Origin of the sequence: Streptomyces sp. NPDC101178 (assembly GCF_044767965.1) — a bacterium.
Classification (GTDB): domain Bacteria; phylum Actinomycetota; class Actinomycetes; order Streptomycetales; family Streptomycetaceae; genus Streptomyces.
Map to the genome: position 1 here is coordinate 1 of NZ_JBIWOZ010000016.1, position 55,345 is coordinate 55,345.

A 55,345-nucleotide genomic window follows, 5' to 3' on the forward strand; every position below is an offset into this window, starting at 1 on the left:
GCGCCGATGGTACTGCAGGGGGGACCCTGTGGGAGAGTAGGACGCCGCCGAACAATTATTGTGGGAAAGCCCCGTGCCTTATGGCACGGGGCTTTTCTGCGTTTTATGGTCGGTCCCTCCTGCTGCCGTACTACGAAGGCGTCACCAGGCGGGTGTCGTAGGCCAGGATGACCGCCTGGACGCGGTCCCGGCAGCCCGTTTTGGCGAGGATGCGGGTCAGGTGCGTCTTCACGGTGGACTCGGCGAGGTGGAGTCGGGTGGCTATCTCCGCGTTGGACCAGCCCTTGCCGATGACCGTGAGGATCTCCCGTTCCCGGCCTGTCAGCGCGGTGATGCGCGGGTCCGGCACGGTCGTCGGGGGGCGGCCGCCGGGCGCGTCCGGCAGGTGCTGGGCGTAGGCGTCCAGGAGGCGGCGGGTCAGGGACGGGGCGACCACGGCGTCGCCGGCGGCGACCGCGCGGATGCCCGAGAGGAGCTCCTCCGGCTGGGCGTCCTTGACCAGGAAGCCGCTGGCTCCGGCGCGGAGGCCGTCGTACGCGTACGCGTCGAGGTCGAAGGTCGTGACGATGAGGATGCGGGTCCGGGAGCCCGACCTGATGATGTGGCGGGTCGCCTCGATGCCGTCCAGGCCGGGCATGCGGATGTCCATCAGGGCGACGTCCGGCTGGTGCCGGGCGATCAGGTCGATGGCCTCGTTGCCGTTGCCCGCCTCGCCGACGACCGTCAGGTCGTCCTGGCTCTCCAGCAGCATCCGGAAGCCGAAGCGCTGCATCGGCTGGTCATCGGCGATGAGTACGGTCGTCACTGCGGTCGGTCCTCCAGAGGGAGGCGGAGGTGCACGCGCCATCCGCCGTGGTCCGGCAGAGGGCCGGCTTCGATCGTGCCGTTGTAGAGCGCCGCGCGTTCGCGCATGCCCATGATGCCTTGGCCGAGAGTGCGGGTGACGTCTCTGGGCGTGCCGGCACCCGAGTCCGTGATCGTGGCCTCGATGTGCGTGGGCGTGTGGGTGAGGGCCACCATTGCGGACAGGGGTGCGTCGGAGGGTGGGCCGGCGTGTTTGAGGGTGTTGGTCAAGGACTCCTGGATCACCCGGTAGACGGTGAGCTGGCGGCCCGGTGTGGGTTCGGTGTGCGGTTGGCCGGGGTCGTTGTGGAGGTCCAGGGTTACCGGGAGGCCCGCTCGGCGGACGTGGTCGATGAGCGGGAGCAGGTCGTCGAGGGCCGGCTGAGGGGCGCGGTCGGCGTCGGGGTGGTCCTCGCGCAGGACGCCCAGGAGGCGGCGGAGTTCGGAGAGGGCCTGCCGGCTGGTGGTGCCGATCGCCTCCAGGGCCTGGGCGGCACGTTCCGGGCTCTTGGCTGCCGCATAGGACCCGCCGTCCGCCAGGCCCGTGATGACCGAGAGGTTGTGGCCGATGATGTCGTGCATCTCCCGTGCTATCCGGGTGCGTTCGGCGGCCGCGGCGAGGCGGGCCTGCTGGTCGCGTTCGTGCTCCAGGCGGTGGGCGCGCTCGACGAGGGCCTCGGTGTATTCGCGGCGCGTCCGTACGGCGATACCCAGAAGGGCGACGAAGACCAACCCCCATACGTACGAGACGGCTTGCTGGCCCCAGATACCGGGGATGCCGACGGCGCCCGCGAGGAGCGGGGCGCAGAACACCAGCGCCGCGGTCCCGAGCGTACGGAGGGACCGGCGCAGGGCGATGTGGAAGACGGGGATCAGCTGGAAGAGGGCGGCCTGGACCACGGCACCCGTCCAGATGTTGACCAGGGACACCGGGGCCGACAGCAGGAGCACGGTCATCGGATGCGTGCGGCGCCACAGCAGCGGGAGCGAGAACCACAGGCTCATCAGCAGCACCAGCGGTTCGGGCGCGGTCACGTCCCGGGCCACGGTCCGCCAGCCGCCGGAGGTGTAGTCGAGGACGGCCGCCACGGCCCAGAACGCGGTCACCGCCACGTCCCAGACCCGCGGCCGGCGTCGGTCGAAGACGCGGAGCCGGTCCAGGGTGCTGCGGATGGTCCGGGTGAGCGGGGCCGCGGCCGTGCTGGTCCGGCCTCTCTCGCCGGAGGGGTCGTCCGTCACCTGCTTGTTCCTTCTCCTTTTCCCTGGTCTCACGCGTCCCGGCGGCACAGTGTCCAGCTCGCCGCTCCCAGAAAGGCCGCCACCCACAGGGAGAGGGCGAACAGGGCGGTGGCGGGGGTCGCCGCGCCCGGCAGCGGTGTGGCGGAGCCGAGTGCGCCGGCGGCCTGGGTCGGAAAGTACCGGACGGCCTGCTCGACGGTCTCGTACGGAAGCATCCCGAGGATCTCCGGAAGGAGCATGACTCCGCCGACGAACGCGCCGATCGCGCCGGGTACCGAGCGCAGGAGAGCGCCGAGGCCGAGCGCCAGAAGGCCCGTCAAGGTGATCCCCGCCGCCGTGCCCGCCACGGCGCGCAGGACTCCCGGGTCGGCGAGCGAGGCCGCCTGGTCGGTGTCGTGGAGGAAGAGCTGGGCCGCGACGAAGGTGATCAGGGCCGTCGTGAACATCAGCGAGAACGCGGTGGCCGTGAAGACCGTGGCCTTCGCCCACAGGACGGGGAGCCGGGCCGGTACGGCGGTGAGGGAGGAGCGGATCATGCCGGTCGCGTACTCGCCCGCGGTGACCAGGATGCCCAGGACCACCAGGCAGAGCTGGCCGAGCAGGCTGCCGTACAGGGTCAGGATGACCGTGTCGACGTCGGAGTCGCCGCCGCCGGTGGTGTACGTCCCTCCCATGATCAGGCCGATCCCGAGAATGAGCGCGGCCGCTGCCGTCAGCGTGATCCAAGTGGAGCGCAGCGAGCGGAGCTTGTGCCACTCGGAGCGGAGGACGCGGGCCTTGGTGATGCGGTACGGGGGTGCTTGCCGCGTCGGGTTGGTGGTGGTGGCGTGCGGTGTCGTCGTAGTCATGCCGCGGCTCCGGCGAGGTGGGCGGCCGTCGTGGTGGCCGGTGGCCGGGATCGGTGGTCGGCCGCGTCCTGGGTGAGATCCATGAAGGCCTGCTCCAACGAGACCGTCTGCGGTGTGAGTTCGTGGAGGGTGATTCCGTGCGCGGCGGCGACGGCGCCGACGTGGGCGGCCTCTGTGCCGTGGATGCGGAGTTCGTGCGGTGAGGCGTCGGCTCTGGTGACGGTGGCGATCTTCACCTCCGGTGCGGTCAGGTGCGCTGCCAGCTCAGCCGGTTGCGGGGTCACGACCTTGACCGAGGCCCCGCCCGCCTGGCGGACCAGCTCGTCGACCGTCGTGTCCGCGAGGAGGCGTCCCCGGCCGATGACGATCAAGTGGTCGGCGGTGAGGGCCATTTCGCTCATCAGGTGCGAGGAGACGAGGACCGTACGCCCTTCGGCGGCCAGCGACCTGAGCAGCGTGCGGATCCAGAGCACGCCTTCCGGGTCGAGGCCGTTGACCGGTTCGTCCAGGATGACGGTGGCCGGGTCGCCGAGGAGCGCGGAGGCGATGCCCAGGCGCTGCCTCATGCCGAGCGAGAAGCCCTTGACCCGGCGGTCGGCGGCTCCGGTGAGGCCGGCGAGCGCGATGACCTCGTCGACCCGGGCGCGCGGGATGCCGTGGGTGTGGGCGAGGGCGATGAGGTGGTTGCGGGCGGAGCGGCCCGGGTGGACGGAGCGGGCCTCCAGCAGGGCGCCGACCTGGGTGAGAGGCGCTCCGTGGGCGGCGTAGGCGCGGCCGCCGATCGTGGAGCGGCCGCGGGTCGGCGTATCGAGGCCGAGGAGCATGCGCATCGTGGTGGACTTCCCGGCGCCGTTGGGGCCGAGGAAGCCGGTGACCGTACCGGGGTGGACGGTGAAGTCGAGGTCGTGGACGACGGTTCGGTCGCCGTACCGCTTGGTGAGTCCGTATGCCCTGATCATGCGGTCGACGCTACGGAGTCGGCCTGGTGGTGGTCGTCAGACCGGGGGCTGGATGTGGGCGGCGGTGTGTAGTACCGGGGTACGACGCGGGTTTAGTCGGTTGAGCGGTGTGCGGGCGGCGGGTGAGGATCGGACCATGGACCATGTGATGCGTGCCGTACGGGCCGGGGAGTGGGCGCAGGCCAGGCGGTTGCGGCTGGAGGCGTTGCGGGATCCGGCGGCGCCGGTGGCGTTCCTGGACTCGTACGAGGCGGCGGTGGAGCGGCCGGACGGGTTCTGGCAGGACCGTACGGCCGCGGCCGCCGAGGGCCGGGACGTACGGCAGTTCGTCGCGGAGTCGGCGGAAGGGGAGTGGGTGGGCACGGTCACCGTGCTGGTCGAGCGTCCAGGGGACGACGTGCGCTTCGGTGAGGCCCCCGCGGTGGACCAGGGGCATCTGGTCGGGGTCTTCGTTCGGCCGGAGGTGCGGGGGAGCGGGGTGGCGGACGCGTTGTTCCGGGTGGCCGTGGACTGGTGCTGGTCGCTCTCCGCGCCCCGGCTGGAGCGGGTGCGGCTGTATGTGCACGAGGACAACCCTCGGGCCGCGGCGTTCTACCGGCGGTTCGGGTTCGTACCGTCGGGGCAGCGCATACCGGTGTCGGCCGAACGGCCTGAGTGGGAGCTGGAGTACGTGATGGAGCGGGCGTAGCCGGATTCCTCAGAGGGCGCCCGGTGCCGGGGCGTGCAGGTGCTGCTGCCAGCGGGCCCGGCCCTGCTCGCGGGAGCGGAGCAGGACGATCGCGGGCAGGCCCGTCTCCTGGCCGCTCGCCAGGAGTTCGGGGAGCTGCGGGAGCGGTGCGACGGCGGCCACGTCGTCCAGGACCAGCGTCATTGGTGGGTCGAGCCGACCGTCGGATGACCGTGCGGCCATGCGGCGGCCGTGCTCGACCACGTGTGAGGTGAGCGCGGTGAGGAGGGGCATCGCGCCGGGGCGGGTGCGGGGATCTTCGATGGGTTCACCGACCACATAGAGCGTTCCCCCCTCGCGGGCAAAGGAATCCAGTGCGGCCGCATCCGATCGGTTGGCCGTGCAGGCCTCACGGATGTGCACCGAGGAGAGAGCCGAGAAGGCCCGTACGGTCAACTCCTGGGCGACGTCGCGTCGTTCCGGGTACGCCGTGAGCGCGGACTCCAGCAGCCCGGCGAGGCCGGATGCGGCCTTGGGATGTGTACGGAGGAGGCGTACGGGTTCGTGGGCCGCGGCGCCCGAGGCCCAGCGGGCGACCTGGCGGAACGGGCGGCCGTCCACCGCCGCGGCGTGCAGCCAGCACCGGAGCAGCGTCTGCGCGGTGTCGGCCACCGCCGCGTCGATGCTGGCCTGCGGGCGGACCGGGGCGAGGAGGGCGGCGGCGCGTACGGCGGCGGTGCCGGGATCCTCGCAGCCGGCGGTGGGCGGCCAGTGGAGGCGGGCCGGGGTGTCGCAGAGGTGGCCCGGGTCGTAGACGAGGACCGGACCGAGCTTGGCCCGGGCGTCCTTCGTCTCGGCCCAGACCGTGGGGTCCGAGGTGACGACGAGCGCCGGGCCCTCGGCGTCCTGGATGGCCTGGACGACGGTGGGGCGGCGGTCGGGGGCTGGGGCGTAGACGAGGAGGGGGGTGCGGGGGGAGGGGAGCGTGAGGGAGGCCGGTGGGGGTGGCTGGGGTGGAGCCTCGGGGGTTGTCCGGCGTGTTTCCTGTTCTGCCGGGTGCGATGGTGGTTGTGGCCGAGGTGAGGTCGCGGGGGACTTGGTGAGCGGGAGCGACGAGGGGTGCGGAGGCGGGGCCTCGTGGACATCCTGGGGCTGGTGAGACACGTGGGGGTTTTCGGGCTCGTGGGGTGTTCCGTACGAGCCGTGCAGACGTTCTTCGCGGCGCCGTTCCCGTACGACTCGCCACCGGGCCACGGACCCGAGGGCGAACACCGTCAGGACGACCAGCACCATCAGCTCGCCGATGAACAGGCCCCAGAACAGGCCGTAGCCGGAGAGCTGGGACGGGGGTGTGTGGGGCCAGGCGGCCGTGAGGTCCTGAGGGGCCGTGACCAGTTCGCGCAGAGCGATGGGGGTTCGAATGAAGGTGACGCCGTCCGGCCAGGAGCCGTGCGTGAGGAGGCCGGCGAGGCCGGTGGCAGTCCAGGCGAGCAGGGTCGCCGCGAGGAAGAGACCGAGCAGTCCGACCAGCAGGCCGTCGGGGATGCCGCCGCTGTGGGCATCCTCGTGGCGGCGGTGCCTCTCCGGCCGGCCTCTTTCCGGTACGGGGCCGCGTGGTGGCCGGCGTGCCATGTCAGGCCACCGTGGAGCGGGACGAGTCGTCGAGCCGCTGCTGGTTCTCGATCCGGGCCGCTCGCTGCTCCGCCTCCAGCTCCGCGGCGCGGATGTCCTCGGGGAGCAGGTCGTTCGCGTCCGGGGCCGATCCCTCGGTCATGGCGCGGTCGGTGAAGACGAGGGGCCGTTCGGCCTCGGTGATCAGGTGTTTGACGACCTGGACGTTGCCGTTGACGTCCCAGACCGCGATGCCCGGCGTGAGTGTCGGGATGATCTCGACGGCCCACCGGGGCAGGCCGATGACCCGGCCGGTGGCGCGCGCCTCGTCGGTCTTCTGCGCGTAGATCGTACGGGTGGAGGCCATTTTGAGGATGGCCGCCGCTTCCTTCGCCGCCGCTCCGTCTACCACGTCGCTGAGGTGGTGGACGACGGCGACGAAGGAGAGGCCGAGCCGGCGGCCGAACTTCAGCAGGCGCTGGAAGAGCTGCGCGACGAAAGGCGAGTTGATGATGTGCCAGGCCTCTTCGACCAGGAAGATGCGCTTCTTGCGGTCGGGCCGGATCCAGGTGTGTTCCAGCCAGACGCCGACGATGGCCATCAGGATCGGCATCGCGATCGAGTTGCGGTCGATGTGCGAGAGGTCGAAGACGATGAGCGGCGCGTCGAGGTCGATGCCGACGGTGGTGGGGCCGTCGAACATGCCGCGCAGGTCACCGTCGACGAGCCGGTCCAGGACGAGGGCGACGTCCAGGCCCCAGGCCCGTACATCGTCTATGTCGACGTTCATCGCCTCGGCCGACTCGGGCTTCGGGTGGCGGAGCTGCTCCACGATGTCCATGAGGACCGGCTGGCGTTCGGTGATGGTCGCGGTGACGTAGGCGTGGGCGACCTTCAGCGCGAAGCCGGAGCGCTCGTCGAGCCCGTGGCCCATGGCGACTTCGATGATCGTACGGAGGAGGGCGAGCTGGCCGGTGGTGGTGATGGACGGGTCGAGCGGGTTGAGGCGGATGCCGCCGTTGAGCGCTGCGGTCGGGTCCAGGCGGATGGGGGTTATGCCCAGCTCCTGGGCGATGAGGTTCCACTCGCCGACGCCGTCCTCGCCCTGGGCGTCCAGGACGACGACCTGGCGGTCGCGGAAGCGGAGCTGGCGCAGGACGTAGGTCTTCTCCAGCGCCGACTTGCCGTTGCCGGACTCCCCGAGGACGAGCCAGTGGGGGGCGGGGAGCTGCTGGCCGTACAGCTGGAAGGGGTCGTAGATGTAGCCCTTGCCGCTGTAGACCTCGCGGCCGATGATCACGCCGGAGTCGCCGAGGCCGGGGGCGGCGGTGGGCAGGTAGACGGCCTGGGCCTGGCCCGTCGACGTACGGACGGGGAGGCGGGTCGTCTCCACCTTGCCGAAGAGGAAGGAGGTGAAGGCATCCGACACTGCGGACAGGGGGTCTCGCATGGCGTGGGTGCCCTCTCGTGTCGCGGGTGGTGTTGATCTTGGTGGCGGTGGCGGTGGCGGTGGCGGTGGCGGTGGCGGTGGCGGTGGCGGTGCCAGTGTCAGTGTCAGTGTCAGCGGCGGATGCCGGTGGCGAACGGGAGCGTGTTCACGAAGGCGCGGTGGTGTTCGCGGTCGCACCACTCCAGCTTGAGATACGACTTGCCGGCGGAGGCGCGGATCGTGCGCTTGTCGCGGGCGAGGGCCTCGGGGGAGCGGGACGACACCGTGATGTACCCCACCAGGTTGACTCCGGCCGCGCCGCTGGCGAGATCTTCACCCCGCTGGTCGAGCCGGCCGTGGGCGGCGATGTCGCGGGGGTCGACCGTACGGTTCATCTTGGCCTGGCGGCTGGCCTCGGCGTCGTCGTTGGTCTTCTCGGTCAGCATGCGCTCGATGGCGACCTCGGTGGGTTCGAGGTCCATGCAGACGGCGACCGTACGGATGACGTCGGGCGTGTGGACGAGGAGCGGGGCGAGGAAGTTGACGCCGACGGGGGTCATCGGCCACTCCTTCACCCAGGCGGTGGCGTGGCACCAGGGGGCGCGGGTGGTGGACTCGCGGGTCTTGGCCTGGAGGAACGTCGGCTCCACCGCGTCGAGTTCGGCGGGCCAGGCGTTGCGCTTGGTCATGGCCTGGATGTGGTCGATGGGGTGGTCGGGGTCGTACATCGAGTGGACGAGGGAGGCGACGCGGCTCTGGCCGAGCGGCTGGCGGACCCGGATGTCGGCCTCGGCGAGGCGGGCGCAGATGTCGGTGAGCTCGCGGGCCATGACGATGGCGAGGCCGGAGTCGCGGTCGAGCTTGCGGCCGCCGTGGGGGCGGGCGGCGCGGGCGATGGCGTTGGCCTCGGCGGCGAGCTCGCGGCTGTAGTGCATGCAGGCGACGAGGTAGGCGCGGTGCTGCTCGCTGGAGGTGGAGACCATGGACTGGAGTTGGTCGTAGGAGTCCTGGAGCCAGCCGGGGGACGCCTTGTCGCCGCGCTGGGAAACGTCCTTGGCGTGGGCGTCGGGGTCGGCGGGGAGGGTGCGGGCGAGCATCTGGAGGCGGGTGACGAAGCCGTCGCCGTTGGCCACGTGCTTGAGGAGGGTGCCGAAGCGGTCGACCAGGGCCTCTTGGTCCTCGCTGTCGCGGAGGCCGACGCCGGGGCCCTCGATCTCGATGGCGGCGGTGACGGTGCGGCGGTCGGCGTGGAGGAGTACGGCGATCTCGTCGGGGCCGAAGGGGGCGGCGAGCCAGCTGATGCGGCCGATGCCGGGCGGCGGGCCGATCTCGACCTCACGGCCGTCCACGCTGACGCCGGCTTCCATGGCGCCGGAGCGGTAGGCGGTGCCGCGGCGCAGGGAGCGCTTGAAGCTGCGGTTGATCTCGAACCACTTGTAGAAGGTGCGGCCCTTGTACGGGACGTACACGACGGCGAGGGCCAGCATCGGGAAGCCGACGAGGCAGACGATGCGGAGGGAGAGGACGGGGACGAGGAGTCCGCTCATCATGCCGAGGAACGCGCCGACGATGATCAGCGCGATCTCGCCGGACTCGCGGTTCTTGCCGACGATCGCGTTCGGCCGGGCGCGGCCGATGAGATACGTACGGCGGGGCGTCATCGTGTGGGACTGAGTCGTCAACGCCCTCCACCTCCTGTGCTCGAGTTACCTGTGCTGCCGGAGCCGCTTCCCCTGAAGGGGCGGCTGCTGTGGGGGGTGCCGGAGGTGGGGCCGGAGCCGCCGCTGCGGGGCGAGGGTGCGGCGGAGGGGACGGATCCGCCTCCGCCGGAGGTGCGGGAGCTGTGTGCGGCGACGCCGCCGCTGACCGGGTTGGAGGGGCGGGCGCCGCCTCCGCCACCTCCACCGCCTTGGTCGGTGCGGCCGCTGTGGGTCTTGATGCCCTGCGAGACGAGGGCGGCCGGGGAGCTGATGAGGGCGGCGGCCTGGGCTCCGTCGGTGGCCTGCTTGCGGTTGGTGCGGGCGCCCTGGATCTCGTCGCCGAAGCCGGGGACGAAGCGGTAGATCATGGCGGAGGCGAAGATGGCCAGCAGGATGATGGCGAGGCCGGAGACGACGGCGGAGAAGGCGTCCGGGCCATCACCCCCGGAGAGCGCTCCGGCGAGGCCGAGGACGATGACGATGACCGGCTTGACCATGATCACCGCGATCATGATGCCGGCCCAGCGGCGGACGTGGCCCCACATGTTCTTGTCGACGAGGCCGGCGTAGACGACGATGCCGAGGAGCGCGCCGACGTAGAGCAGGGCGGCGCGGATGACGAGCTCCAGCCACAGGACGCCGGCAGCGACGATCGAGACGAGCGAGACGACGATCAGCATGATCGGTCCGCCACCGATGTCGGTGCCCTTCTTGAGCGCCTCGGCGAACGACCCGAAGAACACGTCGGTCTGGCTTCCGGTGGCGGAGGCGATGACCTCGGTGACGCCGTCGGTGGCGGAGACGATCGTGTAGAGGATCAGCGGCGTGAAGGCGGAGGCGAGGACGGTGAGCCAGAGGAAGCCGACGGCCTCGGAGATCGCTGTGGCGAACGGGACGCCGCGGATGGCGCGCTTGGCGACGGCGAGGAGCCAGAGGACGAGGGTGAGGAAGGTGGAGGCCGCGAAGATGACGGCGTACTGCTGGCGGAAGGCGGGGTTGGTGAAGTCGACGTTCGCCGTGGACCCGACGGCCTCGCTGAGCTTGCCGACGATGTAGGCGGCGGCGTCGGCGCAGCCCTGGGCCAGGGAGGTGAGGGGGTCGGCGGGGTTGTCGATGTCGGTCGGAGCGCGTGAGCCACTGCGGGCGTTCTCGCCGTCCTCGCAGTAGTCCCGGGCGAGTCCGACGATGAGGTCGCAGGGGTTGTCGCTCGCGCTGGGGGAGGGCGTCGGCGTCGGCGTGGGATCCGCGGCGGCACCCGGAGCCATGACGATCAGCGCGGCGGGCGCGAGACCCGCGGCGCCGACCAGCGAGGAGAGGCGGAATCGGCGGCTATCGGGCATAGGTGAAGCCTCCGTACGCATCGACCGCTGCGGCCATCTCGTCGGCTGTGGAAGCACGGTTGTCACCGTTGACCGGTGTCGGACCCTCCGTCTGGCTCGACGACGAGATCTTCCAGTCGCCACCCACCCACGTGAGCTTCTGCGAGATGGTGAACCAGGTCTCGGTGACCGGCTTGGTGGAGCCCTGCCCGGCCAGCCCCACGAGACCGGTGCACCAGACCTCCACGCTGGCCGTATCAGTCTCCATTTCGACGACCTTCGTACCGACCGGGACGGTCCGTGAGACGAAGGTCAGCCCGGTGGGTGTGCTGCCGTCGTCGTTGAGACCGACGTTCTTGTAGAACGCGGGGGAGTAGGCGGCGTCCAGGTCGTCCTGGAGTTTCTGGGCCACCGCTGGATCATGGGTCGCTTGAATGATGCCGTTGCGGGACTCAGCGTTGAACATCTCGGCCGACCCCAGCGCGACCGAGTAGTTCGCCGCCGCGCTCTGCGCCCCCTGCTCGTCCTGCGCGAAGCCGGAGGCGATCGTTCCGTTCTTGCCCTGGACCGGCTTGGTGCCGGTGGCGGCGGTCGGGGCCGAGCCCGCGGCCCCGGAGCTCCTCGCGCCCGGGGCGGCGTTGTCGTCGTCACCCGTGCCACCGCGGTTGGCGAACGCGATGGCGGCGATGAGGAGGACCACTACGCCGGTGATCGTGACGATGGATCGCGAGTTCCGGACGGGCCGGCGGGGGTGCGGGTGGTCCGCGTCGCCGTCCGGGAGGCGCGTACGGGTCTGGCGGGTGCCGCCGAGGGTGCTGTACGGGTCGTCCGCGCGCCCGCCCTGATCCATGCCGCGGTAGTCGTGGTCGTCGCCGGGACTCATGCCGCGTTCGCTCCCTCGGTCGTGTGCGATTCCGCGCAGGACGACGGTAGCTGTGCTGGTTGCCGCGTGAGCGCGGTGGAGTGACTCGACATCAAGGAGACGCAACCTCAGCCGGTGGGCACGACGGACGGATGGTGGGGAGCGGGCGGGGACGGCCCGGTGCGGGCTGGCCGACGGTGGGTCAGACAGCCATTCCGTACACGATGGTGAAGAGCGTGCCGAGCGAGCCGATGATGAAGACTCCGGTCAGGCCCGCCACGATCAGGCCCTTGCCCTGTTCCGCACTGAACGTGTCACGTAGCGCCGTCGCTCCGATGCGCTGCTTCGCCGCGCCCCAGATCGCGATGCCGAGGCAGAGCAGGATGGCGATCGCCATCACCACCTCGATCATGATGCGTGCCTCGTTGCCCAGCGTGCCGAACGGCCCCCAGTTGGGGGCGATTCCGCCGATGATGGTGGTGATGTCGCCCTTCTCTGCTGCCAGGATCATGTAAGTCACCGCCCCTGTTGGGTAGTTAGCGTTCCGTGCCCGTACGGCACGGGTTGCCTTCTATCTTCGCTGATGAAACCGCCTTCGTACGACGCCTTCCCGGTCTCTTTACCCGGATCTCGCACGTTCGACCGAAACAGCCGCCCTGACCTGCGGCTCGTCCCGGTATTCACACACATACGCCTGGTTACTCTGTGTATCACGCGGTGTGACCGCGAGCAACGACGGTGGCCATGGGTTCCTGGTGCGGTTGCAGCGTTCGTGGGGCACGACGTGTTCGTATGCGCCGTTCGAGAGCTGCCGGTGCGCCGGTGAGCCGGGGCGATGCGCCGTCAGGAAGGGCGGGCGGAGTAGGAGATGGAGGGCCTGTGTCCATCGTCCGGGTGAATCCCGTCTCCGGCCGGTGCGGCGAGGAACCCGGTGATCGCGGGCGTCCGCCTCCGGACGTGCGCCTTGGCCGTGCAGGTTGACGGCGCGTCGGCCAAGCCGTGTTTGGCACAGTGCCGCTCCACGATCGAGGAACGGGGTGAGCGGTGTGAGCGGAGTGGGTGTGCTGGCGCAGCCGGGCGGCGACCGGCCGTGGTGGTGGGCCGAGCCGCGCGGTGAGGAGGGTGGCGGTGGGGGCGACCTCAACCACAGTGATGGGCCGTGGCTGCGTGCGGCCGGTGGGGCGGAGGGGCTGGTCGCGCACCTCGGTCCGGTGAAGGCCGAGTTGGGACGTGCGCACCAGGGGCTGGCGGCGGGAGCCGGTGAGCTGTCTGCGCTCGCCGAGCTGGGTGCCGTACGGGCTTCGTGGGAGCGGCGGATCGAAACCGCCCGTGACGAGTGCCGGAGCCTGACGGGGAAGCTGCGGGCGGTTGCCGCCACGCAGTCCGAGGTGAACGGGGCGGTGAAGGGCTTCTTCGATGGGGTGAGGGTGGTTGGTGTTGGGGCCGGAGCGGGTGGTGGTGGGGCTGGGTCCGGCTTCGGTGCGGGCTCGGGTGCGGGTGAGGTGCGGTGAGTGGGACTGGTGGGCCGGGTGGGCTGGCGGCGCTGGGGGCGACGCTGACGTGGGCGAAGTTACGTGAGGTGAGGTGCGCCGAACTGGAGGAGGCCGCCGACGGGTGGGGCCGGGCCAGCAACCGTGCCGACGCCGCCCGGGACCGTATCGACACCCAGCTCGTCAACGACCTGCGCCGGACGCAGAAGGGCGAGGCGGCGCAGGCGGCGGTCAGGCGGTTGCGCCGGCTGTCGAAGAACTTCCAGTACGTCTATACGGAGTGCGGGCTGTTAAGGACCACACTGAACAGCCTGGCCCACGAGCTGAAGGCCCAGCAGCGCGTGCTCCAAGGGGCGCTCGACGATGCAGCGGCCCTGAAGTTCACGGTCCATCCGGACGGTTCGGTGACGTACCCGGCGGCGGGTGAGGGCCTGGTCGACGGGAAACCGCTGGCGGGCGGCCGGGCCTCCGGCGTTCCGAACCCCGGGATGGCGAGCCCCTCCGGACTCGTCGCACCCAACCCGAACGCCGCGAAGGCTCAGGACATCGCGGACCGGGTCGCCCGGGCGGTGCGGACGGCGGCCGACGTGGACTGGCGGTACGCGAAGATCCTGCGGGCGTTGAAGGCGGAGGACGGCCTTGGAGTGCCGGCGGCGACGTGGACGGATGCGGCGGGCGACGCGGCGGCGGTGCGGCAGGCGGCGAGCGGGTACCTCAGGCAGGAGATCCCGCACGATGCGTCTCCGGCCGAGCGGAAGGCGTGGTGGGAGGGGCTGACGGACGAACAGCGCGAGGAGTACCTCGCGGTGTACCCGGACCAGATCGGCAACCTGGACGGGATCCCGGCCCTGGTCCGCGACGCGGCGAACCGGGACAACCTCCAGCTGCTGATGGGGAAGCTGGCGGGGCAGGACGACGAGGATGCGGCGACGAAGCTGGCGGCGCTGGGGGAGATCGACCGGCAGTTGGAGGCGGTGCCGAGGCCGGGGGAGCCGCCGATGTATTTGCTCGGTATCGGGGATCAGGGGAACGGGCGGGCGATTGTCTCGTACGGGAATCCGGATACGTCGCGGAATGTTGCGGCGTATGTACCCGGTCTCAATACTTCCCTGGATGAAGAATTTGCAAAGGGTGATCTTGGGCGGGCGCGCGATCTGGCCATCGCCTCAAACCGGCATGGGGGATCCACTGCTGCTATCACCTGGCTTGGATATGACGCACCGCAGTCGCCGGACGGCTGGGGAACCTTTGCCGTTGCTGGCGATGGTAGGGCTGAGGATGGTGGGCGTTCCTTCAGTTCATTCATGGGCGGCCTCGCAGCAACCAGTGAGCATGCAGATTCGCACATGACAGCTATTGGGCACTCCTACGGTTCCCGAACCGTAGGGGCAGCGGCCCAGCAAGGGAGCGGAATTCCCGGCGTCGATGACATTGTGTTCGTAGGAAGTCCGGGGGTAGGTGTCGACAGTGCAGACGATCTCGGGGTAGGCAGGGACCACGTCTTTGTCGGAGCGGCTTCGAACGACATTGTGACCAAACTCCCCTCGAAGGAACAGTTCGCTGTCGGCGCGGCTGAAATGCTGGCTGGTGGGCCAGCCGCTGCATATTTCTTTGGAGGCCTGGCCGATCCGGGAGGCGACGACGTCTGGTTCGGTAGGGATCCGTCGAGTGAATCCTTCGGGGCGAGGCGGTTTGAGGTGGGGGACGGTCCACCTCTGGTTGGACCGAGTGGACTTTCGATTGACGCACATTCTGGATACTTTGATCCGGCGCTTGATATGACGTCGGTCGAGAATATGGCATTGATCGTCTCAGGATATTCCCACAAGATCAAAACGGAAGGTTCGCGTTGAGATTTAGGGTGCGAGAGGTGTTAATTGCCCTTCTCGTGGGGTCTTTACTGGTGGGGTGTGTGAAGATGAGGGATGAGGGAATGGACATGCAAGGTGCTGCAGAACGAGCGGACGGAATCCTCGACGAGGTTCTTGTAGAGATCGAACCAAATGTGGGCTGGGTGCACGGGCCGACGACGACGGGGAACTGCACGGTGACCCGCAGGAGGACAGTTATGACGGTCGTTTCGGCTCAGAGGAGGGGAAGCCTCCTGGGAGTGGTGGATCGGTTTTGGCGGAAGAGCGGATACCGCATGACTGCCATCAACAACGATGTGGACGTTCCCGCGATTTACGCGCGGACTGAGGACGGGTTCCAAGTCGGCCTGATCGTTGCCGACAAGGGGCAGGTGCACTTCGACGTAATCAGCCCCTGTGTCCGCTACTCCGAGGTGGCCGACTCCGTCAGCCAGGCCACCGCGCCGCTCGACCCGGAGGCGGAGTTCATCCCCCGCCCCAACATCCACTCCGACTTCTGGTCGGCCGAGGCGTCGGAGGCCGGGGTGGCGTCCGGCGGTGAGTAGGGCGCGGTATCTCAGCTTTGCCACTGGGTAGCGGCTTTGAGTCCCCCTCGGGGCCGCGACCCCATGTCATGCCCCTGCCGGTGTCGGGTCGGGCTGTCGGGCCATGTCCCGGTCACTGCAGGCGGTCCCGATCCTTGTTCTGCTGGTGCGGGTCCGCGAGTCGGCGGTGGGTTCGGCTCGGGGGCGGTGGGTGAGCGGGGCGGTGGGGGCTCGGTCCTGGGCGGGATACCGTCACGCGCGTTGCTCCTGAGCCGTTACCGCCCCCCTGTGCTCCGGGTGCGCCGGTGGTGTGCCGCGGATGACTCGTACACACCGTCGAAAAGAGCCCTGAACCGTCGCGCGATGGGGGATGGTTGAGGGGTGCGGAAATTCTGGGTCTTCGGTGGCATCGGCGTGGGCATGGCGGCGGCCTTCATGGCGCTGCTCCTCGTCGGTACGTACTCGGCCGCCGCCGGTCTCGCCGGGGCGGGCGGAGGTGGGGCCGTCGCGCTCGCCAAGGGGGCGGTGCCGGCGCGGTTCCAGTCGCTGGTCCAGAAGTGGGGCAACCTCTGCCCCGCCATCAACCCGGCCTTGCTGGCGGCGCAGTTGTACCAGGAGAGCGGTTGGAACCCGAGGGCGCAGAGCCACGCCGCCGCGCAGGGCATCGCGCAGTTCATCCCGGGCACCTGGGCCACGCACGGTATCGACGGCAACGGTGACGGCAAGCGGGACGTGTGGGACCCGGCCGACGCGATTCCCTCGGCCGCTTCGTACGACTGTGAGCTCGCCGGGTACGTCAAGAAGGTGCCGGGCGATCCGACGAGCAACATGCTGGCCGCGTACAACGCCGGTGCCTACGCGGTCATCAAGTACGGCGGTGTGCCTCCTTACAAGGAGACGCAGAACTACGTGAAGATCATCCGCTCGCTGGAGAAGAGCTTCGCCCGGCCCGTCGGCAGGGTCGCGCCCTCCCGGCAGGCGGCCGGTGCCATCTACTTCGCGCAGAAAAAGCTCGGTACGCCGTATCTGTGGGGCGGGAACGGGACGCCGGAGCAGCAGGGGCGGTTCGACTGTTCCGGGCTGACCCAGGCCGCGTACCGGACGGTGGGCATTGAGCTGCCGCGCGTTGCCAACGACCAGTACAACGCCGGGCCGCATCCTTCGCGGGACGAGCTGCTTCCGGGGGATCTGGTGTTCTTCTCCGATGATCTGACCAACTCGCGGGCCATCCGGCACGTGGGGCTGTACGTCGGGGGCGGGTACATGATCAACGCCCCCTTCACGGGAGCGGTCATCCGGTTCGACAAGATCGATACGCCCGACTACTTCGGTGCGACGCGGGTCACCAAGGACGGTGCCGCCGCTCTGCCGACCGATCTTCCTGGGGATGCTCCGTGAATGTCCGCCGGAAGAGCTGACGGACAGTCGGCCCTGGCCGGAACTCTCCGTGAAGCCTGGGCCCTGAGCTGCGACGACCAGTCACTCTTCGATAACGTCATGGTGATCATTCGGTGGAGAGTGGAACGCGGGCGGGGAGCGGGCCGTTCCCTGGACAGGGACAGCGGACGGCATGCGCACCGACCATGCGTGCGCAGAACGGGACCACACCGAATCACGGGGGTTCGACCACGGTGGCGCGCATGGACGCGCGTCGCCACAGATGAAGCAGACAAGGCAAGGGGCCGCAGCAGATGGCTGGACTCGAACTCGAAGGGTCGAACCCGGACGTCAGTGTGCTCTACGGCATCAACGGGCTGGCGAAGGCCGCTCCGACCTGGCTCGACCGGGTCATGGAGTTCGTCGGTGAGTACGGGACCATGTTCGGCCTCGTCCTGGTGGGCCTCTGGTGCTGGTGGAGCATGCGCAAGCGCGGGAGCGCCGGCGACTCGGTGACGGCGGTCGCCGCGCTCGTCTGGGCGCCGCTCGCCGCCGCGCTCGCGGTCGTGATCAACATCCCGATCCGTGGATTCGTCGAACGGCCACGTCCGTTCAACGATCATGAGGGGCTCGAAGTCCTGATCCACGGCAAGACGGACTATTCGTTCGTCAGCGACCATTCCACCCTCGCCATGGCCCTCGCCGTCGGCATCTTCGTGGCCAACCGGAAGTTCGGCTTCGTCGCGCTCGGCCTCGCCGTCTTCGCCGGCGTCAGCCGGATCTACATGGGCGTCCACTACCCGACCGACGTGATCGGCGGATTCGCCCTCGGCACGGCCGTCGCACTCCTGCTGGCGCCGCTCGCGATGGCCCTGCTGACCCCGCTGATGGCCGCGATCTCCCGCTCCGACCGGGCCGGCTGGATCGTCCGGTCGAAGAAGGCGGACGCGGCGTACGGCGAGGAGCGCGGGGACACGCGCTCCATCCCCGAGCCCCGGCCGGGCACCGGGCGCGGCTATCCGGGAGAGAAGGACCTCGCCGCCTGACCTGAGCCCAGGAGCCGCTTTCACGATCCCCCAGGTGCTTCGCGCACCTGGGGGATCGTGCTGTTTTCGGCCATGTCCTCCGGCGTCAGGACGCGGCGAGGTGCTCGGCGGCGTCCGTGCGGGCCCGGTCCCGCGATCTGCGCGCCGGGCCCGTCCAGCCGCAGGTGCAGCGGGCCAGGCAGAACGAGCCGCGCTCGGTCGTGGTGGCGCTGTGTCCCGCCGGAGGCGGTGCGGGGCACGAAGTGGGGTGCGGGGCCTTGGTGCGGGCTGGGGCGGAGGGTTCCTCGTGCACCCGACCACGGTACTGGTGACCACCTCCGAACGGGTTCCGAGGGCCGGAGAACCCGCTCGCCGCGGCGCGGAGGTGCCGGGGCCGCGTGACGGGGGGCGCCGGTGGTCGTTATGCGAGGCGGGTGAGGGCTCGGTCGTGCGGCAGTCGTTGGGGGTTGGCAGGCGATGGTGGTGCAGCAGTACAGGGACGGAGGCGGGGCCCGTGCTGTCCGCGCCCTCGCCGTGGCCGGGGTGATCGCGGTCACCGCCGGATGCGTCGGCGAGGCCGGGGCGGGCGGTGGGAGCGATGGGTCCGGGCAGCGTGCCGTGGCCGCGGAGCGCCCGCTCGACGTGCTCGGCCAGGCGGCCGGCGTACTCGCCGAAGCGGGTGGCGCACAAGCCCGTACGTCGATGGAGACGGCGGCCGGCGGGACGCGGGTGACGATCCGCGGCGAGGGCACGTACGACTTCCGCAGGCAGATGGGGCGGCTCAAGGTGGTGCTGCCCACGGACGCCGCCGGCGCGGACGACCACCGGCCGATCACCGAGCTGCTGGCTCCGGGCGCGCTCTACATGAAGAACCGCGGCGCCGGGGTCCCCGACGACAAGTGGGTCAGGATCGACACGACCGCGCTCAAGGACGGCAACCTCGTCACCGGCGGCGTCACCGATCCGATGGCCGCCGCCGAGCTGCTGCGCGGGGCCGGTGATGTGACGTACGTCGGGAAGTCCGAGCTGGCCGGCGTGACGGTCCATCACTACCGGGGCGTCGCCGACCTGGACCGTGCGGCGCGCGCCGCGTCGCCGCAGTCGCGTGGGGCGTTGAGCGCGGCGGCGAAAGGGTTCGGCAAGGACGCCGTCCCGTTCGACGCGTACCTCGACGAGGAGGGCAGGCTGCGGAAGGTCCGCCACCGCTTCACCTTCGCCACCGAGGGCCAGGAGGCGGCGGAGGTCACGGTGGTCTCGACGCTGCTGCTGTACGGGTTCGGGGCGCCGGTCACCGTGACGCTGCCGGACGAGGACGACATCTACACGGGCGAGATCCGGCAGGGCTGAGCCCGCCACCGGCCGCCGCCACGACCCCTACGGGAAGGGCGGGGCGGGAGGGGCCGGTTGGGAGGGGGACGAAATGGTCCGTCCGTGCCATGCGCGGTGCGTACCGCGCTCCCTACGCTAGGAAGCCGGTGCGCCGAAGGGTCGGCGAAGGGTCGGCGACGGCAGAGAGAGGTGACGCAGGTGGTGACGCTCAGCGCTCCGAACGCTCAGGACTACGTGGCCCTCGCCGAGATCGAGCTGTGCGGCGAGCTGATGATCGCGGCCTCGGCGGCGCGTGAGGAACGCCTCAGTCCCGACCGTATCGACGAAGTGCTCAACGTCGGGGACGAGTCCGTCGGGGGCGAGAGCGCCCGGGGCGAGACCGTCCGGCGCGAGACCGTCCGGGATGAGGCGTCCGGTGACCGTGACCGTGGCCGTGTTCACCACAGGGCCGACGCCGGAGACCGTACGCCTCGAAGCGCTGGTGCTCCTCAAGGCGCCGGTGCTCCTCAAGAGGCCGGTGACGGTGGCCTGAATGCCACCCTCGCCGCCGACGCGTGGACGACCGTCCCCCGCCAGGCCGCCCGCCGGCGGTGAGGCCCCCGGGCCCCACCCCTCACCTCACGTCCGCAGCAGCCGGGCGATCGCCTTCGTGGCCTCCTCGACCTTCGCGTCGATCTCCTCGCCGCCCTTGACCGCCGCGTCGGCGACGCAGTGCCGCAGGTGCTCCTCCAGCAGCTGGAGGGCGAAGGACTGCAGGGCCTTGGTGGAGGCCGAGACCTGGGTGAGTATGTCGATGCAGTAGACGTCCTCGTCGACCATGCGCTGGAGGCCGCGGATCTGGCCCTCGATCCGGCGCAGCCGTTTGAGGTGCTCGTCCTTCTGGTGGTGGTAGCCGTGGATGCCGAGGTCGTGGTCGGTCACGATCTCCTCGGCGGCGGCGAGCGCCCCGGTGCCCACCGGCTCCGGTTCCGCTCCCGCGCCCGTGTCCGTCGTCCCGGTGGTGGTCATCTGCGTCCTCCCGTAGTCCTCGTACACCCGTCACAGCCTGCCCGCGATGGCGCTCCGGCCTGGTGCGACCCTGACCCCGATATACCCCTGCCGGGTATATCGTAACGAATCCGGCGGAAACGTGACCGGGGGCCCGTGCCGATCCCCGTTCCCGATGGGCGACACTGAAGAACGCCGGTTAGCCGTGGCCGGATGATGCGCCTAGCATCAGCCTGACCGAATCCAAAGCATCCCGAGGACCCCACGTGCGCTTTCGTCTGACCCCCAGGGAGACGAGCTTCTACGACATGTTCTCCGCGTCCGCGGACAACATTGTCACGGGCTCGAAACTCCTGATGGAACTGCTCGGGGCGGATTCTGCCTCCCGAGTCGAGATCGCGGAGCGTATGCGGGCAGCGGAGCACGCGGGGGACGATGCCACCCACGCGATCTTCCACCAGCTGAACTCCTCCTTCATCACGCCGTTCGACCGCGAGGACATCTACAAGCTGGCGTCCTCGCTCGACGACATCATGGACTTCATGGAGGAGGCCGTCGACCTGGTCGTCCTCTACCAGGTCCAGGAGCTCCCCAAGGGCGTCGAGCAGCAGATCGAGGTGCTGGCCCGGGCGGCGGAACTGACCGCCGAGGCCATGCCGGGGCTGCGGACCATGGACAACCTCACCGAGTACTGGATCGAGGTCAACCGGCTGGAGAACCAGGCCGACCAGATCCACCGCAAGCTGCTGGCCCAGCTCTTCAACGGCAAGTACGACGCCATGGAGGTGCTGAAGCTCAAGCAGATCGTGGACGTGCTGGAAGAGGCGGCTGACGCGTTCGAGCACGTCGCCAACACCGTGGAGACCATCGCGGTCAAGGAGTCCTGAACCTCGTGGACACCTTTGCGCTGATCGTGACCATCGGTGTCGCGCTCGGCTTCACGTATACGAACGGCTTCCACGACTCCGCGAACGCCATCGCCACCTCGGTCTCCACCCGGGCGCTGACCCCGCGTGCGGCTCTGGCGATGGCCGCGGTGATGAACCTCGCCGGCGCCTTCCTGGGCCAGGGGGTCGCCAAGACCGTCAGCGAAGGCCTGATCGCCACGCCCGTCGGGCAGAAGGGGATGGGCATCCTGTTCGCGGCGCTGGTCGGCGCGATCATCTGGAACCTCATCACCTGGTACTACGGCCTCCCCTCCTCGTCCTCGCACGCGCTCTTCGGCGGGATGGTCGGGGCGGCGCTGGCCGGTGGGACGGACGTCATCTGGTCCGGGGTGCTGGAGAAGATCGTCATCCCGATGTTCCTCTCCCCGATCATCGGTCTGGTCGTCGGCTATCTGGTGATGGTCGGCATCATGTGGATGTTCCGGAACGCCAACCCGCACAAGGCCAAGCGCGGCTTCCGGATCGCGCAGACGGTCTCGGCGGCGGGCATGGCGCTCGGCCACGGCCTCCAGGACGCGCAGAAGACGATGGGCATCGTGGTGATGGCCCTGGTCATCGCCGACATCGAAGGTCCGAACGACGAGATCCCGGTCTGGGTCAAGATCGCCTGTGCGGTGATGCTCTCGCTGGGTACGTACGCGGGCGGCTGGCGCATCATGCGTACGCTCGGCCGGAAGATCATCGAGCTGGACCCGCCGCAGGGCTTCGCCGCCGAGACGACCGGCGCGTCGATCATGTTCGGTTCTGCGTTCCTCTTCCACGCCCCGATCTCCACGACCCATGTCATCACCTCCGCGATCATGGGCGTCGGCGCCACCAAGCGCGTGAACGCCGTGCGCTGGGGCGTCGCGAAGAACATCATCCTCGGCTGGTTCATCACCATGCCGGCCGCGGCGCTGGTCGCGGCGCTGAGTTACGGCGGGGTCCTGCTGCTCTTCGGCTGAGGCGGGCTCGTGCAAGACATATGGGTCCGCCCCCGCTCTCCGTACCAGGGAGAGCGGGGGCGGACCCTTTCGCCTTGTGGTGGCACCGCCATGCAGCACCGCAAGGCCGTATCAGGGGGAGGTACGGCTCAGCCGAAGCGGCCCGAGATGTAGTCCTCCGTGGCCTGGACCGACGGGTTGGAGAAGATCCGCTCCGTCTCGTCTATCTCGATGAGCTTGCCGGGCTTGCCGACCGCCGCGAGGTTGAAGAACGCGGTGCGGTCCGAGACACGGGCCGCCTGCTGCATGTTGTGCGTCACGATGACGATCGTGAAGCGCTCCTTCAGCTCGCCGATCAGATCCTCGATGGCGAGGGTCGAGATCGGGTCGAGCGCCGAGCACGGCTCGTCCATCAGCAGGACCTGCGGCTCGACCGCGATGGCGCGGGCGATGCACAGGCGCTGCTGCTGGCCACCGGAGAGGCCGGAGCCGGGCTTGTTGAGGCGGTCCTTGACCTCGTTCCAGAGGTTCGCGCCGCGCAGGGACTTCTCCACGACGTCGTTCAGCTCGCTCTTGCGGTAGCTGCCGTTGAGCCGCAGGCCCGCCGCCACGTTGTCGAAGATCGACATGGTGGGGAAGGGATTGGGGCGCTGGAAGACCATGCCGACCGTGCGGCGCACGGTGACCGGGTCGACGTTGGAGGCGTACAGGTTCTCGTCGTCCAGCAGCACCTTGCCCTCGACGCGGCCGCCGGGGGTGACCTCGTGCATCCGGTTCAGGGTGCGCAGGAAGGTGGACTTGCCGCAGCCGGACGGGCCGATGAAGGCGGTCACGGAGCGGGGCTCCACGGTCATCGAGATGTCCTCGATGGCCTTGTGGCTGCCGTAGTAGGCGGTGAGGCCGCTGATGTCGATGCGCTTGGCCATGGAAATCACTGCTTCTTTCGGGAGGTCGCTGATGGCCGCGTCAGCGACCGGTCTTCGGGGCCTTCCAGCGGGCGATGCCGCGGGCCACGAGGTTGAGGATCATGACGAAGGCGATCAGCACCAGGGCCGCTGCCCAGGCGCGGTCGTACGAGGCGGCCTCGCCGATCTTGTACTGCTCGTAGATGTAGAACGGCAGCGAGGACTGGGCGCCCGAGAAGGGGTTCGTGTTGATCAGCTGGCTGCCGAAGACCAGCAGGATGATCGGGGCGGTCTCACCGGCGATACGGGCGATGGCCAGCATGACACCGGTCGTGATCCCGCCGATCGCGGTCGGCAGGACCACCTTCAGGATGGTGCGCCACTTCGGGATGCCAAGGGCCAGCGAGGCCTCGCGCAGCTCGTTCGGGACGAGCTTGAGCATCTCCTCGGTGGAGCGGACCACGACCGGCATCATCAGGATCGTCAGGGCGAGCGCGCCCATCAGGCCGGACGGCTGGATCTCGAAGATCAGCATGATCGACAGGATGAAGAGACCGGCCACGATGGACGGGATGCCCGTCATCACGTCGACGAAGAAGGTGACGGCCTTGGCGAGCGAGCCCTTGCCGTACTCGACCAGGTAGACGGCGGTCAGCAGACCGAGCGGCGCGGAGATCACCGTGGCGATGCCGACCTGCTCCAGGGTGCCGATCAGCGCGTGGTAGACGCCGCCGCTGGCCTCCGAGCCGAGCACACCGGCCATGGAGTGGGTGAGGAAGTAGCCGTCGAGGCGCTCGGCGCCGCGGGAGACCGTCGTCCACAGCAGGGAGACCAGCGGGACGACCGCGATCAGGAAGCAGACCCAGACGATGCTGGTGGCCAGGCGGTCCTTGGCCTGGCGCTTGTTCTCCACGACGCTGGTGACGACGTACGAGATGGCCAGGAAGAACAGCGCGGCGATCATGCCCCACTGCACCTTGCTGTGCCAGCCGGCGGCGGTGGAAAGGCCGACGGAGAGCGCGATCGCGACGGCGGCGAAGCCGGCGGGGGCGAGGCGGGGCAGCGAGCGGCTGCTCAGACCGGACTTCGGTGCGCCGGGGCCGGTGGGCGGCGTCGGGCGTTCCTGTACGGCGGTGGATGCGTTGCTCATGCGTTGGCCCCCGAGTACTCCTTGCGGCGGGCGATGATGAGCCGGGCCGCGCCGTTGACCAGCAGGGTGAGGACGAAGAGGACGAGGCCCGAGGCGATCAGGGCGTCACGCCCGAACTCGTCGGCCTCGCCGAACTTGGCCGCGATGTTCTGCGCGAAGGTTCCGCCGCCCGGGTTGAGCACGTGCAGCGAGATGATGAAGCTCGGCGAGAGGACCGTGGCGACGGCCATCGTCTCGCCGAGCGCGCGGCCGAGGCCGAGCATCGAGGCGGAGATGATGCCGGAGCGGCCGAACGGCAGCACCGAGAGGCGGATGACCTCCCAGCGGGTGGCGCCGAGCGCGAGCGCGGCTTCCTCGTTCATCTTCGGGACCTGGAGGAAGACCTCGCGGCTGACGCTGGTCACGATCGGCAGGATCATGATCGCCAGCAGCACGCCGACGGTGAAGAGCGAGCGGGCGACGCCGACCTCGGTCTTCTCGAAGATGTACGTCCAGCCGAAGAACTGGTCGAGCCAGAGGTTCAGGCCCTCCAGGTACGGCACCAGGACGAGCGCGCCCCAGATGCCGTAGACGATGCTGGGGACGGCGGCGAGCAGGTCGACGACGTACGCGATGGGGGCGGCCAGCTTGCGCGGCGCGTAGTGCGAGATGAACAGCGCGATGCCGACAGCGATCGGAACCGCGATGACCATCGCGATGATCGAGCTGACGACCGTGCCGAAGAGCAGGACGGCGATGCCGAAGACCGGCGGGTCGCCGGCCGGGTTCCAGTCGAAGGTGGTGAGGAAGTTGCCCTCGTCCTTCGAGATGGCGATGGCGGCCCGGTAGCTGAGGAACACGGCGATCGACGCCATGATCACGAGCAGCAGGATGCCCGAACCGCGCGAGAGGCCGACGAAGACCTTGTCGCCCATGCGCCCGGTGGACTGGGGGCGCTCCTTGCGGTCCGGGGGTGCCGGCGGGGCCGGTGGTGTGTCTATCGGTGTGGTGGAAGCCATGGTCTTTCCGGTCTGTGTGGGGGAGCCGGGGGCTCCCCTGGCGGCGGTGCACCGGATGGTTGGGGCTGGTACCGGGGTGGTACCGGGGGGCGGCGGGCCGGTCCGGAGGGGTGCGCCGGGCCGGCCTGCCGGTGGTGCGTGGAGCGTGGTGCGCTCCCGGTGTTACGAGAGGCCGTTGACGGTCTCGCGGACCTTCGCGTTGATCTCGGCCGGGATCGGGGCGTAGCCGGCCTCGGTGAGGATCTTCTGGCCGTCGTCGGAGGCGGCGTAGGAGAGGAAGGACTTGACGGTGTCGAGCGTCTCGGCCTTGTTGCCGGTGTCGCAGACGACCTCGTACGTCACGAGGACCAGCGGGTAGGCGCCGTCGGCCTTGGTGGTGTAGTCGAGCTCCAGCGCCAGGTCCTTGCCGGTGCCCTTGATCTTGGCGGCGGCGATGGCCTTGGAGGCGTTCTCCGAGGTGGCCTCGGCCGGGGCGGAGCCGCCGGTGTCGATGGCGACCGTGGAGATGCTCTGGGACTTGGCGTAGGAGAGCTCGAAGTAGCCGATCGCGCCGTCGACCTGCTTCACCTGGGCGGCGATGCCGGAGGAGCCGGACGCGGCCTGGCCACCGGGGGCCGGCCACTTCTTCTCGGCCTCGTACTTCCACTCCTTCGGAGCGGCGGCGCCGAGGTACTTGCCGAGGTTCTGCGTGGTGCCGGAGTCCTCGGAGCGGTGGAAGGCCTGGATCGCCTTGTCCGGCAGTTCGACGCCGTCGTTGAGCTTGGCGATCGCCGGGTCGTTCCACTTCTTGATCTTCGTGTCGAAGATCTTGGCGAGGGTCGGGGCGTCCAGCGTGAGCTTGTCGACACCCTCCAGGTTGTAGCCGATCGCGACCGGGCCGCCGACCATCGGGAGGTTGATGCCCTGGCCGGTCTTGCAGGCCTTCTTCGACTCGGCGACCTCTTCCGGCTTCAGCGCGGAGTCGGAGCCGGCGAAGCCCACGGTGCCCTGGTTGAAGGCGACGATGCCCTCACCGGAGGAGGAGGAGTTGTAGTTGATCTCCACACCGGAACAGGCGGCCATGTAGTTCTTGACCCAGAGGTCCATGGCGTTCTTCTGCGCGCTGGAGCCGGAGGCCCGGAGCTGGCCCTTGGCCTTGCCGCAGTCGATGCTCGACGCCGCACTGCTCTGGCCGTCGGCCTGGGGCGTACCGGAGCCGCTGTTGTCGTCCGAACCGCACGCCGTGAGGACCAGGGCGCCGGAGACGGCGAGGGCACCGAGCGCGGTGGCACGAAGCCGGTTCTTGCGCTGAAGCTTCACTTTCGGGTGTTCCTTCCAGGAGCCGCCGTGATCTGTTCGTTCTACGACGGCGTGCGATGAGGAGGGTTGCTGCGGCTTGGCGCCGCGCACCGTGTACGTCCGAAATTAGGCAGAACAGGTGAAGCCGCCTACGGGGGAGAGTGAACGGCAGGTGAACCGTGTCGGGCAGGCGGGTGCGGGAACCGCGGTTCAGCTGCGGGGGAGCGCGTCGAGCAGGGCCGCGGTGAGCTGCTCGCGGTCGCGCGGCTGGGTCAGGCGTACGCGGGCGGCCTCGGGGGCCAGCCAGAGGATGCGGTCCACCTCGTCGTTGGCCTCGAAGGCGCCGCCCGTCGCCTCGGCGGCCCAGTAGGCGACCTCCTTGGGCCGCCCGTCGACGAGATACCGGGCGGTGGGGAGGCGGGCGCCGGGGACGCAGTGGTGGCCGGTCTCCTCCAGGACCTCCCGTACGGCGGCGGCCAGCGGTTCCTCGCCGCGCTTCAGCTTCCCCTTTGGGTGGGACCAGTCGTCCCAGCGCGGTCGGTGTACCAGGCACACTTCCACCCCGCCGCCGCCCGGGGCGCGGCGCCACAGGACGCAGCCGGCGGCGAGGACCGTCGCGTGCGGGGCGGCGCTCATGAGCCCGTCACGGCGGCCGTGTACGGCCAGGTCTCCCGGAACACCGCCCGCGCGGCCTCCACCTCGTGGCGCTGGTCCGCGTGGAGCACGCCGAGCGCGTACGCGGTGGCCGGGGCGATGCGCGGGGTGCGGGCCGCGGCCGCCGCGGCGGCGGCCGCCTCCGCCGCGTCCCGGTGCAGGTCCAGGGCGTGCCCGGCGCCGGTGAGGACCGGGTCGGCGGCGCCGAGGACGACCTCGTGGGCGTACCGGTGCAGCCGCAGCAGCAGCCGGGTCTGGTGCCACGGCGCGTCCTGCGCCTCGTTGTACGGCTCCGCCGACGCGTCCGGCGGCAGCGCCGCCACCGCCACGATCAGCCGCTGCTCGGCGCGCTCGGCGGGCTCCAGGAGCCCCTCGGCACCCCGGCCCGTGGTGCCCGGGGCCAGCGGGACCTCGGAGGCGAGCAGCGCCACGGCGTCGGCGACCGCGTGGAACCGGGACGAGCCGAGGGCCTGGAGCGCGGCGGAGTGGGCCCGGGTCCGCGCGAGGGTCAGCTGGCGCTCCAGCAGCGCCCCGGCCCGTGCGGCCCCGACGCCGAGTACGGCGCGGCCCTGCGCGTCCGGCGTGGTGGCCGGTGGTGCGGCGGGCTTCGCGCCGCGGGCCGCCGGGACAGGTGCCCCGGAGAGGTGGTGCAGGGCTTCGAGGAGGCGGGTGAGCCGGCCGGCGTACGCGTGTTCGCGGGCGAGCGTGCCGGAGAGCCAGGCCAGTTCCGTACGGAGGTGGTCGGCCCAGACCGGGTCGAGGGCGGGGCGGAAGGTGTGGAGCGAGCCGCTGATCCGCCGGGCGGACCGACGCAGGGCCCGGGCCGCGGCCTCGGCGCCCTGGCCGTTGGCTTCGGAGGGGGCGCTGTGCTCGCGGTGGAGGCGCAGGCTCCGCAGGAAGTCGGCGGCCTGGCCGCGCAGGTAGGGCGCGAGGACGGCGTCGGCGCTGACGCCGTCGGCGGTGGCCCCTACGGGGAGGGGCCTCGCCGCGGGATTCGCCTCCTCGTGGGCCCCGGCCTCCGGGCTCCCGTCCGCGACGGACGCGGTAACCGCGGGGGTGGTCGTCGTCTGGTGGTCAGGGCGTCGCACGCCTGCGCCTCCGGGCATCGATGAGCATCTCCTGGACGTGCCGCAGCGGCTGCCCCTCCGCGTCCGTGGCGTGCCGGGTCCAGTTGCCGTCGGGGCCCAGGTGCCAGGAAGCGGTGGTGTCGGCCATACCGGTCTCCAGGAGTCGGCTGAGTGCGGCGCGGTGGGCGGGGTCGGTGACCCGGACGAGGGCTTCGATCCGGCGGTCGAGGTTGCGGTGCATCATGTCGGCGCTGCCGAACCACACCTCGGGCTCGCCGCCGTTGCCGAAGGAGAAGACCCGGGAGTGTTCCAGGAAGCGCCCGAGTATCGAGCGGACCCGGATGTTCTCCGAGAGACCGGCGACCCCCGGTCGGATGGCGCAGATCCCGCGCACCCAGATGTCGACGGGCACGCCCGCCTGGGCCGCCCGGTAGCAGGCGTCGATGATCGCTTCGTCGACCATCGAGTTGACCTTGATGCGGACGTAGGCGGGGCGTCCGGCGCGGTGGTGGGCGATCTCCTTGTTGATGCGGGCGATCAGCCCGTCGCGCAGGGACTTCGGGGCGACGAGGAGGCGGCGGTAGGTCTCGCGGCGGGAGTAGCCGGAGAGCCGGTTGAACAGGTCGGAGAGGTCGGCCCCGACCTGCGGGTCCGCCGTGAGCAGGCCGAGGTCCTCGTACAGCCTGGCGGTCTTGGGGTGGTAGTTGCCGGTGCCGACGTGGGAGTAGCGGCGCAGGGTGTCGCCCTCCTGGCGGACGACGAGCGAGAGCTTGCAGTGGGTCTTCAGCCCGACCAGCCCGTACACCACATGGCAGCCCGCCTCCTCCAGCTTGCGGGCCCACTTGATGTTGGCCTGCTCGTCGAAGCGAGCCTTGATCTCGACGAGGACGAGGACCTGCTTGCCGGACTCGGCCGCGTCGATGAGGGCGTCCACTATCGGCGAGTCGCCGGAGGTGCGGTACAGCGTCTGCTTGATGGCCAGCACGTCCGGGTCGCCCGCCGCCTGCTCCAGGAACGCCTGGACGGAGGTGGAGAACGAGTCGTACGGGTGGTGGAGCAGCACGTCCCGCTCGCGCAGCGCGGCGAAGATGTCGGGCGCGGAGGCGGACTCCACCTCCGCCAGGTCCCGGTGGGTGCCGGCGATGAACTTCGGGAACTTCAGCTCCGGCCGGTCCAGCGAGGCGATCGCGAAGAGGCCGGTCAGGTCCAGCGGGCCGGGCAGCGGGTAGACCTCCGCGTCGGACACCTTCAGCTCGCGGACCAGCAGGTCCAGGACGTACGGGTCGATGGACTCCTCGACCTCCAGCCGCACCGGCGGACCGAAGCGGCGGCGCATGAGCTCCTTCTCCAGCGCCTGGAGCAGGTTCTCCGCGTCGTCCTCTTCGACCTCCAGGTCCTCGTTCCTGGTGACCCGGAACATGTGGTGCGCCAGCACCTCCATGCCCGGGAACAGCTCCTCCAGGTGGGCCGCGATGACGTCCTCGATGGGTACGTACCGCTGCGGGGACGCCTCCAGGAAGCGGGTCAGCAGCGGCGGCACCTTGACCCGGGCGAAGTGGCGGTGGCCGCTGACCGGGTTGCGTACGACGACGGCCAGGTTGAGGGAGAGCCCGGAGATGTACGGGAAGGGGTGCGCGGGGTCGACGGCCAGCGGGGTCAGGACCGGGAAGACGCGCTGCCGGAAGAAGGTGAAGAGGCGGGCCTGCTCCTTCTCGGTCAGATCCGGCCACCGGATGAGCTGGATCGACTCGTCGGAGAGGGCCGGGGCGATGTCCTGCTGGAAGCAGGCCGCGTGCCGGGCCATGAGCTCGCGCGAACGCGTCCAGATCAGGTCGAGGACCTCGCGGGGCTGGAGGCCGGAGGCGGAGCGGGTGGCGACGCCGGTGGCGATGCGGCGCTTGAGGCCGGCCACCCGGACCATGAAGAACTCGTCCAGGTTGGAGGCGAAGATCGCAAGGAAGTTGGCGCGCTCCAGGATCGGCGTCGCCGGGTCCTCGGCCAGCTCCAGCACGCGCTCGTTGAAGGCGAGCCAGGAGCGCTCGCGGTCGAGGAAGCGGCCCTGGGGCAGCTCGTCGCCGTCCCGGTCGGGCTCGTACGCGTCGGCGTCGGCGTCGAGATCGGGGTCCAGGTCGGCGGCGGTGGAGAAGCCGGCGTTACCTGAGGAGGGGTGCGCGACGGCGTGCGGCCGGTGCGCGGCGAGTGCGCCGACGGACGGCTGGGCGGGCTGGACCGGGACCTCGGAGCTGGGCTGCTGGCTCATGAGCCCATTGTTCCGCGTGGGGGCCCCGGTAGGCGCGTCGGAGCCGGGAAAGATCGCGGAAGGCCCGGGAAACCCGGGGTCACGGCTGGGGGACGCGGCGGAGGCGTCACCCCGGGCGCTCCCGTTGCGGCGGGGGGCTGGCAGAGCTGGCTGCATCCCGTGAGGGTCGCAAGGGCGTCTGAATGGCCGGTAACGGCGACATGACGTCCAGGAAGCGGTGTGCCTGCGGGTAGGTCGTCCAGTGACGGTAGGTGACCGGGGCCTGGTGGGTGATCGCCGTCCGGGCCCACCCCTGTCGGGCCCGGACGGCGAAGTGGGTGGCCGGTCGCGGCCCGGGGTCAGCCGTGCAGGCGGCGCAGGACCCGGAAGGCGGCGAACACGGCGAGCGCGGCGAGGGCGAGCAGGATGCCGGTCTCGACGAGCTGGAGGGGCCAGAAGTGGGAGGCGGGGTGGTAGTGCTCGTAGTTCCGCACGCCGTGTCCGGCCAGGCACTCCTGGAAGTTCAGGGAGGAGGTGGAGCAGAGGCCGGGGGGAAGAAGGGGCGGCGTCAACCGACGCCGCCCCTGCGCGTACGGGAGGGGGCGGTCTACTGCGTTCGTCTACCGCGTCCCTCTACTACCGCGTCCGTGTGGCGCGCAGTTCCTCGTTGATGCGCTGGGCCTCTTCGAGCTGGTCCTCAAGGATGACGATGCGACAGGCGTCCTCGATCTTGGTGCCCTGGTCCACCAGCTCCCGGGCGCGGGCGGCGATGCGCAGCTGGTAGCGGGAGTAGCGGCGGTGGCCGCCTTCGGAGCGCAGCGGGGTGATCAAGCGGTTCTCGCCGAGTGCGCGGAGGAAGGCGGGTGTGGTGGAGAGCATCTCGGCGGCCCGGCCCATGGTGAAGGCGGGGTAGTCGTCGTCGTCCAGGTTGTCGGTGGCACGGGTACTGCTAGCGGGCATAGCACCTCTTCATTCGGGGCCGTGCCGGGTCTCGGCGCGGGGACACGTCGGGGGGCCCGAGTGCCGTACGGCACTCGGGCCCCGAGCTTCAACACCATCTGCCGGCGTGACTTACGCCGGCCTTCTTTTTCCGCCGGTCCGCCGGTGAGGGCGGGTGAGCGGGGATCGCGGATGCGTGACCGGGGACCACCTTCCGATCTGGGGCCTGCGGTACCCGGGCGGTGTGTGCCTCGCCCGGGCGATCCTGATGGCGTCTGCTCCTTACCTCGTCGGTTCTGTTCGTCTGTTCATCGGACCGGACAGGTCGGAGGTGCCGCTGTACAGCCCCTGAAGGCCGCCCGGCCCGGCAACCAGCGGCGGAACCCACCGTTTCCGGCTCCACCACTCCACTGCCGTGCCGTCCTCGCTGTCCGGCTACGAGAAAAACACTAGACCCGCCGTTAGCGAGATGTCTACTCCCGCCACGACAGATTTTCTTCCGACCGGAGGTGCGAGGTTCAGGACTCGGTGCGGTACATCAGGTCCACCTCGTGGGTGGCGAAACCGATCCGCTCGTACACCGTCACGGCCGCCGTGTTGTCGGCGTCGACGTAGAGCATCGCGGTGGGCAGTCCCTCGGCGGCAAGGTGGTGCAGGCCGATCGCGGTGAGCGCCTTGCCGAGCCCGCCGCCCTGGGCCTCGGGCAGCACGCCGACGACGTACACCTCACCGAGCCGCTCCTCGGCGTGCACCTTCGTCCAGTGGAAGCCCACGAGCTCCCCGCCCCGCTCGGCCAGGAAGAACCCCTTCGGGTCGAACCACGGCTCCGCCTTGCGGTCGTCCAGGTCCTGCTGCGTCAGGGAGCCCTGCTCGGGGTGGTGGGCGAACGCGGCGCGGTTGACGGCGAGCCAGGCGGCGTCGTCCCGGCCGGGCTCGAAGGTCCGTACGGTGACGTCCTCGGGCAGGACGGGCTCGGCGAGGTCGAGCGGGATCAGGCTCCGGCGGAGCTGGCGCAGCTCACGGAAGAGGGAGAGCCCGAGGACCTGCGCCAGGTGCCGGGCGGCGGAGCTGCCGCCGTGCGCCCAGACCCGCAGCCGCTTGCCGGTCGCGGCGAGGAGGGCGGCGCCCAGGGCCCGTCCGTGGCCGGTGCCGCGCCGCTCGGGGTGGACGACGAGCTCGGCCGCCGGGGCCTCCACGGGATCGGTGTCCTCCAACTGCGCGTACCCGGCGAGGGTGCCGCCGCTGGTGAGCAGGAAGTGGCGTACACCGTCGCGGTGACCGCCCCGGATCCGGAGCCTCCCCTGCTCCGAGACCGCCTGCCTGCCGTCGAACCGGGCCGCCTCGGCGAGGAGTTCGAGGACGGCGTCGGCCTGGCTGGAATCGAGCGCGTCGAGGGCCTGAATCTCGCGTCCGGGGGAGGGGAGGGGTGCGTCAGTCGTCATGGGGACGAGCGTACGGGGAGCGGGGGCGCGGGCGGAGGTGCGGCGGAGGGCGTACGGGGTGGTCGCGTTCGTGCGGGTGGAGGGCACGGCGGCCGCCCGCCGGGCGGGATCCGGCCGGGCCCGGTGGGTCCATTTGGCCGGATGGCAACCAGTCCGTAACCCCGAACACCTGTTGCGCTACGCGCGTTGACTCTAGGCTGCGGCACGCAGGATTCCAGACGTGCCACCAGTGACACCACTGACGTAACTGACACACAAGGGGACCGATGTCAGCGACTCCGCAGAAGAAACGTGCCTCTCGACGGGTGCTCGCCGCCGCGGCCGGGCTGGCCACCGTGGGCGCGCTCGTCGCCGCGATGCCGGCCGGCGCCCACGACCGGGGCCAAGGCCACGGACACGGTCATGGCCACGGACACGGCCACAAGCCCCGTACCGTGGATGTGCAGTTGCTGTCCTTCAACGACCTGCACGGCAACCTGGAGCCCCCGGCCGGATCGGCGGGCAACGTCTCCGAGACGCAGCCCGACGGCACGGTGAAGGCGATCCCGGCCGGTGGCGTCGAGTACCTGGCGACCTCCCTGCGCACCGCGCGCAAGGGCAACCCGTACTCCGTCACGGCGGCCGGCGGTGACATGGTCGGCGCGAGCCCGCTGCTGTCGGGCCTCTTCCACGACGAGCCGACGATCGAGGCGCTCAACAAGCTGAAGCTGGACGTCTCGGCGGTCGGCAACCACGAGTTCGACGAGGGCGCGACCGAGCTGGCCCGCCTCCAGAACGGTGGCTGCCACCCGGTCGAGGGCTGTTACGAGAAGGGCAAGAAGTTCAAGGGCGCGGACTTCCCCTACCTGGCGGCCAACGTCACCAAGGAGAAGACCGGCAAGCCGCTGCTGAAGCCGTACACGATCTGGAAGAAGAACGGCGTCAAGATCGGCTTCATCGGGGTGACCCTGGAGGGCACGCCGGACATCGTCACCGCGAACGGGGTCAAGGGCCTCAAGTTCCACGACGAGGTCGAGACGATCAACAAGTACGCGCGTGAGCTGGACCGCAAGGGCGTCAAGTCCATCGTGGCCCTGATCCACGAGGGCGGGGCCCCGGCCTCCACCTCGTACAACTACGACTGCGACAGCCCCGGCCCGGGTGCCGGCATCTCCGGCCCGATCCTGGACATCGCCAAGGGCATCACGCCGAAGGTGGACGCCCTGGTCACGGGCCACACCCACCAGGCGTACGTGTGCACCGTCCCGGACCCGGCGGGCAAGCCGCGCATGGTCACCTCGGCCTCCTCGTTCGGCAAGCTGTACACGGACACCACCCTCACCTACGACCGCCGTACCAACGACATCGTCCGTACGTCGGTGAAGTCGGCGAACCACGTCGTGACCCGGGACCAGCCCAAGGCCGCCGACATGACGAGCCTCATCGAGCGCTGGAACAAGCTGGCCGCCCCGATCGCCAACCGGCCGCAGGGCTGGATCAGCGCCGACATCAACGGCCGCGGCTCCACGGCCCCCGAGAAGCCGCTCGGCAACGTCATCGCCGACGCCCAGCTCGAAGGCCTCGCCCCGGCCGACAAGGGCGGCGCGGAAGTCGCGTTCATGAACCCGGGCGGCATCCGCGCGGACCTGGTGTACAAGGCGTCCGGCAGTGAGGGCGACGGGGTCGTCACGTACGGCGAGGCGTTCACCGTGCAGCCGTTCACCAACATGATGAACGTCGTCGACCTGACCGGCGCCCAGCTGGTCACCGCGCTCCAGCAGCAGGTCAGCGGCCCGAACGAGGCGAGCCCGAAGATCCTCCAGGTCTCGAAGGGCCTCACCTACACCCTGGACCTGACGAAGACCGGCGCGGCCCGCGTGGTCACCGACACCATCAAGCTGAACGGTGAGGCGATCGACCCGGCCCGCACCTACCGGGTCGCGATGAACGAGTTCCTCGCGGGCGGCGGCGACGGCTTCCCGGCCCTCGGCCAGGGCACGAACAAGCTGGTCGGCGCTTCCGACCTGGACCTGTTCAACGCCTACCTGGCGGCCCACTCCACGGCCACCGCGCCGCTGGCCCCGCCGGCGACGGACCGGATCACGGTCGTGCAGTAGCTCTTGAGCGGAACTCCCTTACGGGATGGGGGCGGTGGGCCGGTGGGCCTGCCGCCCCTCACCGCTTCTCCGGGGCTGCCGGCCTCCACCTCTGCGGCCTTGGCACGATGAACGGCCATGGATGCTCGAAACCAAGGAGAACCCCGGAGAGCCTGTCTGCGGAGAGACTGGCCGATGAGGAGCGGCGGCTGATCGCGGAGCGCTATCCCCAGGCTGTGGGTGCGTTGCTGGGCGGGTCCGCTGCTCGGGGGCGGGTCACAGCTGGCAGCGACCTGGATGTGGCCGTGCTTCTCCCGGACGGGGAGGCCGGCGGGCGTGAGGTGATTCGCGAGGTGTTGGCGGCGGGGCCGCCCGCGCTCAGCTCCGCCGCGTGGGAGCGCGGGCGCTACCTCCTGACCTGCTTCCTGGACGACCTGACCGATGCCTCGTCGGCCTCCCGCTACGAGCAACTGGCCCTGGCCGACGCCGTGCCGTGGGCCGAACAGGCCGACTCCGTACGGCTCCTGGAGGCCGGTGCTGAGGTGCTCGGGCTGTGTGGCGGGCCGCTCAGGGAGGGGTACGTTCAGCACTGGGGGCCGTCGGCGTGATGGCTGGGGGCCTTCTGATCAGGGGAGCTTGAGCCGGTTGCGGAGTTCGCTGACGTAGGTGGCGATGTCGTTCTGTCCGGGGAGGCCGTCGTCCCGGGTGCGCTGCTCGGGGGCGTCGGTGCCGGACCGGCAGGGGCGGCAGAGGCCGTCGGGAAGTGCCTCGGGGCGTCCTGGGGCCCCGCACTCGGCGCATTCGACCAGGACGCGGGGGGCTGGAGCGCCGGGCGGCGGCGGGTGTGCGGGGCCGGTCGTCGGCTGGTGGGGCGGCATCTTGGTTTCCAGGCGGCGGCGGACGAAGCCGATCGGCGAATCGACGGCCTGGGGGAGCCCGGCGGTGAGGGCGTGGACGACGTACTCGGCGGTGACGCCCCGTTCCAGCCAGGCGGCGGCCAGTCCTTCGAGCGCGGCGCAGTCGGCTGCGGAGAGGCCGACGCGGTGGTCTGCCTGCCCGAGCTGGGCGAGCGCGAGGTAGGCGGGGGAGGGGCCCGGTGTGTGAGGTGGTTCCGGGGGTGGTGCCTGAGGCTGTGTTGCGGGCGTCGCCGTTCGTTGCTGCGGTACGGATGCGGATGCGGATGCGAATGCGGCTTCGGCGTCAGGGGGCTGGTGGCCGGGAGGCGGTGGCTCCTCCGGCACCCACGGCGGCGGGGGAGGAGGGGGCGCGGAAGCGCCCACGGGCGGCGCGGGCGCCCGAGTGTGCTCCGTACCGGCCGTGAACCGGGCGCGCTCCGTGGCCAGATAGGCATTCCACCACTCGTTGTCCCGCGCGGTACGGGACCAGAACGTGCGCGAGACCCAGCGGACTTGGCCCTCCCGGCCGACCTCGCACCGCACGCGCCGCAGGTGTCCGGCGACCGACAGGGCCCTCAAGGCGGAGCCGATGGCCTGCTGGCCGTAGAGCGGGAGTTGTTGGGCGAGGGTCTTCACGCCCATCGCCGCCTCGTCGGGGAGGCGGTCGATGAACCCGGCCACGTACCGCTCGCGCGTCGGCAGGAGGCTGAAGTCGTCATGGGTGCGCGGACGTTGGTCCGTCGTGGTGCGTTTGCCGTAGCCGGGCTTGGCCATCGGGTACGCGGGTGAGGATGCGGGCGTGGGCTGGGCGGGGCTAGTGTGCTCGGTAGCCACGAGGTCGTCTTTCTAGGGTTGCGATCTTGCGGTCAGACCCCGGCCTGGTGCGATCAACACCGCGTCGGGGTCGTTTAGTTCTCGAACCGTAAGCACTCGTGACGCTCCGCCGCAAGCTGTCACGATTAGTCATACTTGCTCGCCGTTACGGGGTAGGGAGGTGGGGAGGTTTTCCCCATCCCCCTGCATTTGCCCGCCAGTTAAAGAAAGCGCTCGAATCCCGGGTCTCGTGTCCCGGCGCTCGGATCTCGGGACCCGAGCTTCGGGCCCGGACCCCGTCGACGTACATCCGAAAGCGTGAACCGACCCGAAGCTCCTCGTGTCTCGAAGCTTGTGTCCCGGGTCCCGGGTCTCGGGGACCTGAGGTTGACGGCGCCTCCGCCGCTCGGCGGTGGGCGGCGCCGGGTGTCCGCTCCGGAGGCGCCGGTCGGCACCTGCATGGCCCGGCCCCGTACGCGCCGGTGACCAAGGGCGGGTACGCCGTCGTGCACGCCGAGCTGCCGCCCCCGCCCAAGCGCTCCCCGGGGCCCGATCCGGAGTGACGCACGTCACTACGCGCAGCGCCGCCGGTGCGGAGAAACTGGGTGCCAGGCCCATGTCGTGGCCTGTGCGAGGAGGGGGTGGCGCGCCGGATGCGACGACGGGACGTACCGGATGTGCCGCCCATGCCCCCGCCGGCGGCGACGGAACTGCGTCGGTACGCGGTGAGGCGGCGTGAACGTACGGTCGTCGTCACCGCGATCGCGGTCTCGTCCGTCGTCGTCGTGCTGATGGCCCTCGGGTTCTGGGCGTTCTTCCTCCGCACCTTCTCCGACCCCGGCAGCCCCGGACTCGTCGGCATGCGGATCGACGGGGACACGGTCACCGTCAAGGCCGGCCAGTGCCCGCAGGACCGGGTGCGGCGGGTCGAGGTCTGGGGCAGTGACGGGGAGCGGCGTATCTGGCGTGGCGACGGTCCGCTGACCGAGGAGGGTCAGCGCGGCCTGCTGCCGCTCTGGGACGGGGAGGCCTACCGAGCCTCCAGCCCGGCGGCTCGACCGTCCGAGCTGCCGAAGAGGTTCGACGTGACCGTCGACCACGGCCCGGACCACGGCGTGTCGGAGGTGTTCGACATCGAGGAGGTGCGGTCCGCCGCCCTGCCCCCGGGGTCGTACTGGACCCGTGGCGGCGTGAGGTCGGCCGAGCAGCTCGACGGACTGCTCGACTGCGGCAGCGAACCGTAGGCGAGAAGCTTCCTTCCGTGGGCTGTTGGGTCCATCTCCTCGCGTCGGACAGTGATCCGTACGTGATCGGCGCCCCGAAGTCTCCCCGGGCAGCGGACACGCGGCCCGGGCAGGGGACACGCGGCAGGAGCGCGCGCGGGCGAGGCGGGGGGACGGACGTGGAATACCGGCGCGCGGCGATACCGGCACCGGCCGGCGGGCTGCTGCTGGGTTCCCGGGCGGGCCCGGCGCTCCTTCGCGCCGGGCCGGGGCGTCACTCCAGCGTCTTCTGGGAGGCGACGACGACCCCGTACAGGTCGCCGATCGTGGCCAGAGCGCTCTCGTGCACCTGGCGGGCGTCGAGGTCGGTGCCGAGGAGCGGCAGCGACCGGGTCGCGCAGGCGTCCGCGGCGACGGTGGGGCGGTTGCCGCGCAGGAACGCGCCCTGCGCGGTGAACGCCACGCACATGTGGGTCATCCAGCCGACGACGATGACGTCCTGGCCCTCGGGGACGTACGTGCCGAGGTCGGTGCCGTGGAACGCGTTCGGCGCCTGCTTGACGACGACGGGCTCGCCGTCCACCGGCGCGACGGCCGGGTGGATGCGGCCGATCTCGGCCCGGATGTCGTACGGGGTTCCCTCGCCGCCGTCGTTGATGACGTGGACGACCTGGGTGCCCACCTCGCGGGCCCGGGCGAGCAGGTGGGCGGCGGCGTCGAGGGAGGCCTGCCAGCCGTCGAGTTCCATCACGCCCTGCGTGTAGGTGTTCTGGAAGTCGATCAGGATCAGCGTCGAGCCGGGGAGGGTGGCGGGGGTCGCGTCGAATCCGTTGAGTTCGCGCAGGGTGGTTCTGGACATGGGTGTACCGCCTTCGGGGCGTCCGTGGAGGGGTGGGAGCGGGGCTCGGACATCGGCGAGCCCTGCCCTCGACGCTATGACCCCTGCGGCATGTCGGCAATGACAGCTAACATGCAGATACCGACATGAGGTGGCGATCCAGCGAGGAGCCGGGGCAGTGGACCAGGTCCGACGACTCGTCGTCATCGTCCTCTTCGACGGCGTCGACCTGCTCGACGTCACCGGCCCGCCGGAAGTCTTCTCGCTCGCCCGGCGCGAGACGGATGACGCGGCGGGTTACGAGGTGGTCCTCGCCGCCGAGAGCCTGGAGCCCGTCACCACCGGCGCCGGGGTCCGCATCCTCCCGGACATCACGTTCCAGGACGCGGCCACGCGGAGCATCGACACCCTGATCGTGCCCGGGTCGGTCGAGATCGACGGTGAGCGCCGGGTGCGTGCCCTCGTCGACCCCGCCCTGGTCCGCCGGGTGAAGACCCTCGCCGGGCGGACCCGGCGGACCACCTCCGTATGCGTCGGAGCCCACCTCCTCGCCGCCGCCGGTCTCCTCGACGGCAAGCGCGCCACCACCCACTGGTCGACCGCCCGCCAACTGGCCGATGAGCATCCGGCGGTGGAGGTCGACGCCGACCCGATCTTCATCCGCGAGGGCGACGTGTGGACCGGGGCGGGTATCAGCGCCTGCCTGGACCTGTCGCTCGCCCTGATCGCCGACGACCTCGGCGAGGCCGTCGCGCTGCGCGTGGCACGGCAGTTGGTGATGTACGTGAAGCGTCCGAGCGGGCAGAGCCAGTTCAGCGTGCCCCTTGAGCAGGTCGCGACGACCCGCCGCATCGAGGACCTGCGCCACCACATCCTGCGGCACCTCGGAGAGCCGCTGACGGTAATGGATCTGGCGGAGTTCGCCCACGTCAGCGACCGCCACCTCACCCGGATCTTCAAGAGCGAGCTGGGCATGACCCCGTACGCCTACATCGAATCCGTCCGGGTCGAGAAGGCCCGTAACGAGCTGGAGTCCTCCGACGCAACGCTGGAACGCATCGCGTCGGCCTGCGGGTTCGGCACGGTGGACACACTGGTACGGGCGTTCCGGCGGCGGCTTGACACGACGCCGACGGAGTACCGGCGGCGGTTCAGGGCGTCGTGATCCGGACTCCGGCTGCTGCCTGGCGAAGGCTCCCCCCACCTTGCGCCCGGTGTCGCCTCGTCCGGGGCGCGCACCTATTTCGGGGCGCGGCCCGTCGGCCGGCTGCCACGGTCCCACGTCGAGGGTTCGGGCACCGCGCCGGCGCACACCGCCCGGATCTCGTCCAGGAACGCCGGATAGCGCTCCCCGCACGTGTTCAGCGCGTGCCACACCGCGTCCAGTGCAGCCACGAGCGGCGCGGGGCCTGCGGCGGCGAGCACGGCGGGGAGCGCGTAGTGCGGCTGGGAGATCCGGTGGAGGGCGCGCGGTGGGCGGGGGAACGTATCCACGGCGGTGTACGGATCGCCTGGCCCGGGTGGTGGAGGCTGGTACGGGGGCCGCTCGGGCGGCACCGCTTCCAGCACCGAGGTGTCCGGGACGCGGGGGTCGGAGCGCAGGGTCTCCCACGCTCCGGCCGGATCGTCGAACGGGGGCGGCAGCGGCCGGCCCGCCTCCAGCGCTGCCAGTGCGCCGGCGACCCACGGCAGGTCGGTCAGACCGGCGGCCTCGCAGGCCCGTCGCGCGGACAGCAGCGCCACCGTGTGCTGCACCTCGGGGTCCGCTGCGCCGAGCGTGTGCACCAGGTCGCTGTCGAAGGGGAGGAGGCCGAGCACGTTGCTCAGCCGGGCACCGCGCAGCGCCTCGCTGGGCAACCGGCCGCCCCATTGCCACCGTTCGTAGTGCAGGCGCCGCTCCTCGGCGGCCCGTTCCTCTGCCTGTCGGGCGAGGTGTTCGGCTTCGGCCCGCTGTTCAGGGGTGGGTGCGGGCGGCAGGCCGCGTGCGTAGTCGTGGCGGTAGGCGGCGTTCCGCGAGGTCTGGCGGATCTCCCCGTCCGGGCGGGGAGGCGCGGGCCAGAACTGGAGGAGGTAGCGGTTCGCCTGCGGCTCCTTGGCCGTTCTGGTGTCGAGATCGCGGCCCTTGTCCATGCCCCGGGCGCTGTACCGCACCCGGTAGTCCGTCACGGGGAGTTCCAGGGCCCAGGCGGCCTCGCCTCCCCACTGGACCAGGCTGGTGTCCTCGGAGACCGGCCGGAAGGACACCTCGACGACGTCCTCCCACTCCGGGGCCAGCGGTGGTTCCTCGTCGTGGACCTCTACGGTGAAGCCGACGCTGCCGGTGTGCAGTCCGGTGACCATACACAGCGCACCGGGGACCGCCGCCCCGCAGAGCCCTCCGCTCTGCCCCGCGAACGCCTCCCCGAAGCCGGAGTTCGTACCGTCGGGATCGCTCTGGACGTAGATCTGGCTGTAGTGGACGTGCACTTCACCTGCGACTGGCCTGCGCACAGCACCCCCTGTACCCCTGGTCGAGCACGGCCTCGATGGCTCCGGGCGAGCCCGCCGCGTACGACCGATCATGCTGCGCACCACTGACAACCGGCCCGGCCCGGAGCCGTCGTCAGCGCGGGTTCACGACCCCTCGGGGGCGAGGGCCCCGGCGATCCGCTCGGCCAGAGCGCGGCGCAACTCCGGGGCCAGCGGTTCGGTGTTGAGGGACTCGTACAGCCACAGGCCGTCGGCGGCGAGACGGGCGATGAACCGGTCGAGCGCCACCTGGTCGTCGGCGTCGTCCGTGGTCAGCGACGGAGCCCACCGTTCCACGACCGCATCCCAGGGCGCCGCGAGCTCGGGAGTGGTGGAGCCTTCGAGCATGAGCAGGAGTTCGGCCCGGTTGGCGCTCTGGGAGGAGACGCGGCTGTAGGCGGTCAGCCTCTCCTCAGGGGTGGCCAGATCGGCCGGCTTGCCCGCCGCCGCGACGATCTGCGCCTCCCAGGCGTCGGCCAGGTGCTGATGGATGGCCTGTACGAGGTCGTCGCGGGAGGCGAAGTGGTAGAGCAGGCCGCCCTTGGTGAGGCCGGCCTCGGCGGCCACGGAGTCGAAGGTGACGCTCTTGACGCCCTCGCGCTCCACGACCCGCGTGGCCGCTTCGAGGATCTGGGTTCGTTTGCTCGTCCGCATGGGTGCTCCCTGGGCGAAGGTGTCAGGGTTCGGAGGTTGTCAGAGTTCGGAGGGTGTGAGGGTTCGGAGGCGGTGAGAGCTCGGAGGGGGTGAGAGCTCGGGGGTGTCAATGCTGACGGGTGTCAGTGCTCAGGCGTGGAAAGGGCCGATCCGGGGCCGTGGCGGCGCAGGAGGACGCCCGTCATGATCGCACCGACGGCGATGACGGCGGTGACCACCACCATGACGCTGGAGTAGGCGCCGTCGAAGGCGGTGGACGCCGCGTCGATCAGGCCCGGGTGGTTCCCGGCCTGGGCGAGCGCGCTGTCCAGGCTGTCCCGCGCGGAGTCCGGGGCCCCGGCCGGCAGATCGATGGTCGCGGTATAGACGGAGGTCAGGAGGGAGCCGAGGAGGGCGACCGCGATGAGGCTGCCGAATTCGTACGAGACCTCCTCGACGGAGGACGCCATGCCAGCGCGGCGGGCCGGAACGTTGCCCATGATCGCGCTGGAGGCCACCGACATGGCCGCGCCGAGGCCCGCCCCGGTGAGGAGCAGTCCGGTGACGAGCAGCCCCATGCTGGTGTCGAAGGTCAGCAGGATCAGCGCGGAGCCGACCGTGCTCAGGGCCAGGCCGCCCGCGATGATGGGCAGCAGCCCGATCCGGTGCAGGGTGGCCCCGCCCGCCATCGCCGTCGGCAGCGCCCCCAGGGCGACGGCGGCGACCAAAAGCCCGGCGCGCAGCGGGGTGAAGCCCTCCACCAGCTGGAACCGCTGCGTCGTGATCAGCTGGATACCGGCGATGGCGAACAGGGAAAACCCGGCGGCCAGGACCCCGGCGAGGAAGGCTCGGTTGCGGAAGATCGCGAAGTCCAGCAGCGGGTCGGGCAGGTGGCGCTGCCTCCGGGCGAACGCCCACCCGCCGACTGCGGCGGCCAGCCCGGCCGCGACGACGGTCAGGAGCGCCGGCTCCGGCTTCGCGGTCTCCTTGATCGCGATGACCAGACCCACCAGGGCGACGAGCGCGAGCAGCGACGAGGGCAGGTCCCACTTCCGGCCGGGGTCCGCCACGTTGGGTGGCGCGAGGACCAGCGTGGCCACGATCGCCGCGACGACCACGGGCACATTGATCAGGAACACCGACCCCCACCAGAAGCTCTGGAGCAGCAGCCCGCTGATGATCGGGCCCAGTGCGCTGCCGACGATCGCCAGCGTGCCCCATATCGCGATGGCCATGTTGCGCTCACGCTGGTCCTCGAACGTGACGCGGATCAGCGCCAGCGTCGCGGGCATCATCGCCGCCGCCCCGACGGCCAGCAACGCCCGCGCCGCGATCAGCGCCTCCGGGGTCGGGGAGAACGCGGCGGCCAGTGAGGCGGCGCCGAACACCACCAGGCCGATCAGGAACATCCTCCGGTGTCCCACCCGGTCACCCAGGGTGCCGCTGCCCAGCAGGAGCCCGGCCATCACCACCGGATAGGCGTTGATGATCCACAGCCCGTCGGAGCTGCTCGCGCCGAGATCCTGCACGAGCGTCGGCAGCGCCGCGTACAGGATCGAGTTGTCCAGCGTGATCAGGAGCAGCCCCGCACTCACCACCGCCAGCAGCAGCCAGCGCCGCCGCGCACTCGGAGCTGTCTCCGCGGACCTCTTGGTCAGTACCGTTCTCATGCCATAACTGTACCTTCCGAAAGGTACAGTTATGAAGGTGATGCACGGCTCTCCCGGGCTCGCGACCCCACTGACCTGGGGTTTTCTCGTCCGGTGCCGCCCTCTGCGGCCGGGGCCACTCCTCGGGGCCCGGCGCCAGTGCGACGCACGCCGCGAGCAGCCCGAGGGTGGTGGCCGCCGCGATCAGCCCCCAGTCGCCGCCGCTCATGTGGTCACCCCGGGCCGCCCCAGCGTGAACCACACGACCGTGCGCCCGGGGTGCCGCTCGCCCCCGCTGCCCGTGCCCCACGCCAGCGCCAGGCTCTCCACGAGAGCGAGCCCCCGACCGTGCTCCTCCTCCGGCCCGGCAGTGGCGGTGCCGAGCATGCCGAACGCCTCGCGTACCGGCCCGCCGTCATCCGATACGGCGACAGTGACCCGCTTCCGGTTGACGGCCACATGGACCCCGATGAGATGCGTACGGGTGTGGCGGTGGGCGTTGGTGACCAGCTCGGTGACGCAGAGGCGGGCGTCGTCGACCAGCCCGGGGTGGCGGCTCAGGTGCAGCAGCGAGGTGAGGAAGTCCCGCGCGATTCTGGGCGCGGCGGCGGTGTTCGGGAGAGTGAGGCGGTAGCTCTCGCCGCCAAGGGGATTGGGATGTACGGGAGTTGGGGTTGCAGCGGACATGTCGGTCTCCCCATGAGGTCCGGTTCTGCGAACTGGCCGCCGCCTCGGTCCCATGTTGACGGCTGCATGAGCGCGCGTGTGAACATGCCGCCATACAGGCGTACTTCGGGACTCCGAAGTGCGGCGCTGAGGGGACCATAGCGCGAAGTCTCACTTGTTCTACTTAGTTGGACCATTGAGTAACCAGATGGATTACGGTGAGGCCTCCAGCGACACTGTGGGGCGAGAAGAGGAGGGGCCGATGCCACCGAGGAAGGCGCCCACGGCGCGGCAGTGCCGGGTGGGGACCGAGCTGCGCAAGATGCGGCAGAACGCGGGACTCGCCCTCGCCGAGGCCGCCGCCCTGCTCAGCACGGACCGCACCACCATCAGCAACACGGAGTCGGGCCGCTTCGGAGTGAGTGGCGAGCGGGTCCGTACCTGGGCGGCGGGCTATGCGTGCGCCGATGAGGCGTACGTGGAGGCGCTCGTCGCGATGGCCGAGGAGCGGGGGCGCGGCTGGTGGGAGGACTACCGGAACGAGCTGACCAGCGGACCGCTCGACCTGGCCGAGCTGGAGCACCATGCGGCCGGCATCCGGTCGGTGCAGCTCTTGCACATGCCGGGGCTGCTCCAGAGCGAGGACTATGCTCGGGCCGTCTTCGCGGAAGCGGTGCCCGAGCTGCCGCTGGCCCGCAGGCGTCGGCTGCTCTCGCACCGGCTCAAGCGCCGGGACGTCCTGGACCGGGAGGCCGCGCCCACCTGCACGTTCCTCATCCATGAGGCGGCGCTGCGGATGGTCTACGGCGACTCCGGCGTCGCGCGGGGCCAGTTGGCGTACCTGCTGCGCGAATCCGAGCGGGACAATGTCATCGTCAAGATCGTCCCGTTCGCCGCTGGCGGTTTCCCGGAGACGGGAAGCTCGACGCATTATGTCTACGGGCCTGTTCCCCAGCTGGATACCGTGCAGACGGACACGGCGACCGGACCCGCGTTCCTGGACGCCGAGACGCGTCTGGCGAACTATCGAGCAACGATGGACCGGGTTGAGGGGCTGTCTCTCGACCCTCGGAAGTCGAGAGACTTCATCCGTGAGATCGCACAACAAGTGTGAAGGCGTGAGGTACGTGGAAATTCAGTGGCGCAAGTCCTCGAAGTCCTCAGGGGCTGAGGGCAACAACTGTCTGGAGCTTGCCGAGCACGGCGGCGAGATCCTGCTGCGCGAGAGCGACAACCCCGATGTGGTCGTCCGCACGACGCGGGCCAAGCTCCGGGCGTTCCTCGGAGGAGCGAAGGAAGGCGAGTTCGACGACTTCGCCTGAGCCGTCCTGATCCGTTAGTCAGTGGCCCCCGCCGGCGCAGGCGGGGGCCACTTGTCATTCGTATCACTTGTTTAGGCGCGCAGAATCACTCGTTAGACGTCAAACACTTGATACGGGTGCGCTCGGCGCGCTAGCTTCCTGATGTGCCGCCCTCGTCACGCGGCGGCCAACTCCCCTTTCGTCTGCGCCCGTTGGGGGAGCCGTGTGCCAGGGCGCCCCCTCCCCGCAGCTCGTCACGCCGGCGGCAGGGAGGGGGCGTCCCTGGTGTCCTGCCAGGAGGTCGCGCCATGCTCGAACACATCCCGGACCCCGCCGACTCCCCCTCGTACGCCTACTGGTGCGAGCGGTCCACCTACGCCTCGGAGGACCGCGACGAGCCCGACTGCTTCGCGCGGTACTCCGCCACCACGCCCGAGCTGGCGATCCAGCGCATCCGGGACGAGGCGCGGGCCCTGCTCGCCGTGTTACCGGAGGCGGAGCGCCCGGCGCTGGGGTGGGCCGAGGGGGTGGGCCGGGTCCGGGCTCTCGGGGCCCTGTACGGAGGCCGCACCTGCGGGTTCTCGTTGCGGCACGGGGGCGGGTGGAGCGAGTGGGTCGTGCGGCCCGTCGCTGTGGGCTCCGGTGATCCGGCGGAGGCAACGGCGGCGTCGTTCACGGAAACCGTGCCATGCGGCGTGTGCGCGCTCTGCACGAAGGGCCGTTGAGGCGGGGGGCGTCCCGCGTTCGGGGCTCGCCCGGCCGTCCGTTCTGCGACAGGGTGGGGCCATGGCGGACGAGGCAACTGCCAGTACCAGCACGCGGAACACCCTCAAGACGGTGATCCAGGTCGAGGACGTGGAGCCGCACGAGGTGACCCCCGGCGTCCTGCGCCGCAAGCTGCCCGCCACCGCCTACGCCCGGGGCTGGCTGATCGACTTCGCCGCCGGTACGGAGTGGCCGGAGATCGATGAACACCCAGTCCGAAGCGTGTGAGAGTCCGAAGCGTGTGAGAGTCCGAAGCGTCCGAGCTTGCGGTTGCCGCTGCGGCAGCTCCTGGCGTCGTGACCAGGGCCGGGGAAAGCCGGTCCTGGACACGCGTTCGTGAAGAAGAGAGGGCCGGTCAGGCCGCCGTGGCCCGCCGCAGCGTCTTGCGGTGGGCCCGGTTCGTGGCCATCAGCACGTCGAGGGCGTCCCGGGTGCGGACCAGCTCCTCGATGTGGGCCGAGAGCCGTTCCCGCTCCTGCTCCATCCGTTCCATGGCGGCGTCGGACGTCGCCTCGCTCGGGGCGTCCACGCAGGGCAGCAGCTCCGTGATGGTGCGGCTGGAGAGGCCGGCCGCGTACAGCCGCTGGACGAAGCCGACCCGGTCGATGTCGGCGTCCCGGAAGTGGCGCTGCCCGCTGGGGCTGCGCGTGCTGGTGAGCAGGCCCTGCTCCTCGTAGTAGCGCAGGGACCGGACGCTGACGCCGGCCGCCTTCGCGAGTTCCCCGATGCGCATGCCGTCGTCCGTCCTCTTCGTTCTCGATCCTCGTCGGGCTTGCCTCTGACATTGATGTCAGGTTTTAGCGTAGCCGCAGTGCCCGGTTCGCGGGCACTGCGTCACGAGGAGGACGGACGGCATGACCCTGATCGACACCCACCCCGGCACCCACCCCGAGACCCACTCCGACACTCTTTTCACCGGCTACCGGCTCGGTGACCTCGCCCTTCCCAACCGGGTGGTGATGGCCCCCATGTCCCGCGTCCGGGCCGCCGCCGGCGGGCTCGCGACCCCCTCGATGGCGACGTACTACGCCCAGCGGGCGACCGCCGGGCTCATCGTGAGCGAGGGCGTGCAGCCGAGTCTGATCGGGCAGTCGAACCCGGGTACGCCGGGGCTGCACACCGATGAGCAGGTCGCCTCGTGGCGGCCGGTCACCGCCGCCGTCCACGCGAACGGGGGGCGGATCTTCGCGCAGATCATGCACGGCGGGCGGGTCTCGCACCCCGACACGAACGGTCTCGTGCCGGTCGGTCCTTCGGCCGTACCGGCGGTCGGTGAGGTGTTCACGCCGAGCGGGCCGCAGGCGGCGCCGATGCCCCGGGCTCTGGAGACCGCCGAGGTGCCCGAGCACGCGCAGTCGTACGCGGCGGCCGCCCGCCGGGCCGTCGACGCCGGGTTCGACGGGGTGGAGCTCCACGGCGCCAACGGCTACCTGATCTCCCAGTTCCTCTCCTCCAACGCCAACCTGCGGACCGACCGTTACGGCGGGTCGGTCGCCAACCGCGTACGGTTCGCGGTCGAGGCGGTGGAGGCGACGATCGACGCCGTGGGCGCGGCGCGGACCGGCATCCGGCTGTCGCCGGGCGGGACGTTCTGGGGCGTCGAGGAGAAGGACGTACCCGAGCTGTACGCCGTACTGCTGGGGGAGCTGGCGCGGCTGGAACCGGCGTACGTGCACCTGGAGGCGACGGCCGAGGACGAGATCCTGGTGGCCCTGCGCCGCGCGTGGCCCGGCGCCCTGATCATGAACCCGGTGCTGCCGTTGGGTACGCGGCGGGCCGAGCGCCCGGACGCCGACCGCTGGCTCGGCCTGGGGGCGGACCTGATCAGCTTCGGCCGGGCCTTCATCGCCAACCCGGACCTGGTGGAACGGCTGCGCGCGGGGCTGCCGCTCGCAGCCGAGGACGCGGAGACGTACTTCCAGGGGGGTGACGCGGGGTACGTGACCTACCCGGCGTACCAGCACGCGGCCTGAGGCGTCCGCCGGGCCGGGGGAGGGCCCCCGCGCGGGGCCCTCCGGCTCACCGCGTCACGGGGTCTTCCGTGCCGGGGGCGGGAACTCCTCCTCCCGTGCCGGGGGCGGGAACGCCTCGTACAGCGCCCGGGCGTGCACCGCGTCGTACTCGCTGACGCGCACCCGCTGCGTCTCTCCGTCATGCCGGCGCAGTTCGATCTCCTGGCCGTGGTCCAACTGCACGCGCACCTGGGGATCGACGCAGGTCGCTTCCCCCTCACCGCGCATCATCTCGAACAGCACTCCGCGTATGCCGTACCGCGGGTCGCCGCCCCGGTGGCGCAGCAGGCGTACTCTGCGGTCGGTCAGCAGCAGGGACGCCTGCCGTTCCACCAGGCCTCCCCAGCGGCGTTCGTGGACCACCAGGCAGCCGGCCGTCATCCGTTCACCCTCCGGAACCCATTCCGCGAGGCGCTTGCGGTCTCCCACCCAGTCGGCGGCCACCATGGCTCTCTCCCCGTCCGGCGCTCGGTGCCTCGGTCCGTCCGCTACCCGTCTTCCTCCGTCACCCGGGCCGGAAACCCCGAACGGCACAGGGCCGCCCCAGCCGCCCCCTTCCCGTCATGACGTGCGCGCGTCAGAATCCAAGGGCTCCGCCCCCCACAGCCCTTGGAGGCGCTCCCATGTCCACGCCGTCCAACCACCCTTCCACCTCTGGCCTCTTGAGTACGCGCAGAGGTTTCCTGGCCGGTGCGCTCGCCGTCTCCGCCACCGCCGTCATCGGGGCCGCGCCCGCCGTCGCCGCCTCGCGGAAGGCGGTGCGGGGGACGCAGGACTGGATGGGCGGGCTGCCGGACGGCACCGCGCTCCAGCGGCTGACGATCCCGGGGACGCACGACTCGGGCGCGCGGTTCGGCGGGCCGTGGGCGGAGTGCCAGAACACCACGATCGCGCAGCAGTTGCAGAGCGGGGTGCGCTTTCTCGACGTACGGTGCCGGATCACCTCGGGCTCCTTCGCGATCCATCACGGGGCCGCGTTCCAGAACATGATGTTCGGCGATGTCCTCATCGCCTGCCGGGACTTCCTCGCCGCGCGGCCGACCGAGACCGTGCTGATGCGGGTCAAGCAGGAGTACTCCTCCGAGAGCGACGCGGCGTTCCGGGCGATCTTCGACGACTACCTCGACGGGCGGGGGTGGCGGTCGCTGTTCCGGCTCGACTCGACGCTGCCCTCGCTGGGTGGGGCGCGCGGCAAGGTGGTGCTGCTGGCCGACAACGGCGGGCTGCCGGGCGTGCGTTACGGCGATCCGGCCGTCTTCGACATCCAGGACGACTACATGGCGGAGCCGTTCGCCAAGTACCCGAAGATCGAGGCCCAGTTCCGCAAGGCGGTCCAGCAGCCGGGCAAGTTCTACATGAACTACGTCTCCACCGCCGCCCTCATGCCGCCCCGCTGGAACGCCGACCGGCTCAACCCGCAGGTGCACTCGTTCCTGGAGCGGTCCGAGACCGCCGGGTGGACGGGGCTCGGCATCGTCCCGCTGGACTACCCGAACCAGCGCGGCGGGCTGGTGGAGTCGCTGATCCGGCACAATCCGGTGGGGTGAGGGGGCGGGCTTCCGGGGGAGCCGCACCCCGGAAGCCCTGCTTGCGTTTCTTTCGAATTGTGCGATGCTGGGTTCACTCTCAAAGGAGACAGAGCCATGCGCAGCACCGCGGAAGACCGCACGCTCCTGCCTGAGCACCGTGAGGAGATCGCCGAACTCCGGACCTTCCTCGACCGGACTCCGGCTGCTGTCGAGCCCGCTCTGCTCCGGGGGCCCGACGGTGCCACCCACAGCCTGCCTCCGGAGGTCTACGAGGCGCTCATGGCGGTGGTGCGCGCCCTGGCGGACGGCAAGGCGGTGACCGTCGCGCCCGTGAACACGACGCTGACCACCCAAGAGGCCGCCGACCTGCTCGGCGTCAGCAGGCCGACCTTCGTCAAGATTCTGGACGGGGGAGGTCTGCCGTTCAACCGGCCCGGAAGGCACCGCAGGGTCCTTCTCGCGGATGTCCTCGACTACAAGGAGGCACGGCGCTCGCAACGTGGCCGAGGGCTGGACGAGCTGGCCAGACTCACCGAGGAGTCCGGTCTCTACGGGGACTGACCGCCCGATTCCGCCGAGCCGACTGGAGCGATGTGCAGCGCGTCGTGCTGGACACGTGTGTCCTGTACCCGAACTACCTCAGGGACACTCTGCTGCGACTCGCGGAGGCCGAACTCTACGAGCCTCTGTGGTCGGCCGACATCCTGGACGAGCTGGCCAGGAACGTCGCCGAGCGGATCGGGCCCCTGAAGGCCAAGGGGCTTGTCGATGCCATGGCGGGAGCATTTCCGGAGAGCCTGGTAACGGGGTATGCCGCGCTCTTGTCCGCCATGACGACAGGATCGGCGCGGGCGGTGCGCCCCAGTTCGCCGCCGAATTCCGGCGCCGTCTCTGAGAGGCCCGTCCGCGCCGCGCGGGGATGCCCGCATCCCCGGCCCCCTCACATCCCCGGCGGCGGCGTAGGCGCCCCCGGCAGCCTGATCGTCGCGACCGTGCCGGGGCCGTCGTCCGGGGCCGGCCTCAGGGTGATCTCGCCGCCCGCCTGCTGGACCGTGCGGGCCACGATGGACAGGCCCAGGCCCGAGCCGGGGAGCTGACGGGCCGAGGGCGAGCGCCAGAAGCGTTCGAAGACGTGCGGGAGCTCCTCGGCGGGGATGCCGGGGCCCCGGTCCCGTACCGTCAGCTCGCCCCGGTGCAGGTGCACGTCGATCGTGGCGCGGGGCGGGGAGAACTTCACGGCGTTGTCCAGGACGTTGACGACCGCCCGCTCCAGGGCCGCCGGTTCGGCCCGTACGTACCAGGGGGCCAGGTCGGCGGTGATGGTCAGCTCGGGGCCGCGCAGGCGGGCGCGTTGCAGGGCGGTACGGGTGATGTCGTGCAGGGCCACCACCTGGAGCGGGCCGGGGCCCGCGGCGTCGGGGCGGGCCAGTTCCTGGAGGTCGCCGATCAGGGCCGCCAGCTCCGTCATCTGGGCCTTCACCGAGGCCATCAGCGCCTTGCGGTCCTCCGGCGGGATCACCCGGCCCGTCTCGTCGCTGCGCGCCAGCAGCTCCACGTTGGTCCGCAGCGAGGTGAGCGGGGTGCGCAGCTCATGGCCCGCGTCCGCGATCAGCTGCGCCTGGCGGTCGCGGGACGAGGCGAGCTGGGCCGCCATGGAGTTGAAGGAGTGCGACAGGCGGGCGATCTCGTCCTCGCCGTCCACCGGGATGCGGACCGTCAGGTCCTCCGTGCGCGCCACGTGTTCGACCGCCTCCGTCAGCTCGTCCACCGGGCGCAGGCCCGCCCGCGCCACCCAGAGCCCGGCCGCGCCCGCGCCGATCACGCCGATGCCGCCGACCAGCGCGAGGACCCAGGCGAGTGTGGAGAGCGGCGCGTCGATCTCGCTGAGCGGGCGGGCCACCGAGACCGCGAGCTGGTTGTTGGCCTGGCCGGAGCTGACCACCGGCGGCAGCTTGCGGGTGTAGACCCGCATGTCCTTGCCGTCGTCGTTCTCCGTCGTGTGCAGGGCGTCGGTCTTCCGGCCCGCCGCCACGTCGACGTCGCTCGGCTGAGCGGGGACGGGCGTGGTGTTCGGGGCCGTGCAGTAGCTGCCGTTCGCGGCCACGATCTGCACGGTGTACTGGCCCGGGAACTCCTGAGCCGGCAGCTGCCCGCCGCTCAGGCACGACGTCAGCAGGTCGCGCATCGGCTCGTTGTCCATCTTCGCGTTGCGCAGCGAGTCGTCCAGCTGGTCCTCCAGCTGGGCCCGGGTCACGAACCAGCACGCCACCGCCACCGCCGCGACCGCCACCGCCACCGCCGTGGCCACCAGGAGCGCGAGCCGGGAGCGCAGCGGCAGCGCGCGGAAGCGCCGTACGAGACCTTTCCTGGAGGGATTCGCCTCGCCCGCGGGAGGAGCCTCGCTCGTGGGGGGAGGTGCCGCCGTGCTCACGCCTCGCCGCTCCCGCCCGTACGGAGCGCGTAGCCGACCCCGCGCACGGTGTGGACCAGGCGCGGTTCGCCGCCCGCCTCCGTCTTGCGGCGCAGGTACATCACGTACACGTCCAGCGAGTTGGAGCTCGGCTCGAAGTCGAAGCCCCAGACCGCCTTCAGGATCTGCTCCCGGGTCAGCACCTGGCGCGGGTGGGCCAGGAACATCTCCAGCAGCGTGAACTCCGTACGGGTCAGCTCGACGCGCCGCTCGCCCCGGGTGACCTCGCGCGTGGCCAGGTCCATCCGCAGGTCGGCGAAGGACAGCACGTCGTCGTCGGACACCTCCGCGCCCGCCGTCGCCGCCGCGTACGAGCTGCGGCGCAGCAGGGCCCGGATCCGGGCGAACAGCTCGTCCAGCTCGAACGGCTTCACCAGGTAGTCGTCCGCCCCCGCATCGAGACCGGTGACCCGGTCCCCGACGGTGTCGCGCGCGGTGAGCATGAGGATGGGCGTGGTGGAGCCGGTGGCGCGGATGCGGCGGGCGGCGGTGAGGCCGTCCATACGCGGCATCTGGATGTCCAGGACGATGAGGTCGGGGGCGTACGCCTCGGCCATCGCCAGCGCGTCGTACCCGTCGACCGCCACCTGCGTGCCGTACCCCTCGAAGGCGAGGCTGCGTTGCAGCGCCTCGCGTACGGCCGGTTCGTCGTCGACGATCAGGATGCGCTGCGGATCGTCTTCGGCGGGGCTCATCGCGGTCTCGTCCTCTTCTCGTTCCGGCCGGTGGGGCGGTCTCAGCCTCGCACGGTCAGGAGCCGTCGCCCGCGCGCAGGGTGTTCAGGTCGGCCTTGAGCGTGTTCACCGGGATCGCGAAGCCGAGGCCCACGCTGCCCGCCGAAGAACCGCTGCCCGCCGCCGAGGAACTCGGCGCGTACATGGCGGAGTTGATGCCGATGATCTCGCCGTCCATGTTGATCAGCGCGCCGCCGGAGTTGCCGGGGTTGAGCGACGCGTCGGTCTGGAGCGCCTTGTACGTGGTCGTCTTCTCGCCCGTGTCGCCGTTGAACTGCCGGCCGCCGAACTCGAACGGCCACTGACCGCTTCCGCCGCCCTGCCCCTGGTTCTGGCCCGAGTCGCCCGAGTCGTCCTTCGCCACCGTCACGTCCCGGTCCAGCGCGGAGATGATCCCGCTGGTGACCGTGCCCGTCAGCCCCTCCGGCGAGCCGATGGCCACGACCTCGTCACCCACCTTGACCTGCGAGGAGTCCCCGAGCGTGGCCGTCTTCAGCCCGCTCGCGCCGCGCAGCTTGATGAGCGCGAGGTCCTTGTCGGGGTCGGTGCCCACGACGTCGGCGGTGTACGTCTTGCCGGTGGAGAGCGTGACCTCGATCTGCTGCGCGCCGGAGATCACGTGGTTGTTGGTGACGATCTCGCCGTCGTCGGTGATCACGACCCCGGACCCGGTGGACCTGCCCGCAGAGGAGGCCGCGCCGATCTCGACGATGGCCGGGGAGACCGCCTCCGCGACGCCGGAGACCGTGCCCTTGCTGCTCTGCGAGACGGTGGTGCCCTGGACCGTGCCCGTGGAGCCGGTCGCCTGGGCGGAGCCGTTGTTCAGCTGGCCGACGAGGGTCGCCGTACCGCCGCCGACCACCGCCGCCGCGAGCGCGACCGCCGCCAGCAGTGCCACCGGCCGCTTGGCCCGGCGGTGGTTGTTGGTGGGGGCGTACGGGGGCGGGGGCGGGTAGCCGCCTGCCGTGCCGTGGTACGCCGTGCCGCCCTCGTGTGCCGCGTCGCTGTACGCGTACGGGGTCGGGTCCTGGTCCGTCGGGTGCGCGCCGCTCGGGCGAAGGTTCTCCGTCATGTCCATCAGGCTGGCCACCGAAGATGAGAGCAGCCTGAGTACGTCCTGAGAAGCCCGGAAGAAGCGCGTATGCCCGCTGTAAGGACGCCTGTGCCCGCTGCGAAGGCCTGAGCGGGCCCGGTCCTACGCCGTCGGCTCCCCGCAGCCGCACGAGCGCCGGATCACCAGCGCCGAGGGGAACTGCTTCAGCCGCTCCCGCCGCGAACCCACGACCCGCAGCGAGTCGTCCAGCACCAGGTCCACCGCCGCCCGCGCCATTGCCGGCCGGTCGGAGAAGACCGTCGTCAGCGGCGGATCGGTGAGCCCGGCCTCCTTCACGTCGTCGAAGCCCGCCACCGCCAGCTCACCCGGCACGTCGATGCGCAGCTCACGCGCCGCCCGCAGCACGCCGATGGCCTGGTCGTCCGTGGCGCAGAAGATCGCCGGCGGCCGGTCCGGGCCCGCGAGCAGGCCGAGGGCCACCTGATAGGCGTCGTACCGGTTGTACGGAGCCTGGAACAGCCGGCCCTCCGTCGAGCGGCCGGACTCCTGCATCGCCCGGCGCCACCCTTCGACGTGGTCCGCGACCGGGTCGCCGACCGACGGGGTCTCCTCCGTGCCGCCGAGGCACGCCACGTACGGATGGCCGTGCTCCAGGAGGTGGCGGGTGGCGAGCTGGGCGCCGCCGACGTCGTCCGTCACGACCGCCACGTCGTCGATCGCCTCGGGCCGCTCGTGCAGCAGCACGACCCGGGCGTCCCACGCCTCTATCTCCGCCGCCGCGCGCTCGCTGGGCCCCTGGCTGACCAGGATCAGCCCGGAGACCCGCATACCGAGGAAGGCCCGCAGATAGTGGACCTCGCGCTCGTCGCGGTAGTCCGAGTTGCCGACGAGCACCATTTTTCCGCGCTCGGCGGCGGCCTGTTCCACCGCGTGCGCCATCTCCGCGAAGAAGGGCTGCCGGGCGTCGGGGACGATCATTCCTATGAGGTCGGTCCGCCGCGAGGCCATGGCCTGGGCGACCCGGTCCGGCCGGTAACCCAGCTGTTTGATCGCGGCGAGCACCCGCTCGCGCGTGGCCGGGGCGACCGGCCGGGGTCCGTTGTTGATGACGTAACTGACGACCGCGGTCGACGTCCCCGCCAGTCTCGCCACATCGTCCCGCGTCACCTTGGCCACGCGCGGCAGTCTACGCGGATGGAACTACCTCTTGGCAGCCTCCACCGGGGCTTCTTCCTTCGCTGCGGCCGCAGAGGACTGCTCCGATCGGGCGACGGGCCCGGTGGCCTGCCGCTGAGCGGCCTGCCGCTCCTTCGCCTCCTCGGCGGCGCGCTCGACCTTCTCCGGCGTGACGAAGCGGTAGCCGACGTTGCGGACGGTCCCGATCAGCGACTCGTGCTCCGGGCCGAGCTTGGCGCGCAGCCGCCGGACGTGGACGTCGACCGTCCGCGTACCGCCGAAGTAGTCGTAGCCCCAGACCTCCTGGAGGAGCTGGGCGCGGGTGAAGACCCGGCCCGGGTGCTGGGCCAGGTACTTCAGCAGCTCGAACTCCTTGAAGGT

General features: G+C 70.7%; 54 protein-coding genes and 2 pseudogenes (1 of these 56 cut by a window edge). 21 read left to right on the top strand and 35 right to left on the bottom strand.

All coding sequences use genetic code 11. From position 1 onward, the window contains the following. Positions 1-130 precede the first annotated feature (130 nt). The 4 genes from ACIRR8_RS31460 to ACIRR8_RS31475 are packed head-to-tail and all read right to left on the bottom strand — an operon-like array spanning position 131 to position 3,889. A complete protein-coding gene (locus tag ACIRR8_RS31460; protein ID WP_404071248.1) occupies positions 131-805 on the bottom strand; it encodes a response regulator in 675 nt (224 codons plus the stop codon). After that, positions 802-2,082 (bottom strand): sensor histidine kinase, encoded by a 1,281-nt coding sequence (locus tag ACIRR8_RS31465; protein WP_404071250.1) that lies wholly within the window; start codon positions 2,080-2,082, stop codon positions 802-804. The genes ACIRR8_RS31460 and ACIRR8_RS31465 overlap by 4 nt, the downstream gene beginning before the upstream one ends. Before the next feature lie 29 nt (positions 2,083-2,111). Then, positions 2,112-2,930 (bottom strand): ABC transporter permease, encoded by an 819-nt coding sequence (locus ACIRR8_RS31470; RefSeq protein ID WP_404071252.1) that lies wholly within the window; start codon positions 2,928-2,930, stop codon positions 2,112-2,114. Then, positions 2,927-3,889 carry an ABC transporter ATP-binding protein gene (locus ACIRR8_RS31475; protein ID WP_404071254.1) on the bottom strand — a complete coding sequence of 321 codons (963 nt, stop codon included), beginning with the start codon at positions 3,887-3,889 and terminating at the stop codon, positions 2,927-2,929. Before ACIRR8_RS31475 ends, ACIRR8_RS31470 begins: the two co-directional genes overlap by 4 nt. Positions 3,890-4,025: 136 nt before the next feature. Here ACIRR8_RS31475 and ACIRR8_RS31480 point away from each other — a divergent pair, with 136 nt between their 5' ends. Next, the gene (locus ACIRR8_RS31480) at positions 4,026-4,577 is read left to right on the top strand and encodes a GNAT family N-acetyltransferase (protein ID WP_404071256.1); all 552 of its coding nucleotides are present in this window, start codon (positions 4,026-4,028) and stop codon (positions 4,575-4,577) included. A gap of 9 nt (positions 4,578-4,586) precedes the next feature. On the opposite strand, the gene ACIRR8_RS31485 is transcribed toward ACIRR8_RS31480, so the two are convergent. From ACIRR8_RS31485 to ACIRR8_RS31510, 6 genes are all read right to left on the bottom strand, one after another. After that, complete coding sequence (locus ACIRR8_RS31485) at positions 4,587-6,188, bottom strand: type VI secretion protein (protein WP_404071258.1); 1,602 nt, start codon at positions 6,186-6,188, stop codon at positions 4,587-4,589. Between the two features lies 1 nt (position 6,189). Then, complete coding sequence (locus ACIRR8_RS31490; protein WP_404071260.1) at positions 6,190-7,617, bottom strand: ATP-binding protein; 1,428 nt, start codon at positions 7,615-7,617, stop codon at positions 6,190-6,192. Between the two features lie 110 nt (positions 7,618-7,727). After that, positions 7,728-9,278: an SCO6880 family protein gene (locus ACIRR8_RS31495; RefSeq protein WP_404071262.1), complete on the bottom strand. Its 1,551-nt coding sequence runs from the start codon at positions 9,276-9,278 to the stop codon at positions 7,728-7,730. After that, entirely contained in the window at positions 9,275-10,636 is a 1,362-nt protein-coding gene (locus tag ACIRR8_RS31500; protein WP_404071264.1) for a hypothetical protein, read from the bottom strand. The genes ACIRR8_RS31495 and ACIRR8_RS31500 overlap by 4 nt, the downstream gene beginning before the upstream one ends. Next, positions 10,626-11,498, bottom strand: coding sequence for a hypothetical protein (locus ACIRR8_RS31505; protein ID WP_404071265.1), 873 nt, complete (start codon positions 11,496-11,498; stop codon positions 10,626-10,628). Before ACIRR8_RS31505 ends, ACIRR8_RS31500 begins: the two co-directional genes overlap by 11 nt. Before the next feature lie 181 nt (positions 11,499-11,679). After that, positions 11,680-11,988 (bottom strand): hypothetical protein, encoded by a 309-nt coding sequence (locus ACIRR8_RS31510; RefSeq protein ID WP_015610155.1) that lies wholly within the window; start codon positions 11,986-11,988, stop codon positions 11,680-11,682. A 535-nt stretch (positions 11,989-12,523) separates the two neighbouring features. Between ACIRR8_RS31510 and ACIRR8_RS31515 the strand changes: the two genes are divergently transcribed. The 5 genes from ACIRR8_RS31515 (at position 12,524) to ACIRR8_RS31535 (ending at position 17,785) form a co-directional block, all read left to right on the top strand. Then, complete coding sequence (locus ACIRR8_RS31515) at positions 12,524-12,988, top strand: hypothetical protein (RefSeq protein ID WP_404071267.1); 465 nt, start codon at positions 12,524-12,526, stop codon at positions 12,986-12,988. After that, positions 12,985-14,820, top strand: coding sequence for an alpha/beta hydrolase (locus ACIRR8_RS31520; RefSeq protein WP_404071269.1), 1,836 nt, complete (start codon positions 12,985-12,987; stop codon positions 14,818-14,820). Before ACIRR8_RS31515 ends, ACIRR8_RS31520 begins: the two co-directional genes overlap by 4 nt. Positions 14,821-15,113: 293 nt before the next feature. Next, positions 15,114-15,383: a hypothetical protein gene (locus tag ACIRR8_RS31525; RefSeq protein WP_404071271.1), complete on the top strand. Its 270-nt coding sequence runs from the start codon at positions 15,114-15,116 to the stop codon at positions 15,381-15,383. 399 nt (positions 15,384-15,782) lie between these two features. After that, complete coding sequence (locus tag ACIRR8_RS31530; protein ID WP_404071392.1) at positions 15,783-16,760, top strand: NlpC/P60 family protein; 978 nt, start codon at positions 15,783-15,785, stop codon at positions 16,758-16,760. A gap of 293 nt (positions 16,761-17,053) precedes the next feature. Beyond that, a complete protein-coding gene (locus ACIRR8_RS31535) occupies positions 17,054-17,785 on the top strand; it encodes a phosphatase PAP2 family protein (protein WP_404071273.1) in 732 nt (243 codons plus the stop codon). Positions 17,786-17,870: 85 nt separating this feature from the next. On the opposite strand, the gene ACIRR8_RS31540 is transcribed toward ACIRR8_RS31535, so the two are convergent. Further along, positions 17,871-18,077: a hypothetical protein gene (locus ACIRR8_RS31540; RefSeq protein ID WP_404071275.1), complete on the bottom strand. Its 207-nt coding sequence runs from the start codon at positions 18,075-18,077 to the stop codon at positions 17,871-17,873. A 164-nt stretch (positions 18,078-18,241) separates the two neighbouring features. On the opposite strand from ACIRR8_RS31540, the gene ACIRR8_RS31545 reads away from it, so the two are divergent. Together ACIRR8_RS31545 and ACIRR8_RS31550 are read left to right on the top strand one after the other, a co-directional pair. Further along, positions 18,242-19,111 carry a hypothetical protein gene (locus ACIRR8_RS31545; protein WP_404071277.1) on the top strand — a complete coding sequence of 290 codons (870 nt, stop codon included), beginning with the start codon at positions 18,242-18,244 and terminating at the stop codon, positions 19,109-19,111. 180 nt (positions 19,112-19,291) lie between these two features. Further along, the gene (locus tag ACIRR8_RS31550) at positions 19,292-19,687 is read left to right on the top strand and encodes a hypothetical protein (RefSeq protein WP_404071403.1); all 396 of its coding nucleotides are present in this window, start codon (positions 19,292-19,294) and stop codon (positions 19,685-19,687) included. 24 nt (positions 19,688-19,711) lie between these two features. Here ACIRR8_RS31550 and ACIRR8_RS31555 read toward each other — a convergent pair whose 3' ends face one another. Beyond that, entirely contained in the window at positions 19,712-20,101 is a 390-nt protein-coding gene (locus tag ACIRR8_RS31555; protein ID WP_404071279.1) for a metal-sensitive transcriptional regulator, read from the bottom strand. Between the two features lie 245 nt (positions 20,102-20,346). Here ACIRR8_RS31555 and ACIRR8_RS31560 point away from each other — a divergent pair, with 245 nt between their 5' ends. Together ACIRR8_RS31560 and ACIRR8_RS31565 are read left to right on the top strand one after the other, a co-directional pair. After that, positions 20,347-20,967, top strand: coding sequence for a DUF47 domain-containing protein (locus tag ACIRR8_RS31560; protein WP_007449359.1), 621 nt, complete (start codon positions 20,347-20,349; stop codon positions 20,965-20,967). Between the two features lie 5 nt (positions 20,968-20,972). Next, complete coding sequence (locus tag ACIRR8_RS31565) at positions 20,973-21,971, top strand: anion permease (protein ID WP_404071281.1); 999 nt, start codon at positions 20,973-20,975, stop codon at positions 21,969-21,971. 128 nt (positions 21,972-22,099) lie between these two features. On the opposite strand, the gene pstB is transcribed toward ACIRR8_RS31565, so the two are convergent. From pstB to mshD, 10 genes and pseudogenes are all read right to left on the bottom strand, one after another. Then, positions 22,100-22,876, bottom strand: coding sequence for a phosphate ABC transporter ATP-binding protein PstB (gene pstB, locus ACIRR8_RS31570; protein WP_030720302.1), 777 nt, complete (start codon positions 22,874-22,876; stop codon positions 22,100-22,102). A 40-nt stretch (positions 22,877-22,916) separates the two neighbouring features. Continuing rightward, the gene (pstA, locus tag ACIRR8_RS31575; protein WP_404071283.1) at positions 22,917-24,005 is read right to left on the bottom strand and encodes a phosphate ABC transporter permease PstA; all 1,089 of its coding nucleotides are present in this window, start codon (positions 24,003-24,005) and stop codon (positions 22,917-22,919) included. Then, positions 24,002-25,003 carry a phosphate ABC transporter permease subunit PstC gene (pstC, locus tag ACIRR8_RS31580; RefSeq protein ID WP_151511748.1) on the bottom strand — a complete coding sequence of 334 codons (1,002 nt, stop codon included), beginning with the start codon at positions 25,001-25,003 and terminating at the stop codon, positions 24,002-24,004. Before pstC ends, pstA begins: the two co-directional genes overlap by 4 nt. A gap of 162 nt (positions 25,004-25,165) precedes the next feature. Further along, on the bottom strand, positions 25,166-26,302 hold the full coding sequence (gene pstS, locus ACIRR8_RS31585; protein ID WP_404071286.1) for a phosphate ABC transporter substrate-binding protein PstS: 1,137 nt from the start codon (positions 26,300-26,302) through the stop codon (positions 25,166-25,168). 189 nt (positions 26,303-26,491) lie between these two features. Then, positions 26,492-26,917 (bottom strand): NUDIX hydrolase, encoded by a 426-nt coding sequence (locus ACIRR8_RS31590; RefSeq protein ID WP_404071288.1) that lies wholly within the window; start codon positions 26,915-26,917, stop codon positions 26,492-26,494. After that, positions 26,914-28,041: a CHAD domain-containing protein gene (locus tag ACIRR8_RS31595; RefSeq protein WP_404071290.1), complete on the bottom strand. Its 1,128-nt coding sequence runs from the start codon at positions 28,039-28,041 to the stop codon at positions 26,914-26,916. Before ACIRR8_RS31595 ends, ACIRR8_RS31590 begins: the two co-directional genes overlap by 4 nt. Continuing rightward, positions 28,010-30,262, bottom strand: a complete 2,253-nt coding sequence (locus ACIRR8_RS31600; RefSeq protein ID WP_404071292.1) for an RNA degradosome polyphosphate kinase — start codon at positions 30,260-30,262, stop codon at positions 28,010-28,012. Before ACIRR8_RS31600 ends, ACIRR8_RS31595 begins: the two co-directional genes overlap by 32 nt. Positions 30,263-30,600: 338 nt before the next feature. Continuing rightward, positions 30,601-30,720: pseudogene (locus tag ACIRR8_RS31605) on the bottom strand (ABC transporter permease); the annotation flags it as partial. A gap of 157 nt (positions 30,721-30,877) precedes the next feature. Further along, positions 30,878-31,201, bottom strand: a complete 324-nt coding sequence (locus ACIRR8_RS31610) for a MerR family transcriptional regulator (RefSeq protein ID WP_404071294.1) — start codon at positions 31,199-31,201, stop codon at positions 30,878-30,880. Positions 31,202-31,698: 497 nt separating this feature from the next. After that, positions 31,699-32,622 (bottom strand): mycothiol synthase, encoded by a 924-nt coding sequence (gene mshD, locus ACIRR8_RS31615; protein WP_404071295.1) that lies wholly within the window; start codon positions 32,620-32,622, stop codon positions 31,699-31,701. A gap of 266 nt (positions 32,623-32,888) precedes the next feature. Here mshD and ACIRR8_RS31620 point away from each other — a divergent pair, with 266 nt between their 5' ends. Both ACIRR8_RS31620 and ACIRR8_RS31625 read left to right on the top strand, forming a co-directional pair. Further along, on the top strand, positions 32,889-34,718 hold the full coding sequence (locus ACIRR8_RS31620; protein ID WP_404071297.1) for a bifunctional metallophosphatase/5'-nucleotidase: 1,830 nt from the start codon (positions 32,889-32,891) through the stop codon (positions 34,716-34,718). A 107-nt stretch (positions 34,719-34,825) separates the two neighbouring features. Next, the gene (locus ACIRR8_RS31625; protein ID WP_404071299.1) at positions 34,826-35,305 is read left to right on the top strand and encodes a nucleotidyltransferase domain-containing protein; all 480 of its coding nucleotides are present in this window, start codon (positions 34,826-34,828) and stop codon (positions 35,303-35,305) included. Between the two features lie 18 nt (positions 35,306-35,323). Here ACIRR8_RS31625 and ACIRR8_RS31630 read toward each other — a convergent pair whose 3' ends face one another. Further along, positions 35,324-36,427, bottom strand: a complete 1,104-nt coding sequence (locus tag ACIRR8_RS31630; protein ID WP_404071300.1) for a MarR family transcriptional regulator — start codon at positions 36,425-36,427, stop codon at positions 35,324-35,326. Between the two features lie 632 nt (positions 36,428-37,059). On the opposite strand from ACIRR8_RS31630, the gene ACIRR8_RS31635 reads away from it, so the two are divergent. After that, complete coding sequence (locus ACIRR8_RS31635; RefSeq protein WP_404071302.1) at positions 37,060-37,650, top strand: hypothetical protein; 591 nt, start codon at positions 37,060-37,062, stop codon at positions 37,648-37,650. Positions 37,651-37,903: 253 nt separating this feature from the next. On the opposite strand, the gene ACIRR8_RS31640 is transcribed toward ACIRR8_RS31635, so the two are convergent. Continuing rightward, positions 37,904-38,488, bottom strand: coding sequence for an isochorismatase family protein (locus tag ACIRR8_RS31640; RefSeq protein ID WP_404071304.1), 585 nt, complete (start codon positions 38,486-38,488; stop codon positions 37,904-37,906). Between the two features lie 157 nt (positions 38,489-38,645). Here ACIRR8_RS31640 and ACIRR8_RS31645 point away from each other — a divergent pair, with 157 nt between their 5' ends. Further along, a complete protein-coding gene (locus tag ACIRR8_RS31645; protein WP_404071305.1) occupies positions 38,646-39,632 on the top strand; it encodes a GlxA family transcriptional regulator in 987 nt (328 codons plus the stop codon). 74 nt (positions 39,633-39,706) lie between these two features. On the opposite strand, the gene ACIRR8_RS31650 is transcribed toward ACIRR8_RS31645, so the two are convergent. From ACIRR8_RS31650 to ACIRR8_RS31665, 4 genes are all read right to left on the bottom strand, one after another. After that, entirely contained in the window at positions 39,707-40,957 is a 1,251-nt protein-coding gene (locus tag ACIRR8_RS31650; RefSeq protein ID WP_404071306.1) for a hypothetical protein, read from the bottom strand. Between the two features lie 123 nt (positions 40,958-41,080). Continuing rightward, on the bottom strand, positions 41,081-41,629 hold the full coding sequence (locus ACIRR8_RS31655) for a TetR/AcrR family transcriptional regulator (RefSeq protein ID WP_404071307.1): 549 nt from the start codon (positions 41,627-41,629) through the stop codon (positions 41,081-41,083). A 122-nt stretch (positions 41,630-41,751) separates the two neighbouring features. Then, on the bottom strand, positions 41,752-43,278 hold the full coding sequence (locus tag ACIRR8_RS31660; protein ID WP_404071309.1) for an MFS transporter: 1,527 nt from the start codon (positions 43,276-43,278) through the stop codon (positions 41,752-41,754). Positions 43,279-43,482: 204 nt separating this feature from the next. Further along, complete coding sequence (locus tag ACIRR8_RS31665) at positions 43,483-43,944, bottom strand: ATP-binding protein (RefSeq protein ID WP_404071311.1); 462 nt, start codon at positions 43,942-43,944, stop codon at positions 43,483-43,485. Positions 43,945-44,185: 241 nt separating this feature from the next. Here ACIRR8_RS31665 and ACIRR8_RS31670 point away from each other — a divergent pair, with 241 nt between their 5' ends. The 4 genes and pseudogenes from ACIRR8_RS31670 to ACIRR8_RS31685 all read left to right on the top strand — a co-directional run. After that, positions 44,186-45,037, top strand: coding sequence for a DUF5753 domain-containing protein (locus tag ACIRR8_RS31670; protein WP_404071313.1), 852 nt, complete (start codon positions 44,186-44,188; stop codon positions 45,035-45,037). Positions 45,038-45,050: 13 nt separating this feature from the next. Further along, positions 45,051-45,245 carry a DUF397 domain-containing protein gene (locus tag ACIRR8_RS31675; protein WP_161265410.1) on the top strand — a complete coding sequence of 65 codons (195 nt, stop codon included), beginning with the start codon at positions 45,051-45,053 and terminating at the stop codon, positions 45,243-45,245. A 287-nt stretch (positions 45,246-45,532) separates the two neighbouring features. After that, positions 45,533-45,949, top strand: a complete 417-nt coding sequence (locus ACIRR8_RS31680; RefSeq protein WP_404071315.1) for a hypothetical protein — start codon at positions 45,533-45,535, stop codon at positions 45,947-45,949. A gap of 61 nt (positions 45,950-46,010) precedes the next feature. Then, positions 46,011-46,199: pseudogene (locus ACIRR8_RS31685) on the top strand (anti-sigma factor); the annotation flags it as partial. Between the two features lie 145 nt (positions 46,200-46,344). Here the strand turns inward: ACIRR8_RS31685 and ACIRR8_RS31690 are convergent. Further along, a complete protein-coding gene (locus ACIRR8_RS31690) occupies positions 46,345-46,722 on the bottom strand; it encodes a MerR family transcriptional regulator (RefSeq protein ID WP_404071317.1) in 378 nt (125 codons plus the stop codon). 121 nt (positions 46,723-46,843) lie between these two features. Here ACIRR8_RS31690 and ACIRR8_RS31695 point away from each other — a divergent pair, with 121 nt between their 5' ends. Next, on the top strand, positions 46,844-47,962 hold the full coding sequence (locus ACIRR8_RS31695) for an alkene reductase (protein ID WP_404071319.1): 1,119 nt from the start codon (positions 46,844-46,846) through the stop codon (positions 47,960-47,962). Positions 47,963-48,016: 54 nt separating this feature from the next. On the opposite strand, the gene ACIRR8_RS31700 is transcribed toward ACIRR8_RS31695, so the two are convergent. Continuing rightward, entirely contained in the window at positions 48,017-48,448 is a 432-nt protein-coding gene (locus tag ACIRR8_RS31700) for a hypothetical protein (RefSeq protein WP_404071320.1), read from the bottom strand. 176 nt (positions 48,449-48,624) lie between these two features. Between ACIRR8_RS31700 and ACIRR8_RS31705 the strand changes: the two genes are divergently transcribed. Both ACIRR8_RS31705 and ACIRR8_RS31710 read left to right on the top strand, forming a co-directional pair. After that, a complete protein-coding gene (locus tag ACIRR8_RS31705) occupies positions 48,625-49,548 on the top strand; it encodes a phosphatidylinositol-specific phospholipase C (protein WP_404071322.1) in 924 nt (307 codons plus the stop codon). A 96-nt stretch (positions 49,549-49,644) separates the two neighbouring features. Continuing rightward, positions 49,645-50,091 carry a helix-turn-helix domain-containing protein gene (locus ACIRR8_RS31710; RefSeq protein WP_404071324.1) on the top strand — a complete coding sequence of 149 codons (447 nt, stop codon included), beginning with the start codon at positions 49,645-49,647 and terminating at the stop codon, positions 50,089-50,091. Positions 50,092-50,470: 379 nt separating this feature from the next. Here ACIRR8_RS31710 and ACIRR8_RS31715 read toward each other — a convergent pair whose 3' ends face one another. From ACIRR8_RS31715 to ACIRR8_RS31735, 5 genes are all read right to left on the bottom strand, one after another. After that, on the bottom strand, positions 50,471-51,868 hold the full coding sequence (locus tag ACIRR8_RS31715) for an ATP-binding protein (protein ID WP_404071394.1): 1,398 nt from the start codon (positions 51,866-51,868) through the stop codon (positions 50,471-50,473). A gap of 89 nt (positions 51,869-51,957) precedes the next feature. After that, on the bottom strand, positions 51,958-52,695 hold the full coding sequence (locus ACIRR8_RS31720) for a response regulator transcription factor (RefSeq protein WP_404071326.1): 738 nt from the start codon (positions 52,693-52,695) through the stop codon (positions 51,958-51,960). 55 nt (positions 52,696-52,750) lie between these two features. Further along, on the bottom strand, positions 52,751-53,812 hold the full coding sequence (locus tag ACIRR8_RS31725; protein ID WP_404071396.1) for a S1C family serine protease: 1,062 nt from the start codon (positions 53,810-53,812) through the stop codon (positions 52,751-52,753). 117 nt (positions 53,813-53,929) lie between these two features. Further along, positions 53,930-54,964 carry a LacI family DNA-binding transcriptional regulator gene (locus ACIRR8_RS31730; protein ID WP_404071328.1) on the bottom strand — a complete coding sequence of 345 codons (1,035 nt, stop codon included), beginning with the start codon at positions 54,962-54,964 and terminating at the stop codon, positions 53,930-53,932. A gap of 24 nt (positions 54,965-54,988) precedes the next feature. Next, positions 54,989-55,345 carry the 3' portion of a response regulator transcription factor gene (locus ACIRR8_RS31735; RefSeq protein ID WP_404071330.1) on the bottom strand. Its footprint extends 450 nt past the window's final position, so only the last 357 of its 807 coding nucleotides appear in the window; the start codon falls outside the window, past its right edge; the stop codon is at positions 54,989-54,991.

Excerpts from the sequence above, each read along its gene's own strand:
- ACIRR8_RS31470 (WP_404071252.1), bottom strand. The coding sequence starts at position 2,930 with ATGACTACGACGACACCGCACGCCACCACCACCAACCCGACGCGGCAA.
- ACIRR8_RS31475 (WP_404071254.1), bottom strand. The coding sequence starts at position 3,889 with ATGATCAGGGCATACGGACTCACCAAGCGGTACGGCGACCGAACCGTC.
- ACIRR8_RS31480 (WP_404071256.1), top strand. The coding sequence starts at position 4,026 with ATGGACCATGTGATGCGTGCCGTACGGGCCGGGGAGTGGGCGCAGGCC.
- ACIRR8_RS31485 (WP_404071258.1), bottom strand. The coding sequence starts at position 6,188 with ATGGCACGCCGGCCACCACGCGGCCCCGTACCGGAAAGAGGCCGGCCG.
- ACIRR8_RS31490 (WP_404071260.1), bottom strand. The coding sequence starts at position 7,617 with ATGCGAGACCCCCTGTCCGCAGTGTCGGATGCCTTCACCTCCTTCCTC.
- ACIRR8_RS31500 (WP_404071264.1), bottom strand. The coding sequence starts at position 10,636 with ATGCCCGATAGCCGCCGATTCCGCCTCTCCTCGCTGGTCGGCGCCGCG.
- ACIRR8_RS31505 (WP_404071265.1), bottom strand. The coding sequence starts at position 11,498 with ATGAGTCCCGGCGACGACCACGACTACCGCGGCATGGATCAGGGCGGG.
- ACIRR8_RS31510 (WP_015610155.1), bottom strand. The coding sequence starts at position 11,988 with ATGATCCTGGCAGCAGAGAAGGGCGACATCACCACCATCATCGGCGGA.
- ACIRR8_RS31525 (WP_404071271.1), top strand. The coding sequence starts at position 15,114 with ATGACTGCCATCAACAACGATGTGGACGTTCCCGCGATTTACGCGCGG.
- ACIRR8_RS31530 (WP_404071392.1), top strand. The coding sequence starts at position 15,783 with ATGGCGGCGGCCTTCATGGCGCTGCTCCTCGTCGGTACGTACTCGGCC.
- ACIRR8_RS31535 (WP_404071273.1), top strand. The coding sequence starts at position 17,054 with ATGGCTGGACTCGAACTCGAAGGGTCGAACCCGGACGTCAGTGTGCTC.
- ACIRR8_RS31545 (WP_404071277.1), top strand. The coding sequence starts at position 18,242 with ATGGTGGTGCAGCAGTACAGGGACGGAGGCGGGGCCCGTGCTGTCCGC.
- ACIRR8_RS31555 (WP_404071279.1), bottom strand. The coding sequence starts at position 20,101 with ATGACCACCACCGGGACGACGGACACGGGCGCGGGAGCGGAACCGGAG.
- pstB (WP_030720302.1), bottom strand. The coding sequence starts at position 22,876 with ATGGCCAAGCGCATCGACATCAGCGGCCTCACCGCCTACTACGGCAGC.
- pstA (WP_404071283.1), bottom strand. The coding sequence starts at position 24,005 with ATGAGCAACGCATCCACCGCCGTACAGGAACGCCCGACGCCGCCCACC.
- pstC (WP_151511748.1), bottom strand. The coding sequence starts at position 25,003 with ATGGCTTCCACCACACCGATAGACACACCACCGGCCCCGCCGGCACCC.
- ACIRR8_RS31590 (WP_404071288.1), bottom strand. The coding sequence starts at position 26,917 with ATGAGCGCCGCCCCGCACGCGACGGTCCTCGCCGCCGGCTGCGTCCTG.
- ACIRR8_RS31595 (WP_404071290.1), bottom strand. The coding sequence starts at position 28,041 with ATGCCCGGAGGCGCAGGCGTGCGACGCCCTGACCACCAGACGACGACC.
- ACIRR8_RS31600 (WP_404071292.1), bottom strand. The coding sequence starts at position 30,262 with ATGAGCCAGCAGCCCAGCTCCGAGGTCCCGGTCCAGCCCGCCCAGCCG.
- ACIRR8_RS31610 (WP_404071294.1), bottom strand. The coding sequence starts at position 31,201 with ATGCCCGCTAGCAGTACCCGTGCCACCGACAACCTGGACGACGACGAC.
- mshD (WP_404071295.1), bottom strand. The coding sequence starts at position 32,622 with ATGACGACTGACGCACCCCTCCCCTCCCCCGGACGCGAGATTCAGGCC.
- ACIRR8_RS31620 (WP_404071297.1), top strand. The coding sequence starts at position 32,889 with ATGTCAGCGACTCCGCAGAAGAAACGTGCCTCTCGACGGGTGCTCGCC.
- ACIRR8_RS31625 (WP_404071299.1), top strand. The coding sequence starts at position 34,826 with ATGAACGGCCATGGATGCTCGAAACCAAGGAGAACCCCGGAGAGCCTG.
- ACIRR8_RS31635 (WP_404071302.1), top strand. The coding sequence starts at position 37,060 with ATGCGACGACGGGACGTACCGGATGTGCCGCCCATGCCCCCGCCGGCG.
- ACIRR8_RS31640 (WP_404071304.1), bottom strand. The coding sequence starts at position 38,488 with ATGTCCAGAACCACCCTGCGCGAACTCAACGGATTCGACGCGACCCCC.
- ACIRR8_RS31655 (WP_404071307.1), bottom strand. The coding sequence starts at position 41,629 with ATGCGGACGAGCAAACGAACCCAGATCCTCGAAGCGGCCACGCGGGTC.
- ACIRR8_RS31660 (WP_404071309.1), bottom strand. The coding sequence starts at position 43,278 with ATGAGAACGGTACTGACCAAGAGGTCCGCGGAGACAGCTCCGAGTGCG.
- ACIRR8_RS31665 (WP_404071311.1), bottom strand. The coding sequence starts at position 43,944 with ATGTCCGCTGCAACCCCAACTCCCGTACATCCCAATCCCCTTGGCGGC.
- ACIRR8_RS31670 (WP_404071313.1), top strand. The coding sequence starts at position 44,186 with ATGCCACCGAGGAAGGCGCCCACGGCGCGGCAGTGCCGGGTGGGGACC.
- ACIRR8_RS31680 (WP_404071315.1), top strand. The coding sequence starts at position 45,533 with ATGCTCGAACACATCCCGGACCCCGCCGACTCCCCCTCGTACGCCTAC.
- ACIRR8_RS31690 (WP_404071317.1), bottom strand. The coding sequence starts at position 46,722 with ATGCGCATCGGGGAACTCGCGAAGGCGGCCGGCGTCAGCGTCCGGTCC.
- ACIRR8_RS31695 (WP_404071319.1), top strand. The coding sequence starts at position 46,844 with ATGACCCTGATCGACACCCACCCCGGCACCCACCCCGAGACCCACTCC.
- ACIRR8_RS31700 (WP_404071320.1), bottom strand. The coding sequence starts at position 48,448 with ATGGTGGCCGCCGACTGGGTGGGAGACCGCAAGCGCCTCGCGGAATGG.
- ACIRR8_RS31705 (WP_404071322.1), top strand. The coding sequence starts at position 48,625 with ATGTCCACGCCGTCCAACCACCCTTCCACCTCTGGCCTCTTGAGTACG.
- ACIRR8_RS31710 (WP_404071324.1), top strand. The coding sequence starts at position 49,645 with ATGCGCAGCACCGCGGAAGACCGCACGCTCCTGCCTGAGCACCGTGAG.
- ACIRR8_RS31720 (WP_404071326.1), bottom strand. The coding sequence starts at position 52,695 with ATGAGCCCCGCCGAAGACGATCCGCAGCGCATCCTGATCGTCGACGAC.
- ACIRR8_RS31725 (WP_404071396.1), bottom strand. The coding sequence starts at position 53,812 with ATGGACATGACGGAGAACCTTCGCCCGAGCGGCGCGCACCCGACGGAC.